This is a genomic window from Haloarcula sp. CBA1122 (assembly GCF_009741785.1).
Taxonomy (GTDB): Archaea; Halobacteriota; Halobacteria; order Halobacteriales; family Haloarculaceae; genus Haloarcula; species Haloarcula hispanica.
Window position 1 is genome coordinate 1 of record NZ_WPCB01000022.1, and the last position, 56054, is coordinate 56054.

The following is a 56054-nucleotide window of genomic DNA, read 5'->3' on the forward strand; positions in this document are numbered from 1 at the left end:
CGCGACTTCGGAGGCGTTTTTTAGCGTTAGAGTTTTTTCGCAAAGGGGGTTCCCGCAGCGCCGCAGCGAAGGGAAAACCCCCCTGCAAGTAAAAAGGGACTCTCAGTAGATGAGGTCGTCGTCGTTCTCGACCATGTACAGCGTCCGCGCGGCGATGTTGACAGCGTGGTCCCCGACCCGCTCGATGTCCCGAATCGTCAGCAGCAGGCGGGATACGTCGGCCATCAACTGCTCGATTTCGGCCTCGCTGGAGTCGGCGTCGATCTCACGCTCGATGAGGTCGCGTACGACCGTCTCGGAGGCGGCCTCACAGCGTTCGTCCACCTCGTCGTCGATGTCGGCGATAGCGTAGCACTGGTCGGCGCTCTCGTCGCCGTAGGCTTCCATGGCGTTCTCGACCATCTCGATGGTCACGTCGGCGACCTCCTGAATGTCGACCTCGGGGTACACGTCGCGTTCGGCCTCCAAGGAGTACTCGCCGAGGTTCGTGGCGAGGTCACCGATACGTTCGAGGTCGGTGATGATCTTGAACGACGCGGCGATAAAGCGGAGGTCGGACGCGACCGGCTGTTGCAGCGCCAGCAGGTCGATACAGTCCTGTTCGAGGTCGAGATACAGCTGATTGATCTCGTGGTCACCCTCGATGACCTCCCGGGCCATCTCCTCGTCTTTCTGTTCGAGCGCATCCAGGCCAAGCCGGAGCCGCTCGAGGACGATCTCTGACATATAGAGGACATCCTCGCGGAGCGAGTTCAGTCCCTCCTGATAGGAATCGCGTGGCATAGTCCGGAATGTGCTAGTGGTATGCATCAGCCTTTCCCTTCTCCCAATATCTCCCGATACCGACCGGCGCGACGGTAGCAGCGGGCGTGCTATGCAGGGACAGGCATGCTCGACAGCGAGAACCGGCTACTGTGACACTGCCTCGGCGTCGTCACGGGGACGGATTTCCAGCGTTGTCGCGTCGCCGAGTGCTGTCCCGCCCTCGACGCGCTCGACGCGCAACACCACGTCCTGTGGCGTTGCACAGCCACAGCTCACGAACTCGTCCCACTCATCGCCAACAGCTACTGGGCCGCCGTGGGCGCGTCGGAGGTACTGTTGATAGGTGTCCCCGCGGAGTTCGTCGGCTATCCACTCGGTATCGACGCCTGACCACGGGTCCCCATCGGCGATGCTGGGGGCAAACGAGAGCACGAGACGGTCCGCAACGGGAGTCATACACTGGCTGAGGCGGGAGACAGGCTTAGTCCCTTGGGAGCGACCGCCTCGGCGCGGCTACAGTTTGTCGTTGACCGCTTCCAAGCAGTCGGCGTCGACGAACACCACGACGTGATCGCCGGGTTCGATGACGGTGTCACCACGGGGGATGACCAGTTCGCCGCCGCGGCTGATGGCCCCGATGACCACGCCGGTCGGCAGTTCCTGCACCGATTCCTGAATCGGCCGCCCGGCGAGGACGCTGTCGGCGGCTACCTCGATTTCCAGCACCTCGGCGCGGTCGGATTCGATGATAGCAACCTTCGTCGCGTCGTACTCCCGGGTGAACCGCGTAATCTCTTCGGCGGTCGTCTCGCGGGGATTGACGGCCACGTCGACGCCGACGGCCTCGAACAGGTCGACGTACTCGCCGGAGTTGACGACGGCGACGGTTCGCTCCGCGCCGAGCCGCTTGGCCAGCAGCGTCACCAGGAGGTTCTTTTCGTCGCTGTCGAGCGTCGCAACCACGGCGTCGGCGTCTGAGACGTGTTCGCGCTCGAGGAACTCGCTATCCGTTGCATCACTCTCAAGCACGGTGGTTCCCTGCAGGTCCTCCGCGAGTTCGCGCGCTCTGTCGTGGTCTTGCTCGATGAGCCGTGGCTTGATGCCGCGATCCTGGAGCAGTCGTGCGGTGTGATAGCCGACATCACTCCCCCCGACGATGAGGACGTTCTGGGTCGCCTCCGACTCCGGTGCGATCTCGGTCGCGAACTGGCGAACGCTCTCGCAGCTGCCGATGACGACGAGATCGTCGCCTGCTTTGATGACTGTCTCCCCACGCGGGATGATGACTTCGTCGTCACGCAATACGGCAGCGAAGGTCAGGGATTCGTAGCGGTCAGCCTCCGCGACGGTCAGGTTCGTGATTGGACTAGACTCACGAACCTCGAACTCCCCCATCTGGACCTGCCCGTCGACAAACGTTTCCACGTCACGCGCGCCGGGGAGCCCGATGACGCGAGCGATGTTCTCCGCGGTGAGCAGGTTCGTCGCAACCATGTGGTCCACGCCGAAGGCGCCACCGGACTTCTCCCAAGTCCGGAGGAACTTCGCGCTCTTGACGCGGGAAATCGTGAACGGGTCGGCGGCCGTTACCGCCGTCCCGCAGGTGACGATGTTCGTCTCGTCGTCGTCGGTACTGGCGATGAGTACGTCGGCTTTCTCGATACCGGCCTCTGCGAGCGTGTCGAGTTCCGCGCCATCTCCTTCGACGCCGAGCACGTCAGCCTCGTACATCAGGGCCTCCACACGGTCAGGGTCGATATCCACAACGGCGACTTCGTGGCTTTCGGCGAGGCTCTCGGCGATGTTCGAACCGACCTCGCCCGCACCGACGATTACGATATACACGGCTGTGCCTCCGCCTGATACATGTGCATCAGCTTTCCACCGATAGGTGAAGTGTATTTTCATCCGGCTGGCAGGCCAACTCCATCGGGGCGGCCGGGCTATCGAACCCGGCGATGAACGAGTGCTGATCTATCGGTGAAGATGCAGCCTTCGAGCCACTTACGGCTCATCTCGGAGCGGCACGTCTAACCAGGGACAGAGGGCTGACCGACGCTGGAACCGTTCGACTGCATCGAACGACTCTTTCGTCTCTTCGATAGCCTTTCGCATACTGGCGTAGTCGGTCATACACACTTCATCTGTCGCCCCACCGTTTGATTATATGCTTCTTTACGCCCGCTACCTGGCCGGTAGACACGTACTTCTGTCGGTCGCTCGCGTCGGTCTGTTCGTCGAACCGACCTCGGCGACTGTGACGCGATAGCTACACAGATCTTGTCCAAGATTCTGGCCAACGCGTAGCGGACACTTGGCGGACCGTTCGCTTAGTAGCAGGTGACTACTCTCCCGTCGCTAGTCGGCGTGACTGCCACTCACCGTCACGCTGGCAGCTTAGTGACTATTTGTAGACGTGGCTGTGGACGCGAGTACGAGAAGATGGACTGCACTAGATCTGACTGTCGGCAGCAAGCGTTATCCGCCTCCGGATGTGCCACTGTGTCACGCATCTCTCCAGTACGTAGCTTATTTCTCCGTATCGAGAGCGGCCCGCAGACGGTCAGCAAGTGACTGTGGTGCCGACAGTGAGAGCCGATGGCTCACCGCCAGTGCTACAAACACCACGCTCACGACGAGCGCGACGGCGATGCCCGGCACTGTGACCCCGCTAAGTGCGAGTCCGCCGACCGTAATCAGTGTGGCACACGCGGTCCCGAGATACCGACCTGACCACCGCTCATCGGCCGAGGTGTGAGCACCTGTCCGGTCGTGATCGATGACGGACTCAGTCGACGGCGTCGACTCCGCGTCCGGCGTCGACAGGAGCGATGGTTCCTCGTCGAGATACCCGTCGAAGGAGTCCGCGAGTGCGGTCGCTTCGACGAGTCCGCGGTCCTGATTGTAGTTGATGACGCCCGCGTCGTCCATCTTCGGGAGGTGGGACTGGTACAGCGCGATGTAGACGCGCTGGCGCTGTTTCGAGCGGAGCGAGTCGACTGTCGTGTCGTGTTCCAGCGCCGCGATGTGTTCTGCGATATCGCTCATATCGGCCGGCTCGTCGCCGGGGTGTTCGTGGAGGTACTTGAGGACTAAGCGGCGGCGACGACACTGGAGGACGTGGAAGAGGTCGTCGCGGGTGAGTTCGTCGCTCGATGTGGACTCCGAAGACGACGACTCCTCTGTCGCGGACTCCTCGGCCTCAGTTGTCGTGGGGTCGGAAGTCGTTTCAGCTATGGACATGTTCGCTCGTTCCTTTTCCAGCAACCGACATATACCGGGTCGACTGTTCCGCCGATTGCGACTGTTTCACCGATTTAACGGGTCGATAATGGCCGACTTACCCGGAGCCAACGTGCGATAAAATAACGTTCTGAAGTGCCTACACCTATTTGCGGGGGGTTTCGGGTCAAGAACTCTGTTCCACGGCTGTTTCACACAGCATACTAAATTGTTTCATCACTACGACGGTAAATAATGTCTACAAATACACATATGTGCAGTTGCGGTAGGCGTTGTTTCCCGGGCTAATTCTGCCGTTTGTCGGCCATAGAAGGGTCAGAGGGCGAAAGTTATCGTTTCTATGTGTCTGTCGGCTATCGGTGTGGCTTCAGTTGCGACTGTCGTGACAGTGGCGAATAGTTTCACTTGGCGGAGACACACCCGAAAAACGCCGGTAGTGAACAGTGATGCCACTATCGACCCGGCTATCCGAGCCGTGAGCCAGTTTATCCGCCGGGCGTCGGTGGCTTGATATCGCCTGCGTGTGGCGAGTTCGCGGCTGCGGGTTTCGCCCGCTCCAGACAGATGAGGTTCTCCCTGCCGAGACGGATCTTGACGACCTCGTCGTCGTCGACCATCCGCGAAAGGAGGCGGCTGACCTTCGCTTTCGACCAGTCCGTCGCCTCGACGATGTCGGTCTGGTGCATACGGCCGTTCTCGACTTGCAGCATCAGTTTCACGAGCCGCGCGTCAGGGGTGAGTTCCCAGTCGGCTTGCTCGAAGGCTTCAGCCGCGGTGTCCGCGTCGATGTCTGCACGGTCAGCTTCGGCCACCCTGTCCGTCGCCTCGATTTCACGGTTGACCTCGATAATCTCTCGGTCCAGTTCGAGGCGGCGATAGATGTACAGTCTGGCCGCCACGGAAAGCTCCGTGACCCAGCCACGCCTGATCGCCGCGATTGCCACCCCGATCCCAATGAGGAACCCAAGAAGCGAACTCGTCACCCAGACTGGCGTCAGCATGCTGTTCGGATTCGTTCCCCAGGCGACTTCCTGGCGATCGGTCAGGAAGTCACCGTCCGAATCGGCCGCGAGCGGGTCCGTTCCGAGGTCCGAAACCTCGCGCCCGTCGCTGAGACCATCGCCGTCGGTATCAGCGGTGGTCGGGGACGTGCCAGCCGCCAGTTCCTTTCCGTCGTCGAGGCCGTCATCGTCCGTATCGCTCTCGGTAGGTGCGGTGCCCGTTTCGAGTTCTGTCCCGTCTGTTACCCCATCTCCGTCAGTGTCTGCGACTGTCGGGTCCGTGCCTATGGCCAGCTCTCGCCCGTCGGCGACCTCATCGGCGTCAGTGTCAGCCTGTACTGGGTTCGTGCCAATCTCCAGCTCCCGACCGTCGAGAACACCGTCGTCGTCCGTGTCTGCGTCGGTCGGGTCGGTCTTGCCGGACGCCTCTCGCTGGTCGGACAGCCCATCGCCGTCAGTATCGGCGACGGTCGGATTCGTCCCAAGTGACAGTTCGCGCTCGTCCGACAGCCCGTCGCCGTCCGTGTCGCTCTGTCGCGGGTCGGTACCCTGTTGAAGCTCAGTCCTGTCGGCGACACCGTCTTCGTCAGTGTCTTCGGCCGCTGGGTCCGTCCCGTGCTGGTGGACTTCCGCACCGTCCGTCAGCCCGTCGCCGTCAGTGTCAGCATCAGTGATATTTGCCCCCTGAGAGACCTCGTTGCTGTTGTTGAGCCCGTCGTCGTCAATATCACCGGCACGCTGAATCGGCTGTAGAGACACCGACTGCCGATCTAGCGTGGTGTTAGAGCTCGTGTTGGAGAGCGAGATAGAGAGATCATCGAGCCCCGCCGTTCCGGGGGTTGTGAGGGCTGCGGTTCCGTTCGGGCCGACCGGCGTACAGGCCGACGACCCGTTCGCACGCGCACAGACTGAGAGGTTTTCCTGCGGCGAACTGACAGTCACTGCGATCCGATACCCGCTGACCCGCTCGCCGTCTATCCGTTCCCAGACGAACGCGGTTCCGTTCGGCCCGTCCGCAGCAGCCTGTGTGGGCTCGGCCGACTGTATCGCCGGCGCTGTTTCGTTGCCCGCCGCTGTGTATTCAGCATACTGCCCGGCGTCCGCTGCGGTAGCGACACCTACGGAGACAGACGCGACTGTCAAGAGGAGGAGTAAAGCGCAGATCCCGCTCACGATCCGGTGTCTCATACAGTACGAGTGTCACAGCGGGACAATATCCTTTTTGGCACATAGTCTCCTTGTCACTTCTAGACACACCTGATAATTCAATGATGGTTTCGGCTGCGTCCCAACTACTTACTCATCGGATAACCCGAGCTCCGACCCAACGACCTGATCCATCCCCCGCCGAATCCGCTGTGACATCGCCGATGGCGAAATGTCGAGTTTGTCCGCCAGCTCAGCCTGTGAGATGCCACGGGGCACGTCGAAGTACCCCTCTCTGTGTGCCGTCTCGAGCGCGACTTGCTGGTCTGCGGTCAGTCCGCATACGCCGGCGTTTGCCTCCCCAGAGGTCCAGTACAGTCGATCAAGTCTAAACGTGATACTCCGTTCAGAGCACTCAGATCGGAACTGCGACAGTGCCGCTCGCGACCGAAACTGCGCCTGTACCTGCCACTGTCCACCCGTCCCTTCGATGTCGAGCACCCGTCCACCGGCTCGGACGAGCGAGGGCGTGAGTCGGATGGCGCTGTCGGCCACCCTAACCCGATAGACGCGGTTCGTCTCCGTCCAGTCTAACACGACAGGCTCGTATACCGTACTATCCCTCTCCAGTTCTGCTTCGAACTGGTCAAGGCCCTCACCGACGGCTTCTATCACCAGAAAGCTCGACGTCCCGTCGTCGACCATCTGTTCCGGACGGACTGTTATGTCCGGCGTGCTCTCGACTGCCTCCGTCAGAACCAGCTCCGGATGACTCAGACACAGATCGACACCGAGGCTGTTCTCCCGTGGTGTCCCATCCGTCTCCGATGGGCTTGCCGGCCCGTGTCCAGCACCATCGACTGGCTGGTCTGCCTCGGTTGCCGATCCCTGGTCGCCGGTGTTGCGCATGTAGACACCAATCGAATCGGGCACAAGGACATTATCACTATATAGATAGTGTCTGACAATAAAGAGACTATACTAATAGCCACTCTGTGGGTCCGGTGTTTGACCACCTGTCGAGACAGAACAGTATCTTCCAATAGCAGGTTTCGCTGGGACAACTCAAACTGAATGAAATAAGTCCTACTTCACGGTGGTTCCGGACTGGCTTCGAGTAGGGTGCTGTCCCACGAAATCAGCCATATTGGCCGATCAGATACGGCATACGCCGGCTGGGTCATCCACCGATCTAGTCAGATACGACAGCGGTCTTTCACCTTGTTCCGGTGGTGTTGACGTGGGGTGGACACCCGCAGATTGGCAAAGGACGGTGTTCGGTCGGTTTGTCGGTCTCAGCTGGTCTATTCCACCCTTGCAAGTCATACGAAACGGAGGGGTCGGTGCAGTCGAGCAGTGGTTGCCGGTTGCTATACTTGCAACTTCGCTGCGTTGACTGGCCGCAGTCGGGGCAACGTTCTCAATCCATTGGAATGTATAGACGATTATGGGCGACCCAGCGTGTTACCGCGACTACTGTCCTGCATGTGACGCGCAGGTAACGATCACTGACGGTGAGTGTCCGGACTGTGGCACGAGCTTAGAGTCGTACGAGGTATAGAACCGATTGAGATTTCACTCGTTGTGGGGTCTCCATAGTTCAGTTGGAGCGAGACCTGAATGATTGTGACGACTAACTACACTCGGCCCGGGAGATGAGGAATCAGTCAGAACGGTATCTTTACTGACGGACTGGAATTACTTAGAGAAGTGCAAATTGAGAGGTGCACAGTCATAGTAGTACAACGAAACAGCCAAACCACTCCGAAAAAATGCCTACAGTATGGCAGATAGTCGTTCGCCGGCCCTCCTCGACGAGGATGGAAACCTCTTCGGCCTCGTCAACGTCGTCGATGCACTGGCCGTCCTGCTCGTCATTGCGGTCGTTGTGGCAGGCGCCGCACTTGTCCTCCAACCGGAGCCAGAGCCACCTGATCCAAATACTACCAACGTCACCCTCGATCTCGGGACACAACCCTCATACATCGTCTCAGAAATCACCGAGGGAGATACGTACAGTCCAAGCGGTAATTCACAGCTCACGATCACAGACGTCCATCTGACACCGCAGGGCAACCAGACACGTGTCATCTTACGCGCTACGCTTCAGGGACCGCCTGACGGGGACAGTCTCACATATGCGAATGCGCCCCCGCGCCTCGGGCGACCGCTAACCATCGCGACGAGTCGATACGAAGTAGACGGCCAGATTCGTGCAGTGGGTGGTGACAACATTTTCACTCAGGAAGACACGACGGTGGTTCTCAGAGACACCATGGCCACCGCCGAAGCGCGAGACGTCACCCCCGGTGATGAGATCCGACTCAGCGGACGCACTGTTGCGACTATCGAAGACGTAGCTGCATACACAACCGAGAATTCAACCGAACAGACCGTCTTCGTCGAAGCAGAACTCGACACACACAGACAGCAGTCTGACCGTCGGTTCGGCGGCACACAGATGCGGCGCGGGCAGACGGTCACGCTCCCGGCCGAAGACTACACCTTTGACGGTCGCATTGAAAAGGTGGATAGCGGCCTCCAGCCAACGACTACTGATGTGCTCCTGGAAACAACCGTCGATGCAGAAACGGCTGGCCGTATCGCTGCCGGCGACGTCACTACCGTCGCCGGGTACGAGGCAGCCGAAGTACGAACGGTTACCACGTACGCGACCCAGAACCCCGACCGCAAACGCGTGCTCGTTGGGCTCTCGTTGGCCACTCTGGAAAACGCCGGTCGTCAGCAGTTCGGTAGCGCCGCCGTCCAGCGTGGGAACAACATCACTATTTCGACCGAAAGCTACGCGCTCTCCGGCACCATCGAACGTGTTGGCGCACTCGAACCGCGTGGAACGCTCACCAATCGGACGGTAACCCTGCGGATGACCGACATGCGTGCGGACATGGCGGATGCGATCGAACCCGGCATGACCGAGACCAGTGGTGGCGAAACAATCGCTCGCGTCAGCCGCGTCAACACCGAGCCATCTGTCATCATTACGACGGGCGATAACGGCACGGTAAACGTCGCTGATCATCCGTACTTGCGTGATATCACTATCACGACTGAACTCCGGGTCCGCGAGTCGACAAGCGGTGTCCAGTTCAAAGGCGAGTCTCTCCAGCAGGGCTCGACAGTTGTGATCAATCTGGGGACAATCACTATTGAAGCGACGGTCGTGAGTGTTGGGCTCTGAACAACATCATAAACGGTATGGTAGATCACTCAAACCAGTATGTAATCGGATGTCCGAGGAATCCGGGTCGCTAAACCCTGACGCTGTCGGAGAGAAAATCAGCGCGATTAGCGACGGGTCACAGGTCATCAGCGCCGGGCGAGCGATCGGCACTCGTGTAAGTGAGTTCGTTCAGGAATCGTATTGCTATCGCTGGCTCACGAAGGAACCTGATCCAGACATCATCGTTATCGATCTTCGAGAGACGTACACTGTCGGTCCGTTTCTTACGCTGCTGGATACGCTTATTCCACATATTGAAGACGCTTGGAATCAGTCGCGTGTGGAGTCTGCCGCGAGCCGAGTGTTTGAACGGCTTAGTGAGGAGGTGTTCGATCCGCTTGCCGAGACGCGTGGCTACGAACTCGCAGTCTCGGTCTTGGCACCACCGGAGCCTCCGGAACGAGAACGCACCGTAGCGGATGATCCGGAGCCTGACGAAGACGAACCGTCCTGACTTTCCAGAATCTCTCTTTCCGCCCGATCCACGTCGCCTGCCACAGTTGCGACGTTTAGTTACGATTACGAATGATGCTCGTAGCCTATACGAACGCATTTTCCCCTCGCTACACACTCGCTTCGCTCGGTCCCTGGGCAAGGAAATTCCGCGTTACCGCATGAGTTGAACCGCGGGTTCACGGCGCGGCTGTGTCCGTGTCGCCAGCCTCTGGATCAAGCGGGAGAGTGATGACCAGTTCGTCGAACCAGACGACCGAGCGCTTACTCTGGCCGTCTTCCTCGAAGCCGCCGACGATAAGACGACACGTATTTGCAAAGAGAAACTCGGATATCTCGCCGCAAACCGTATTCTGGTCAGGGTCGGGAGGATAAAGAAAAACTGCCTATCGACGGCCGCCGAGGCCGTTACCGGATGCATATCTCCCGGACGTACACAGCCTTCTATACGATTGCAGAAGATGAGACAGAGGTTCGTGTGCTCGAAATGCTCCCGATTGACGAAGCCCACGACCGCTACAGGTTCTGAGACTACTCTGATTCTATAACAGGACTATGACCACAAGCGGCTTGTGTACGAACCGTACTGACCGTTTATCGGATACAGATAGAATATTCGGACGGTATTCAGCCGCGTGGCGGAGCGGCGCATGGAAAATCTTCCTGGTGTCACGAACCATGTCTGAAAACGAATGTACGCTCGGTGACGACCCGGGCACAGACGGCACAGCAACTGACCATGCATCGACCGGCGAATCGCTTGAGATTCGGTATAGAGACCGCAGTGGGGTGTGGCGACGGTTGCAGTTCGACCCGCGCCCGGACGGACCTGGGTGGGACCGGCATGAGGAAGAATGGACGGGCTGTCACTGGCGGCCCGTCGGCCGTGCGGTGGTGACGGACCTGTGGTGGCAGACCAGCGTGGGTGGACAGTGACGTAGTCGGCAGCGATAGCGGCGTAGTTCTGCATATAGAAGCAGGTGGAAGAGACACACCTCGTTTCGTCTGTCTTGGAGGGTGCCCAGACAGTGCGACTCTCACCAGATTTGCTTTCGATATCTCCGCCGCGATCAGGGAGTGTGAGAAAACGAAACCGGAAATGAGAGAGGACGTTTCGTCTGTCTTCGCGCCGAGGTCTCACGGGGCGCGTTCCGCTTCGATCTCGGCTCTGATGTCGAGGACGATCTCGGGATCGAGATCGAGGCCATACTCGTAGTACCGGCCGCCGCTCTCGCCACGATTCCGATCGGTTCGATGGAGAAATCCGAGCATATGGAGGTCCGAGAGATGGTTTTGAATACTCTTGAGCGTCGTGAGCGGTTCCACGGCGTGTGAGTCCGCGACGCGCTCGTATCGGGTCTTGATCGTCTTCGAACGGGCCAGTGTCTCCTCCTGTTGCTCGAGATACGCGAGCGTTTCGAGAAGTAGCTGGGCGTGCTGGGTCTGATCGCGGATCCGATTTCGCAACCGACCGCGTTGAACGAGTTCCTGGGCCGCAACGATATGCGAATCGTCAACGCTATCAGCCTCCTGCTTTTTCGCCACCTCACCACCGACCCTGAGGAGATCGATCGCTTGTCGAGCGTTTCCCCGGTCTTTCGCCGCGATCGCTGCTGCTCGCGCGACCGCTGAGTCGTCACAGGCGCCGTCGGCAAACGCGTGATCGGCGCGGTTGGCGAGTATTGTTCGGAGTTCACTGGCGTCGTACGGGCTGAACGAAATCTCAGCTTCCATCAAGGTGTCTTTGACCTTTGGCGAGAGACCTTGTCGAAATCTGTAGTTGTTGCTGATCCCGATGACGCCGATCTTCGACTCCGTGATGTGGCCGATCGAGCGTGCCCTGGGGAGTTCGTACAGGAGCGTGTCGGCGTCGCCGAGATGATCAATCTCATCGAACACGATAAGGTGTGTCCCGCCTTGCCGGTCGAGTTGCGCGTACAGTTCCTCAAACGCATCGGCTGTACTGAGCCCTCGTTTTGGGAAGTCACTCGCAGTCTCCGGGAGCAGTTCGTTGACGAGCGCTCGGACAACCGAGTAGACTGTTTTTCCGTTACAGTTCAACTCGTGGACGAACAGGTCGTCGGCGTCGGGGCGCTCTTCGGCTTCAATTTGAAGCGCTTCCATCATGTATGTCGTCACCGCAGTTTTCCCGAGTCCCGCCCTCCCATAGAGCATGATGTTCTGTGGCGTCCGGCCGAAGAGGACGTCCTCAAGCGCGTGGCGATACTCATCGATTTCCTCGTCACGCTCAAGGATCTGATCAGGTTGGTAGTCTTCGGAGAGAACCTCCTTTGCAGTAAAGAGAGAGCGTTCGACGTCGCTAAACGGTCCGGACATATGTCTATTTGCCATGAGTTATCGATTATATATAAAACCTGCTTTTGTTTGTCTCGTTTGTCTTGGTCTATTACTAGTCATTGGTCGCCCCTCAGCTATCGAACTGCTGCCTATAGTCGGGCGTCAAGAGACAAACGAAATCTCCTCTCTGAAGGAGAGGCTGAGTGGTACCGTGGAGTACCCAGCGTCGCAGTCGAAGACAAACGAAACGTACTCTCTCCCGTTCCGAGGGCGGCTCTTTCCAGACAGAGCAGGCTGAGTGCTTCACGATTGTCTGAAAGACGGGTTCTTTTGGGCTGACAAGACATCGCGAACCATGTGACTCCGAGGAGGTTCATCAATGGTCAGCACACTGGAGCGGGGTCGTCAAGAGACGGGCTATGGACTTCCTCCGAGGATTACACCGGAAGAGTCGAGACAGACGAAACGTACTCTCTCACCCTGGATCAGATGGTATCGCCGAAGTCGTCGCAGATAGCTTCAGGTGTTCTGCGGCCCACCTCCGACCCAGATACAGTCGTCCCTGCCTCGGGTCAGAAGTGCCGACTCGGCGACCGCTTCGATAGCCGGCTGAAGGGGCTCATGAAAAAAGTTGGTGAGAACCTGCACAGCAGGGCCTCGGGACTGGAGACCCGTTCGACAAGCTATACAGACAGTTCGATCGCATCGGCGGAACGTACCTTGTCGTGTTCGACGAAATCGACCACCTGGAAGATGCGAATACGCTGCTGTACAGAGCTACCACGCGCACGAGCAAACGGTCACATCACGGACGCGAAGGTCGGGGTGATCGGGATCAGCAATGACTACACGTTTCGGCGAACGCTATCGCCGAAGGTCAAGGATACGTTGATGGAAACCGAGATTTCCTTCAGCCCGTACGATGCTGGGGAACTGCGAACGATTCTGGAGCACCGAGCGGAACGAGCCTTCGTGGATGAGGCATGTGACCTATCGGCGATCGCAAATGCGGCCGCGCTGGCCGCACAAGATATGGGGAACGCACGGCAGGCGCTCGATCTGCTCCGTGTCGGAGCAGAGCTAGCCGAACGGAACGGTGAGACGTCTGTCATGGACGATCATATTGAGGCCGCACGGGAGCAGGTACAGCGCGGTCGGCTGGAGAACAAGATCCGGGACCAAACCGAACACGCACAGTACATCTTAGAAGCGATTGCGAACTTGCAGACCCAGGATGAGGTCCCGGCACGGTCGAAAGAGCTCCAACAAACGTACGAGCAAGTCGCCGACTCACACGCCGCCTCGCCGCTGTCTACCCTGAAGAGCATTCAGGATCACCTTTCGGACCTCCATATGCTTGGGTTTCTCTGTCGCCACGATCAAGGGACTGAGTAGTGGACAGTATTACGAGTACGAACTTGATCTCGACCCGAAAATCGTCTTGGAGGCCCGGACAGAAATGGCCATACATAGCGAGTGAAAGCATACGAAACGGACTCTCACTCTCACCGAACTGCTCCCAAGTGGATGCGAGCCGAAAAGCACACGAAATCGACTCTCTTTCTGGGCGAGTTCATAGGGGCCGGCAGCGTCGAGAGAGTTCTCTCCAAGGGCGCACATGGCAGCACGGGGACGCTGGATTGGGGCGTCTCCTGGCCTATCTCGTCGATACGGACGCCATGATACCTGCCCCTAGAATCGGTTCGGCGATCTCACCGACAAAGTTATTTCAGTCTGCGAGGCGAGCGTTCACGGCACAGAGCACACATCGCTCCTCAAGATCTTAGCCGCAATCGCGCACCCATAGCCGCCTAGAAGTAGCTTGCTCACGATCCAATACGGCTCAGTCCGGGCGTCGTGAAGAAGGGATTGCCATCACATTCGGACCGTGGCGACATGGGTCATGCCGATAACCCTGTAGTGAAGAAAATTGGAGACAAAATAACGGCTTATTAGTAGTTGATAAAATAAAGAAGTATAGACATTTGGCAGTTCTATCCGAACATCTGGCGCATCATCGTTACACCGTGATAATTCTGTTAACACAGCAGAGGGTACTGTTTAGATAAGGTCTGAAGAACGAGGCCACTTGATTTCTAGGTGTCCATGCCCGAAATCGAGTGCCTCAGTAAATGTAGAAGCGGCTTCGAATTAGATTTTGTGGAGTGAGAGGCGACACCCGTGCCTGTGATGAAGCTGGGTATCCAGTTGCATGCAGCAGAATTGTCATTGTCGAATACCCTCTCTGTCTTAGCTGGTCTGGGTGTCGATCGCTGTCGAAGCACCGTTCATAATTGGGTGCAGAAAGCCGGCCTAGAGCCAGTCAGCGGGAAGAACCCGAATCACGTTGCGGTTGACGAGACTGTGATTCAACTCAACGACCAGCGGTTTTGGCTGTACACCGCTATTGATTCGGATTCCGACGAATTCTCCATGTGAGGCTGTTTCCGACACGAACGATTGTCATCACGAAGCAATTCCTGCAGGAACTGGCCAAGAAACACGATATTGCCGACGACCTGTTTCTTGTTGATGGCGCACCTTGTCTGCAGGCGGCATTGTTTGAGCTTTCACTCCGATTTCAGCATGTCACACATGGGTATCGGAATGCTGTCGAACGGCTGTTCAAAGAACTCATACGCCGCACCGAGCAGTTCGCCACGCATTTCCGCCACACAACTGCTGACTCCGCAGAAACATGGCTCCAAACCTTCGCCTTCGTCTTCAATCAACTAATCTGAACAATGGCTCTATACTGGATTGACGCCGAGCCCTTTTATTGTTGGTCTGACCACTGTTTTTCTCATGAAGCTGTCGTACTCGTCCCCGGTGAGTGAACCCGGTTCCGTCCATTGACCGAGTACAAACAAAGGTAGTCGATGTCGCTGAAAAACCAATCCTGACTCACTGTTTCGAGCAGTTGGCCGACCTCGGTGCTGACGAACTCTATGTCTTCGTCGGCTACAAGAAGGTGGCCATCATCAAGTTCTACGGCGACAACATCTCCCAAGCAAATCTCCTAAACGTGCTGAATCACCAACACAGGACCGCACTGACGCCGCCTTTCTCGGGGAGGCGTGGGACGAGGCGAGTCGCTACGGCATCTGTGATAGCAAAAAGTACGGCGATATCGTCGACGTCGGTGAGAAACCCGACGAACCCCTGTCGAATCCCGTAATGACCGGCTTCTATACGTTTTTGCCAGCGATCTTCCACCCCTATCATTTGGTCTAGCCATCCGACCGTGGTAAGTACGAAATCAGCTACGCCGTCGACCTGCTCCTGCACTCCGTTCGGACGATAGATACCAGCCGAATGAATGGCTGGCGCGTCAATGTTGGCTATCCCAAGTATCGGGACCGGTCGAGGAACTCCTCGAAGAAGGCGACGTGGATACCGACGAAACGAGCGGGGAATCAATGGTCGAAGCCGACGCTTATCCCGAGTGATGCGAATCCAGTAGCCCTTTTATTGTAGCCTGGTTTGGATCCATTAATGCGAATACTCGTCACCACCGGTACCGAATTTATGACCGGCCATTTCGCCAAACGATTCATCGCTGACGGGCAAGATGTTGCCACGATAGCAGATTTTGACTCTTTCTCTGACACTCGAATCAAAGAATATACTGACGAGATCTGCCGAAACCCCGCCGACGAGGACGACAGATTTTATCGCCTCGTTGAGGGGTACGTTCGGGACGACGACCTTGTCACAGAGGTCGATTACGTACATCGCCAAACTGAACAGGCAGGCAGACGTCCCAGCCCTGAGATTTCCCGTAGATACGGTGAGTCCGTTGTTAACTGCACGCTGAACGCGGTTCGTAACAGTCAAACGAGTTGTCCTGGCTCGTCGCTGGTCAATGGCAACCCTCCGATGATGACTGAACAACAATAGGTACCGAATGTCTATATTTACGATAGCACTCGGTGCTTTTCTCCTTGTTTCGATTGGAGCACTGCTACAGACATACATTTTATATCCAGCAGAGCTATTTCTAGTTAACACGATTTCGTCGGATCAACCAGTAGAGAATCGTTCGCTGCCATCGGTGACACTGATTGTAGCGGCGTATAACGAGGAAGATATTATTGGGGCAAAAATCGAGAACAGTCTCCAGCTGGACTATCCGGGCTCAAAACTGGATATCGTCGTCTTTTCCGACGAGTCAAGTGATTGCACGGATGAAATCGTTCAGTCGTACGCGGACGAGGGTGTCGAGTTGATACGGATCGAAGGTCGCGTTGGGAAGACAGTCTGTCAAAACGAGGTTGTCGACACCATCAAGACTGATTTCATCGTGTTTTCGGATGCCAACAGTATGTACGACCGGAATGCGATCAAGCGACTGGTCGAACGTTTTGATGAGGGAACAGGCTGTGTAGTCGGTGAGCTTCGATACGAGGGCGGTGCAGTGGAGGGTGAGTCAGTCTACTGGCGCTACGAGCGGATAGTAAAACGATTGGAGTCAGATTTTCATTCGCTGGTGGGTGGAAATGGTGCAATTTATGCCGTGCGTCGAGAGTCGTACGTTCCGTTGCCTGCTGATGCGATCAGCGATTTTGCCGAACCGTTGGCGGTCGTCCGTGATGGAGAGACAGTGAAATACGAACCAGATGCAATAGCACGCGAACATACCGAGGAAGATTTGTCGGGAGAACTGTCGCGGCGTGTTCGAATTATCTCTCGATCTTGGAACTCACTTTTCGATAATCTCGATTTATTGAATCCGATCCGCCAGCCGAAGTTTGCTTTTCAATTGCTCTCACACAAGGTACTGCGCTGGTTGTCTCCCCTCTTTCTGACCGTGGCACTAGTTTCATCAGGTCTGTTAATCTGGCTCGCGGACTCAGTGGTCTATCCAGTACTGTTTGGGGGCCAACTTTTCTTTTATATGCTCGCGGCTACGGGATGGTTCTTCGAAGAATTCGATATCAATGCACCGCTCATACTACACGTACCGCACTACTTCGTCGTCTCGAATATCGGAATGGTTTACGGGTTAGCCGAGTTTCTCCGCAATGGGCCCGTAATAACATGGGAGACGACCGATCGAGCCGAATAGAGTATCCGATACGTACTTTGGACTCGCCATACAGTTTTAGGGAAATTGATGAAGACGCGAAACACATTGAAATAGAAGTATACGACAGTGAGGACGACACTCGGCCGTCCTACGGTAGTTTTGGGGACGACGCGCATTTTCAGCAGCTGTTAGATACAGGACCAAAACGGAGTTTCGATCAGTTGCTTCATGAATACGTCAATGACAGCCGTGTACTGTTCTTGGCTGTGGAAGGAGTCACAACGTACAATTGAGTGTCTGAGAGAATGCGAGTCGCATAGTTGGAATGGAACTGTCGGCTACTTGAATAAGTGAAGCGGCCAGCAGTATCGAAAACGAACAAGTAACGTTTACCCGAGCAGATGCCGAAGAATTGCCGTTCTCGTCGGATTCGTTTGACGTGGTCATTTCGCACTCGGTTTTACATCATCTCCCGAACTGGCGAGTCATAGCTCTTGAAGAGATTCGGCGGGTGCTGACTGCTAATGGAATGCTATTGTTTTATCAACCTAGTCGGTACAATCCGCCAGCAGTTGCCCGTCGAAACATACTCATGGCGAACAGCCGTTTGATCCTACTGAATTCGCACTTATTTTCTCTGACCATTTCGAGGATGTAGCGCTTGAAGGCCACTGTTTAATATCGAATCGATTCCGGTTCTTGCCAACTATCTCCCTTTGGATATACCTACGCGCCTGACCAGAAAATATACGAACTGGAGGAGCCACTTGTAGCTGTATAGGCCACGATTCATCTTGATTCTCACGGGGGTTGGAAAATTGCCGAAACCAGTACCAAGCAAGTAAAATGATGTAGATATCGATGGGATGTGCAGAATCAGCAGTCGGCTAGAAAATATCAGTACCACAGCCTGCCATGGTTGTGTTTTAGGTACCGTTCTGCCGACGAACTTATCGGGTCCCGATCAACGTCAGTACAGAATCGGATGCCATCCACGAGTGCACTGATGAACTCATCAGGTGAGAAGGACTTCATCGAGACGAACGCATAGTATCCAATCCAGACCAAAAAATACGAAACGAGGTATTTCAGAGGGAGGTATCTATATCCGAGATAGAGTCTATTTCGTAGTTCATAGTAGAATTCTGGCCTTCCGACAGTATTGGTATTGATGACTGGTGGTTCGGGATAGTGATGTACCACGATTTCGGGGTTGTACTCAATCTTGAATCCAGACTCAATGGTACGATACGAGAGGTCGAGTTCTTCATGACCATACATCAAATCATCGTTGTAGTACCCGCACTGCTCAATGACTTCTCGTTTGATCGCGTGTCCGCCACCGACGTAGTATGAAGCTTTGAATGACTCATCAAAATCGATCTTATCCGCCTGTGACTGTGGGACTGGTGCGAGAATGTGATCCGATTCATTATCTGGATGGTCAACGATTTTGAAGGCTTGAATTCCCACATCGTCGTGAAACCCAGCCACGATGTTCTCCACTGCGTCATCGGATTCGAACTTAGCGTCGTCGTCAATGACGATATATACATCACCGTTCGCTTCGTTCATCAGCCAGTTTCTACTCCCCGCTACTCCGCGAGATTCGTCAATATGAGTACATTGGAGACGATCGTCGGAAAATTCGTCATCCAATTGAATACAGCTATCAAGATGCGGAGAATTGTCCAGTACGAGCACCTCGAAGTTCTCGTAAGTCTGTGAAAGAACACTCCGAAGACAGCGCTCTAGGGTTTCCGGTCTGTCACTCGTGGAAATTAGCACCGAAACCCGTGGATCGGTCACAGTACTCATCTGCCGCGACGGATATATAAATGTATGCGATAGAGTCCGGAACTTCGGTCACAACGAATTTATATGGCGCATCACGCATTCAACAATGATTGATAGGACCGTGTACCGTCTCTCACAACTCAAGTCCGGAATTAAACATCCAAGGCTTATTCTCCGAGAACTGAACAGGTACTATTTTACTCAGCTGAAAACCAAACCATACAATAATAGGGGTATTGAAATATTTGACGAAGACTGGGATAATTTGCTCCTGCTCGATGCGTGTCGATACGATATCTTCGACGAGATACACTCATTACCAGGGCACCTCGAACAACGGGAATCCAAAGCCTCGGAAACAGTTGGTTTTCTCACATCAAACTTCAGTGACAAGGACCTGCGCGACACGGTATATGTCACTGCAAACCCACAACTGTATCGTCACTGGGATGAAATCGAACCGAATCTCCATGAGATTATCAACGTCTGGGATCAGGCCGGTTGGGACGACGAACTCGGAACTGTTCGGCCGGAGACGACCACAGAGTACGCGGTTCAAGCTGCCGAAGAGTATGACGACAAGCGGCTCATCGTCCATTATATTCAACCACACTACCCGTTTCTCACGACTGACGTGACGTTCGATAAGGGCCATTTGGAGTCAGAGGAAGATGAAGAGAATCTCTGGTATCGCAAGTTATATGGTGAACTTGATATCGAAGCGAACGAGTTGTGGAATCTCTACACCGAAACGCTAAAACAGACACTCCCGCACGTCGAGAGACTCATCAAATCACTCCAAGGACGATCTGTTGTTACCGCCGACCACGGAAATATGTTCGGTGAGCGGTCGTTTCCGATCCCAATTCGCGAGTGGGGCCACCCTCACAGCATCTTCACTGAAGAACTCGTGTCGGTTCCATGGCTAGTGGTTGGGAGCGATGAGAGACGGGAGATTGTCGCAGAGGACCACGTCGCAACCACTGATATAGCCAGTGACGTAAGCGATCGGCTACAGCAATTGGGCTACCGGAGTTGATCCAATTCACTGAGAGAGGGTCTCGCGGTACACGTCCAGTACCTCCTCAGCAGTGCGTTCCCAAGAGTACTTGTTCGCTTGCTTGCGACCACGTTCGGCGAGTGCGGTTCGTGCCGTTTCGTCGGTTAGGAGTTCATTTGTTGCTGTCGCCACAGCATCTGGACAAAGCGGATCAGACACCAACTTGGCGCCGTTGCCAACGATTTCTGGTACAGCGAACCGGTTGGAGGTGACCACTGGGCAACCACATGCCATGGCTTCAAGATTTGTGAACCCGAACGTTTCGTGAAGTGTTGGATTAATAAACGCTGTCGCACCGCTGTACAGCAATGGTAGGTCCTCGTTCGCTACGAACCCTAGGTCAACGACACAGTCATCAAGACCCAACCGGTTGATCAGCGACGGGATGGCTGACTCTTCCCAACTACCACCGGCAAGGACCAGATTCAGATCAGGCCACTGTTCACGTATTTCAACAAAAGATCGCAGGAGTGTCTCACGGTTTTTCTTTTCCATGTAGTTGTTCACATTCAGAAGATAGGGGGGACAGATATCGAACTTCGAGGCGACCGTCGATGCAGCGCCGTCGATAGGCTTGAATTGTTTGTCGACCCCTGAGTAGACTGTTCTAAACTTCGAAGCAGGAATATCAAGCGCCGATGCGAAGTTCGACGCAACTGTCTCAGAGACGGCCACAAACGTATCGACCTGGTCAAGTAGTCCAATCTTGCTGTACAGTTTTTGAATCGGGACATCGATGTATCGTCGGTGCCACGGTGCGAACTCTGGCAGCACGAACGGTAGATCGCCGTGAATAGTGATAACGTGGGTAACGTCAAGTCCGAACACTAATGGACGTTTCCAAGGCACATAATTGTAATGGAGGACGTCTAGGTTCAGTTTCGAGATCTCCCATTCGAACTGGCCAATAGTCCGAGAGAGGCGGACTTCCGTAGCTCGATCATAGATAGGGTTCTCTGATTCACGGTAGTGGATGCAATGTAGATCGACTCCATCAAGTTCGGTGAGTTGCAGACATAAGTTTTGTAAATAAACACCGGGTCCGGAAGGTCCAAAATCAAGCGGCGCCGTCACGATACCGACTTTCATTTCTTATTCGACAGTATATTTGAGTGTTTATAAAAACACCGAGAACGACGGCTTAGCCACGATTGGTACTATTTCGGATCGGTTTTGGCTGGATAGCGAACCCTACAACGAGTGTCGCCAGTACTGGAAGTCCTCCAAACCCAAAGAGGATGACCGACTCAAAGAATGTGACAACGAGCACCATCGTGAGCATCGATAAAGATGTAGCAGCCGTCAAGTCGGTCAGGTTAAATATAGAATGTCGGTACGCTAGACCCAGCAAAGTTATCTGTGCCGCCAGTCCGATAATTCCACGAGTCAGAAGAACGAATATGTAGCCGTTGTGCAGGTTTGATGGCACATTTGCTGCCGATCGTCCCCCGAATCCGATTCCGAACAGTTCGTGACCGTCCAGTGCACGAATTGAAGCCGCCCAGTAGTCAAGACGATCGTACAAGAACAGTTCACCAACTCCCAAGATATCAGGAACCATACCGACTATTGCCGCAATCATGTACGCACTCAGAGTTAGCCCGCTACATAAGAGTACGATCACGAAACGACGCCCAGCATATTGGTATGCGACGAATAGTGACACGCCTGCGGCCCACCCGAGCAGAGATGCCCGGCTCAGGCTCAGACACAGACCCAGAACAACAACAGCGAGTAGACCAATATTGACTCGTCGTCGCGAGGACGTGCAAACACCGAACCCAGCTAGCACCCCAAGCCCTGAAATGTACCCATAGGGATTCGGGTTGGCCAAGAACGACGAGAAAGGCTGAAACGTCGCACCGAAGACTGGAATTGTCGCTGGAACGGGGTACAATGAGAACTCGAGCCCTGCTATATCGTAGGTTCCGACGAGGTACGTTGGCAACCCCAGCAGAGTGACGCCTGCGGAGACGTAGAACACGATCCGATGGAACTGCTCAGGAGAAATGACATTTGGTACGACGAATAGTAGGATGAACGATCCGATCATGAACAACGGTAGGCGAACAAGCGCCCATAGATTAGGAGATGGGGTCAGTGCGTGCGGTACGTAAACGAACCAAGTAATCAGATACATAAGTAGTGCGTATCGGGGGATACGTAGCGACGAATTACGGTACACCGCAAGCACACCGGCCAACATTAACGCCGGAACCGTAACGCCGATGTGAATCGTCTCTGGAAACGACGTGTAAGTAAATAGACTCCCAACTACCGCAAGGATCAAAAGACGCGTGAGGAGCGACGGTGACAGCTGAATTGACTTGTCAACCCACTGACCATCCTGGCCCGATTGATTAGCAGACATTCTGATCGAACACTCCCAATCCTACCGTTGACTCGTTCTCAAGACACATGTATAGTATTTTTTTAATTCTTTGAAGGTTCAACGGCCAAATTGCTCGGGTGCGCGGACACTATATATATCAATCAGTTGTCCGGCGATGTAATTCCAATCGAACTGTTTCGAATTGGCAAGTTCGAACCCTCCAGACGCCAATCTTTGTCGGTATGCTGGCTGTGCCACGAGTTCATCAAGTCGACAAGCAAACTCCTCCGGTGTCGTCTTTTCCAGTATGATACCAGTCTCTCCACTGGTAATATACTCGGTAAAACATGGAAGTGCAGATGTTATCACTGCGCTCTCGAACGCCAGCGAGAGTTGGAGCGCCCCGCTCGTTGTCCCTTCTTTGTACGGCAGTGCGACGATATCGGCATGCTGAAAATATCTCGCCAGTGCTCTATCAGGAATGAACTCGAAATGTGTCTCAACGCCGTCAGTATTGCGTGCTCTCTCCGCATACTTTTCATCGCCGTCGTTAATCGGTCCAACAACCCATGGTTCAAATTTTGTCTCTGCGTAATTAAGTGCATTGAGAAATATCTCAATCCCTTTGTGCTCTTTCACGCCGAAAAACAGGACAACTGGTCTATTAGTATCGTTATATGGACTGGAATCAGTATCATTAATATACTTTCGGAAGAAGCAGTAATTACCATGTCGTATCACACTTGTCGGCGTCGTGATTCCATCTCGGAAGAGCTCCCGTCTAAGCGTCTCGGTGTGGACTATTAGATGATCTGCCAACCGAAAGTGCCAGTTAGCAACGGTTGCTGACAGGGAATGTATATTTCCCAGCCGTTGTTCAGTTCTTTCGTGCACAGTACGTACAACGGGCACACGAAGGGCCTTTAGTAATATCGTGATGCAGAGTGTGTGCCACTGTGTTCGTAGGTGTGTATTCATCTGAACAACATCCGGATTGGCACGAAGTAAATAAATGAACAATCTGAGTTGCAATAACATGGTTTGAAGAATATTCATGATTTTACTGTCGTTTCCGGTATACACGAAGTGTTGCTCGGAGACATAGTTTGGAAAGTGATCGCTGTCATCTGTCCCAACGTAGAACACGTCAATATCAAGTTCTGGGTGCGATTCATGGAGCCCTCGAAGTTGGTTCAGTGCGTAGTGGTAGTAGCCAGCGCTAGTTCCGTATGTAAAATAACATAGTCGTGGGCTCCTAGACATAATTACAAGTCGTAAATTGGAGCATCAGGCTAAATTAGTATTTTGTTCGCGTGTCCATCTCGTATAGCAGATAGCTTTTTTTTGACGAGTGGTAATATGAGCATATGATTGATAGACTGTACTCCGAAAGCTGGGATTTGCTGGCCATCTTCGACGCCTGCCGGTACGACGTATTTGAGCGGGTACACTCGGAGTACGTCGCGGGGTCGCTGGAGCAGGTTCGGTCACCGGGAACCGGAACGCCGGAGTTCCTCCAGTCAGCGTTCCTTGAACCGATGGATGACGTGGTCTACGTCTCCGCGAACCCGTTCGTCTCCACGACCGATTCAAGGCTTGAGGAGTTTGACGCTGGGGAACTGTTCCACGACGTCTACGAACTCTGGGATACGGACACCGACCCGGATCTGGGCGCCGTTCCGCCAATCACAGTTACCAAGGCTATCGAAAGGGCCACAAGGAAGTACCCAGACAAGCGGATCATTGCACATTACATCCAGCCACACGTCCCGTTTCTCTCTCATGGGAAACTAAACCAACCGGAGAACTTCGTGCTTCGCGACGTTGACGGCGACGGGGTTCTCGCACAGCGGCGGAACCGACTGGATAACAAGCTGAAAGGCCGGCTCGGGAAGGGGCGTCTCTGGCAACTCAAGCGGCTACTAGGACTTAACGCCGCCGAGGACATGGAGGTCATCCTACAGCGAGGGGGACACACAGCGTTGAGGGGCGCCTACGAGCACAACCTCCGGTGTGCGCTGTACTCGGTCCGCGATGCGATTGCCACGGTCGGCGGGCAGAGCGTGCTGACGGCCGATCACGGGGAGCTACTCGGGGAGGAAAACGACTTTGGACACGGTCTCTCCCGGGACCACGACGTGTTGCGGGACGTGCCGTGGTTCACCGTTGACAGCGAGGCGACGGCGGAGATAGACCCGACGCCGCCACAAGAGAGGTGGGTGACGAAGACGAGCGGGGAGACAGTCACGGACTCCGTTGAGTCTCGCCTCTCGGATCTGGGCTACGTGAACAGGTGAACTATTGCCGTTCAATGTGCGTCCGGTACATCGAGACGTAGTGTTGCATCGTGTTTTCGACGCGGTGGCGTTCAACTGGATAGCTCAGTTCGACGTGTTCGGTTGAGAGCAGTTCATCCATCTTCCGCCGAATGTCTTCAGCAGTCACCCTTGACAGCACCAGATGGGGAACGTATTCCTGATACTCCGGTACGTCCGGTGGACACACGCAGGGAGTCCTGACGGAAAAGGATTCAATGGGTACGCGCCCGATGGCCTCTTCGCGTGAGGGTAACACTGTCAACTCCGCGTTCGCCATGTAATGTATTACCGTGTCGTGGGGGACAGCCCCGTCGTACTTGACACCCCCGGCTCCTTCTATCGAAGAAAGCAGGTCGGCATCAACGACTTCACCAACGATGACAAGTCGCTCCTCAGATTCCAGTGACCGATGTGCATCCAGTAACGCGTCAACGCCTTTCCGCCGGGCTACGTCACCCACGTACAGGATATAGTCCTCCTCGGTCGGTCGGCACTCGCTGTCCGGGTCAGGAAATCCATCAAAATCGATTCCGACAGGTGCCTGAACGATCCGTTCAGTCCTATGTTTCGCGGCGTCCGCGACGTTTTTCGAAATGGCCACGAAGAAATCGCCACGGGCGGCGAACGAAGCAGACCCGAGGTCTTGTCCTTCGATCACAACTGTCGAACCGAGTTCTTTCGCGATATAAACACCCCATTCGTAGTATCGCTTCGTCTGTGTGTGTACTATCGAAACGGGGGTGAGTAAGACGAATACTACGACAGCGAAAAGTGTAATGAGGCGATTGTAGCCTGCCCTGATACGCGGGAAAGGGCCGTCCATCGACTGGGGCGGTATCAACAGCCGAAAAATAGTCTTGCTCTCGTTGCGTTCGACCGCTCGAGAGAGTGAGACGAAACACGTCAGAACGACGGCCCGCTCAATAACTCCTCTCTCGATCAGGCCACTTGTGATCTGTTCGAAGTGGACTGCAGCACCGCCTTTGAGCGGTGGATATATCGGTGTCAGAAACAAACCTCGTCTCGTCATCGGTTACTCTTTAAAGTGGTACGACAGGGATCGAGCGTAGCGGTTCTGATCTGACGTTCGGAGTTGTGGTCTTGTGTATTCTCTAATATCATCATACTGTAGAACCGTATTCTGTTGCAAGGTTGACGAGTGCATCTGCGTACTGTTTTCCGACAGTGTTCGGAGAGAACTGGTCGAGAATATGCTGCCGAGCGTTCTGGCCGTACGTCTCATGATCATCTTCGAACAACCGTTCGATAGCATCAGCGAGGCTTGAAGGAGTAAGTTTCGATGCCTTGGTCCCCGTCACTCCATCGGTGTGTATCTCCTGAATCCCCCCCGCTATGTCGTACGTGACGGTGGGTAATCCACTTGCCATCGCCTCCAATAACGCGTTCGGGAACTGTTCGAAGTTCGTTTCTTCAGGCAGGGACGGCAGTACAAACGCGTCGGAGCGAGCGTGAATTGAGGGTATCTCATCATGTGGCAGTCGTCCGAAAAAAGTGATGCGGTCGGCTACCCCTCTCTGACTCGCTTGCCGTTCTAACTCTGATCGCAGTTCACCGTCACCGACAATGAGAACAGACACTTCGCAATCAAGCATCGCAATTGCTTGAATGAGATTGTGGAGACCTTTTTCGGGAACCAAGCGGCCGACATAGCACAACGTCATCGTGTCATCGGACTCTTGGGATGGTTTCGAACTTGGAGAGAATTTCTCCGTATCTACAGGATTGTATACTTTGGATATCTGTCGGGGGTCCGCTCCGAGCGAGACCAGATGTCGTCGAGAGGTACTGCTAGGGGTGAAATACAGGTCATACTGCCGTACAGTTGGTTTGATCACTCTGTCGAAAACTGTAGTTTGATACAGGTCGTCCGCCAAACGGCCAGCCAGTGACCCACCAGGGTCAGCAAAGTGGGGTTTGTGCGTCGCTACACTGTAGAGGGCACACGGTATATTCCTGAGACGCGCTGCCCACGTCGATAGTATCGAAGAGATAAAAAAGTAATCACCGGTCATGAGTACGTCGTAGTCGTGTGTCAACATGTGGTAACTGATAGAGGGGTTGTACCACTGAAGTCCCCGTGTTTCGACGGCAGGGAGTCTTCGTATGTTTAGGTTTTCAGCTTGGATATCCTGTTCTCCCCATTCACTACGTCTCGGCCTCGAAGCTGACGAGGTGAACAATGTCACGGTGCCCGGGAAGTGCTCGCATATCGCTCTGAAGAAGGGTTTTTTGTACGGTGCGATAACATTATGGTAGATAGCAAGTTCCATTTGTGTACGGGTTAACGTCGACGTAACTATGATGTCGAGAGTGTGTTCTATCTGTGAGTTTCCTGCTGGCCCACGCCTTAGTAAGAGATACTCCCGGGATATTGAATCCATCGGCAGATAATAGCGTAGTACTCAAGTCGGGGAAATTGAATGTGTGAATGAATAGAAAAGATAATATTTGAACGCACATCTCGAATCGGTGCAGGGAGCAATTCGTTGTTTGGTACCTGTACAAATAGGCTCCGTCAAGTCATGAAGAGCGTGAATCAAGATAGCAGCTTGGACGGTAATCCCGTGAGACACAACGATTAGGTTAGTCATCGTCTGTGAGGGGACTTTGGTCGGTGTTTTCGATGAATATCTCCCTGCCCCGTTCGGACAGGATTGACTCGTCGAACTTGAAGTTGTATTGTTCCTCCAGTTCTCTGAGTGTCGCATGTGACGCTTCGATATCCTCTTTGAGACGTTGCTTGCGCTCGTAATCCTCCGGTAGCGTGTATCGACCACGGAGGAGAGCTGTGAGATACGGCCGGAGGAGAAAGAGACTCTCATAGAGTGCGGCGTGTGACTTCCGTGTCTGGAAGTAGTGGGAAACGTAGCTACGGAGGGTGATGCCACTCCGGAACTCGGCCGTCTTGATCATCCGTGACTTCTGCTTTCGTGTGGTTTCGTCATCAGGATTTAGTTCCCGGTAGAAGGGTTCGTGCTGGAGCCAGATGATGCTGTCCGAGGCGAACAATCGACGCCACCGGTCCGGGTCCTCGCCATAAGTCATGCTTCGGTACGGGCACTCAAGCATGAGGTCCCTAGAAGCGATGTTGATAGAGTGGCCTTTGAGGTAGAACTCCCGGTCGATGTGCTGTTGCAGTTGGTGGAAGATGGCGATGAAGTCTTGAATCCCCTCGCCATACTCGTCGTCTGCATCGAGCGATTCCAAGATAAAATCGCCACGAGCTTCGCGGAACGATTGGTTTCGCGCTTCGGCGATATTGTCGTTGTTCCCGACGCTGTATCTGAGCTCGGGATATTCCTCTTCCAAATCCGCGAGGATCTCCAGACTCCCGTCTGTCGACCCATCGTCGACGATCAACACCTCGTACTGGTTGTCGATTTGGTCGAGGATGCTTCGAAGAGATACCTCGATGGTCTCGGCCATGTTGAGATTGACCATTGCGACGGTGTATTTGACCATATACGTACTACTTATGCAGAGTTGCTTCGTGTTGACATCTTAGAGGGTACCTCTACTTTATCTACTTTACGGGAAGACGGGGACTCCGTTTAATCGTTCCGTCGGAGCGGCTTCGACATATCCTTTCCCGTATCGGTACGGCTGCTGTACTTCTTCTAATGAGGTGCGACACCAGAGCCTAGTGTATTCACTTGACAATTGGAGTTACTACCTGGAATAATCATTAAAAATGCAGAGTAATCGATGTTCACTCATTACTACCAATCAGAGCCATAGGTGGCCAGAATAGACGCGAATTCTTACCTCAGTTTTCACCCACTTACATTTTCCATCCATCAAACTAATGTGTGTTACTGGTTTTAGCTTACTTAATCAGATGAGCCTCAGATTGTTTAAGAAGGCAATTAGCAACCCAGAGTATATCATACCGTATATTGTCAAAAAGTCTAGAGTGAAGGAGTTACGTTACTCATCCCTAAAAAATAAATACCAGCGACATAAGTGGAAACGAATAGCCGGGACTCAGAATCTATCAGTCTCAGTTCAAGGCTATAATCTCCAATTAAATCCGTCTGACTACAGCATCTCTCGTCGTCTATATTTCGGCGAGTCGTACGAACCACTCACCACAGATTTCCTCACAACCGAGTTGAGTGAAGGTGACTCGTTCGTAGATGTTGGTGCAAATATAGGCTATTTCAGCTTGCTGGCTTCCTCTGTGGTGGGCAATTCAGGCCAAGTAATCGCATTTGAGCCAGAGCCTCAAAACTTCAATATATTGGAGAGAAATGTTGTGTCAAATGATTTGAACGGCCGGGTTTCTTTGTATCAAAAAGCTCTCGCTGACTCATCTGAGACCCTGATGCTGAATCACCATCCTACAAATAAGGGTATGCATAGCATCGTTAGCGAATTTGATCATAGGGAGGACGAAACGGAAATAGAGGCTATTGAGGGAGACTCAGTCCTTTCCGAGCACATAGACATAATCAAAATAGATGTTGAGGGAGCAGAGCCAAACGTGATCCGGGGACTTTCAAGTACACTTGAGAGATGCCACCCTACAATTGTGTTTGAATATGAAAACAGACACTGGGAAGAAGAAATAACAGTAATTATTGATATGTTAACGGATATTGGATACAGGCTCTATGGGATAGTAGACGAAACAGGTGAGAGAGTCTCTGTTGAGGAAATAGATGAGAATCTAAGGAGAGTAAATATCGTAGCCAAACATAAAAACCGAGTATAAATGGTTCGTATATCGGGACGGTAGTGTTTAGTTTGGAGCATTGTGCCAGCTGGTGAAGGCTTGGAGCCAATTTTCGGCTGTTTCTGGTTCGGCGTGACTGAAGCAGTTCGAAAAAGACGAGGTACGCCGCTTCAGCTCTCGAAATATCCGTTCGACAGCATTCCGATTTCCGTAGCGAGATCTCTGTAATCAGAGGCCTGATCGTTGCAGTGCAGTTTGGAGGTGTTGAGCGCCATCAACGAGAAATACAGCGGTATCAACATCGTGTTTTTGCTGAAGTTCGCGGAGAAACATCTCGGTGAGGGTGGTGGTCGTCGTTGAAAAGAGCCGGACGTGAAGCAGTTCATTCGTCGCGGGATCGCCAGCGGCGTACAGACAGAATTGCTGATCGTTGATTCGAATCACTGTTTCGTCCAACGCGATCTGATTCGGAGATCGCCCAGACTCTGGCTGTAGATCGGCTTTATGTACCCAATCGTGGATCGCTTTCCGACTGCGGTGGACATCCACCGCATCGAGTAGATCGACGGTATTCGACAGCGAGAGTCCCGCATGGTGACTGAATACCCAGCGCCATCGCCGGTTCGGGTGTCCGCTCACGTTCCACAAAATCCAAATCAATCCACTCTCTACTACCACTGAGGCGGCTGATTTCTGGCATAGGCACCAAGAAATCCGTCCGCCTCACTTTTCACGCTTAACTAAACACTACCCGCGAAGGCGTCGAAACCCTCCTTACCTGAGCACTGAATAGCCGTAACCGAAGCACTGACGAGCTAATGCAAGAAATTGAGGGCATCTTCGTCTAATGTGCGAAGTCAAGGAACTATACAGTGCCGTAACAGTGTGTGTTCCATATCTAATATGTCACCGGCCGAGGTGACGTACATGTGGGCCACTCATTTTTCCACCATAGAGATATGTCCCCATCCGGGAGTGTGCTTGTTCGAAGCCTAGTCTCCGTATTTCATTTTTGAATTTCGTATCAACAACATATTCTATACCATCAAACAGTTTGACTTGCGACTTTCCCAACACATAATAATTCTTGAAGATTCGCCAGATCTGCTGTAATGAGTACGATCCCCGGGGGCGACGTAAAGACCGATATACATGCCTGAGAGACGGCTCTGAATTTTCAATCCAGTCGGTGTACGGGTCTCGTCTAGCGATGTGTGGATTATTGCTGAAACTGGAAACCTTGCACAACGGGATATCATAGGAGGCAGTCTCCTCAACGATTGTGTCATTCCCCTTGACGGAATTTTCCCACTTATTGAATCGTACGTAATTTATTCTAGTATTATTCTCGAAGACTTCTAACAAGGATCGGATCTCGATATTTTGCAAAAATTCCCAGTCGTGCTCCACAAATAAGACGTACGGTGCCGAGGTCTTCTTGAGAGCATACTGTAACGCTGGGCGCAACCCTTCATTCAATTTTGTATGCAACTCTATTTCAGTATCTTCGATAACATCTCGAATATTTTGTTCATACACTGCACCCTCCTCTTGGAGGTGGCCATCTTTTGGTTTATTATACACAATTAGAGGATCAGTCACGATATCACTAGAAAAATCAACCACTTGACTTTGGACGGAACTGATAGTTTTTTCAATCAAAGATCCAGAGGGTGGAGCAATATCACCGTATTCTGCCCGGGGGGAATAGTGAGTGACGAAGATGGGATTAAGCATATATTACGTTTCTAGGCCCGTTCTCATATGACCATCGGAACAATAGATGGTTCAGCGATGAGTTTGGAATTTCACTTGTAAGTTTCGGCCCAAGCACTGGAATAAATAGAACAGAATTCGTGACCCAGTGCCAATCCCGGGTAATAGTAAGACGTTCTTGTTTAAGTGAAATAGTTCATCCCAGTCTCTTTGTACCTACGTCTAATAAATACCAGAAATGACTTCTCAGCGACCGGTGGTAATGCATGTGTACAAAAAATTGAGCTTTGGCGGGACAGCGAAGTCAGTAGAATTGTTCTTCCGTCATCACGATACAGCACTATTTGATGTACGCCTACGAACTATTGATGGGCTTGGTGCCCGTGGCAAACGACTACAGTCTAACGGCTATGATATCGAATCAGTCAATTCTGTAGAGGCCTTACACCGCCGTTTGCAACGTGATGATATTGATATTGTGCATGTCCACGGAAGTTTCGAACGGGGAGATGAAGTGATTACTGCCGCTCACCAAGAAAATACGCCAGCGATATTCAAGTCTACGCATTTCGGTATGGAAGAGGATGGGGATCTGTCTGACCTAATTGACAAGTATATATACATAAGTAAGTTTATATTTTTGCGTTATCTCTATCTCAATGAGATTCCACTCCAACACCCACACTGGGAGTCTAACCACCGCGTTTTATACAACCCTCTGAACACTCAAGCACAGCCTTCAGCCGTGTCTGACATGTACCGAAAGAAATTTGAGATACCTAAGTCACATATCCTCATTGGCAAAGTTGGTCGCGCCGTCGCAGCAAAATGGGGCAAAATTACATTACGCGCATTTGAACGGCTTCTGCGTGAGCGGTCTGATGTCCATCTTCTTTTAGGAAATCCTCCAGAAGAAATACGATCCAAAGTTGACCAATTAGGTATGTCAGACAACGTCTACTACGTAAATGATATACCTCTCGGGGAGATGTATCACTTTTACGACTCGATTGATATCCTTGCTCATTCCAGCAGAATGGGCGAGACTTTCGGTTATGTGATGGCAGAGGCGATGCTGCGGAGAACACCTGTTGTGGTGAATTCGCAACCGATGAGGGACAACGGCCAGTTGGAACTCATTCGAAATGACGTCACAGGATACGTAACTGGCTACATTGATCCGTATCTCGATGCACTAAAGACACTCATAGATGACGATACCACACGCAAGAGTATGGGGCGCCGAGCAAGGACCAGTATTACAACACGATTCGATGCCTCCAGACTCACTCGACGACTTGAGCGTATTTACGTTGATGAATTGATGGACATAGGAGTACTCTCTGCTTCGAACCCGGCATCAAAATATCGGGGTGCAATGATTACCGATATGGTGGCGTTTGACGCTGAGTATCACCAACGACTTCGTGAATTGTACGGTGGTACATCTATGAAATACGAACTAGAGCGTTTGACGTGGGAAGGTATTAAACGACTCCCAAGATTTCGTATGGAATTGTACAAAATCGCTTCAAGTAGAGGACCATTCATAGAGTAGGCTGCTGGTCTCGATCTGCAGTTGAATTGTGCTGCTACATTTTGCTACTAGACGGCGAGTCACCATCCGTATGAAGACAACCGTGCCTGTTTTGTATGCTCATATCGATGCGATAGATAGAGAATATAATGTCCAGAGAACTCTCCTATCGTGATCAAATCAGGGCGCTATGTCGTGTCGCTCAGTTTCGTCCTGTATTCACTGCTGGGATTATTCTTTTGAGTCTTATGGCTGGAGTGATGGAGGGCATCGGTATCAGTTTTTTATTGCCGATCATTAAACAGGCGCGTGGCAATACCGATCCTGGGAGAACGGTTGAGATATTTATCACAGTCTATGAGACGCTCGGGATTCCTTTCAACCTAGAAACCATCATTGTCGGTATCGCCGTGGTAATGATAGTCCGATATACGGCCTCCTTTTTTGTCGCATGGTCACGAGCGATATTACAAACCACGTATGTCCGTTACCTACAGACACAAGCCTATGAGGGGGCACTTAATGCTCGGGTACAGTACTTCGATAAAAAAGGTTCAGATGAGATATTAAATTCAATTGTCACGGAGTCCAAAGAGGGTGCCAACGCGATTAATCAGATGGTCCGGATTGTAGAACAGAGTTTTCTAATACTGGTGTATTTCGTAATTGCGCTATTGTTAGCTCCAAACCTGACCCTAGCAACAGCCGTCGTTTTTAGCTTTAGTTGCATACGTGGTTAGACGTGGCGTTGAGTCCGGATTGGTGATCGGTAAAGACATGGCAGAAGCGAATGAAGGGATCCAGACTGCTGTACAGGCAGGGACTCAAGGAATCAGAGATATCAAATTGTTTGGCCTCAAACATGAGATGTTCAGTAATTTCAAAAAATCTGCGGATGCATATGTATCATCAAGTATAAAGATAGTCAGAAATAAGTCTATAATGCAAAACGGGTATGAGCTACTAACGGCACTCACAGTATTCGTTTTGATATACGTCGTACTTCGGTTTACATCGCTATCGATAGCGGGACTGGGCGTGTACTTGTTTGCAATGTTCCGCCTAGCCCCCCGGGTGAGCAACATGAATACCTGGGTTTATAAACTTGAAGGGGCGTTGCCTCACCTAGTCCGGACTCAGAACTTCATCGACGAACTGCACACACAGCGCGAACCCGATACGTCCAGCGAGCCCGTTCCGGATGAAGTCGACAGGGTAGCGGCTGATGGGGTGTCATTCTCCTATGGCGACGGCGAGACGGTGCTCAGAGATATTTCATTTGCGGTTGAGAACGGAGAGTTCGTCGCGTTCGTCGGTCCTTCCGGTGCAGGTAAGTCAACCGTTGTCTCACTTCTCACGCGTCTGTACGAACCGGATAGCGGGTCAATCATCGCCGACGGGACCTCGATAGACGAATTCGACATTCAAGAATGGCGAGAACACGTCTCGGCCGTGCGACAACACCCGTACATCTTCAACGATACGCTGTGGTATAATCTAACTGTCGCCAACCGAAAAGCCAGTGAAGAAGCCGTCAAGCGTGCCTGCGAAGTTGCACAGGTCACGGAGTTCTTCGATGAACTGCCGGACGGCTACGAAACCCAACTGGGCGACAACGGCGTTCGACTGTCCGGCGGGCAGAAACAGCGAGTCGCACTCGCCCGGGCACTGCTCAAGGAGTCGGACTTGTTGTTGCTCGACGAAGCGACCAGCGACCTCGATACGAACATAGAGAGCAAAGTTCACGACGGAATTGAGTCCCTGGAGCAGGACCGTGCGATGATCGTCGTTGCGCACAGACTTTCGACAGTCATAAATGCGGACCGGATATACGCCGTCGAAGACGGCCGGATCGTTGAGCAGGGGACGCACAACGAACTGTTAGCGAACGAGGACGTGTACGCGGAACTCTATTCGATCCAAGCTTAAGAAGGCCCCCCGAAAACAAACGCTAAAATGGTTTACGAGTACAACTACGATACAGAATTCCGATGATTTGTCTAACTGGTGACGTCCATCACGCCTACGATAGCCCCGAACAGCAGAAATACAACGGTTCGGAGGTCGACGCGACCGTCGAGTACACCGAAATAGCGTCCAGTCACGGCATCAACCTGACGCTGTTCGTCACGGGCAAAGCAGTGCAGTTGGAGGGCGAAAAGTTGCGGCTGGTGGCAGAGCGCGAGAACGTCGAAATCGGCGGCCATACCTGGAGCGCGTTCCGTCCGCTATGGTTACACCGAAGGGTTTTCAACCGACTGTTCGACTCCATCTACGGACCGAAACTATTCCAGCGGTACGACGTGTACCGCACACTCCAGATTCTCGAACGGTTCCTCAATGGACCAATCAGGTCGTGGCGGACACACTCCTACGCGTCGACGGACGCAACCTACGAAATCCTCTCCGATTCCCCGGTCGAAGCCATCTCCGACGAGAAGGATCCGGACGCGCGGTTACCGTACAGACACACCCAATACGCCCTCCACGAGGTACCAATAAACGTGATCACTGATCACGAACACATATATCACGGCGCACGGACCCGTGAGTCCGTTCAGGCGAACATCGACGGGGGCTGGATTGACCCCTTCGGTCCGGAGTCATACACCATTGAGCAGTGGACTAAGAAGGTGATCGACACGATTGATGAAATCGAACGTGAAGGCGGGATCGCGACGCTTCTCGTCCACCCAGGGTGTATGAAGGCCGGGGACGACTTCCGCAGTTTCAAGCAAATCTGTGAACATATCGAGGCACAGGGCTACACCACAAGAACAATGAGTGACGTAGTTTCAAACCAAGGTACAGCGTTCTCAGAGAGACAAAAATATGAGTGATCCGACAGCCATCGTGATCGGACTCGACGGCGCACACTTCGAACTCATTGATCGCTGGATAGAGGATGGAAAACTCGAAAATATAGGCTCACTTATTGAGACTGGAGTTGCGTCAGACATGGAGTCGTGCCTCCCGCCCGTGACCTCGCCGAACTGGAAGTGTTATTCAAGCGGGCAGAACCCGGGGAAGTTGGGCATCTTTTGGTGGGAGAACATCGATGTAGACGAACACAAGGTATACTACCCCACGGAGCGGAAGAGTCGGCCCGACGAAATCTGGGACTACCTCAGTCAAGCGGGATACGAGATTTGTAGCATCGGAACGCCACTCACTTACCCACCAAAGAGCGTCAATGGAGTCCTAGTCTCTGGGGGCCCTGACGCGAGGGAAACCGGGTACACCTACCCCGAGGAGCTGGAAGATACACTCCGTGAGGAACACGACTACAGGGTCCACCCGGAGACATCTATCGCTAACGACCGGGAGCGTGCAGCGATGGAGATACACGACCTCATAGCGAACCGGTTTGAGACCAGCCTCAGCCTGATGAAGGACGGCGACTACGACTTCGTCCAGATCACCTCGTTCTACATCAACGTTCTTCAGCACCACTTCTGGGACGACTGGGAGACGATGCGCGGCTGGGAGATCATCGACGAATACGTCGGCAGAATACGGGACAAGTATCCGGATTCGAATCTCGTTCTGATGAGCGATCACGGGGCGAACAAACTCGATACGGTTTTTAATATAAACACATGGCTGTCGGAGCAGTCGTATCTCTCCTACAAATGGCAGTACCGGGTCACGTCAACGCTCGCCGACCTCGGAATCACACGCAGCAATATCGTCAGCGTAACTGACGTGTTGCGCCTCACATCGCTGATCAAGCGGCTCGTACCAGGATCAGCCATTGACACCGTTCCAACCGATACGGCGGAGTTAAAACAAGAAGCAAAGACTGATTTCGTCGACTGGAACAGCTCGAAGGCAATCGCGAGCGGACAGGGGCCGGTGTACGCCCTCGACGAGAGTGCTGTTGACGAGATGCGAACCGCACTCGAATCGGTGACCATCGACGGAGAGCCAATATTCGAGAACGTGTACAAGCGGGACGAAATATATCATGGTGAGTTCATCACCGAGGCTCCGCATCTGATGGTAGACCAAGCCCCAAACGTCCATGTGAGGGGGTCACTTGGTCGTGAAATGGTGTTCGATGAGATATCAAGTAGCGGCTGGCGAGCTGAAAATAAGAAAATAGGGCTATTTGTGGCAGATGGACCAGATATAACCGGCCCGGCTAACGGGGAAATCTCTATACTTGACCTAGCCCCGACACTACTGTCACTGTTCAATATCGAACCACCGTCGGAGTTAGACGGAAACGTTTTAGAGGGTGTTATCCGTCCTTCCAGCAGTAATTCCAAGGTTTAGTTTCAGCAGTTGACTTTCAACGATTATTATCTTAAAGCCACTCAGAGTGTCTGTAAATCTAATTTATCTACTTTGTCTAAGTAGTTGAGTCCATCTGATTCTTCAACTTTAGACGCATCTACACTTCAGATTCGCACCACGTCAGCCAAGCACGTATATCGATGGCGCGAAACACCTCCGAGCTGCACTGCAACGATTCGGGTTCCGATTTCAGACAGAACGCCACGGAAATCGGAATACTGTCAAACGTATCTTCCGAGAAGTAAAACGTCGAACTTCTTCGTTTTCAAACTGTTTTAGTCACGTCGAACCGAAGACAGCTGAAAATTGGCTCCAGAGTTTCGCTAGCTGGCACAATGCTCCAAACTAAACACTACCGGCTCCAGAAATGAAAGGTCTACATTAGCCTCTTGTTTAGACTCTTGATTATGCTGTACGAAGCCGAAATTATTGTCTAATTCGTGTCTGATAGAGGTTTAAATCGAGTTATAATATTCATAGTCTCCCCCCATTGATTGCCTGTAACCACTCTTTATATCCTTTGGATGACGTTTCAATGACGTGTGTGGACTTGGTAGCTCTTCATATTCTTGCTCCGACATAGCCAATGGCTATCGGGAGAGTGTAATAGGTTTACAATATTCCATCAAAAAAGTCGGGTTTACTAAATTGTAGTAAGTCTACCCAAACATCTGGCGCATCATCGGATGCATCTCCATGAGCTGCTCTTCGGCGATCTCCTCGTACAGCTTGTACGTAATGGAGACCGTCAGTAGCAGCCCGGTACCGGAGACGCCGCCGATGGTACCCAGCATGTTGGCCATCACGGCGAGCAACCCAACCAAGGCGCCGCCGATGACAGTCACTTGCGGGATATACCGCTCGAGGACCTTTTCGATGACGCCGACGTTCTGTCGGAAGCCGGGGATCTGCATCCCAGAGTTGTGGATCTGCTTGGCCGTTGCTTCCGGGCCCATGTCGGTGGTTTCGACCCAGAACACGGCGAAGACTGCGCCGCCGACCAGCATGACGAACAGGTCGATTCCAACGCGGGTCAGGATCTGCCAGACCGGCTGAGCAGTCCCTTCCAGCCACCACATCCAGTCGCCACGGCTCTGAATGGGGGCGAGGAAGTAGAACAGGCCGCCGGTCGGCTGGCCGTTGGCGTACGTGCCAAGGAACGCTGGCATCGAACCCAGCTGGGCGTTCAGGATACGGCCCAGGAACTGGATGTTCGCCTGCAGTGCCCGGACGAGGATCATCGGCAGGACGCTCGCGTAGATGAGCTTGACCGGGAAGCGGCCACGGGCTCCTTTCACGCGGGCGTTCGACAGCGGGATCTCCACGCGGACCGATTCAGCGTAGACGACCACTGCGAAGATGAGGACCGTCGTGAACAGTCCCAGCAGTTCGCCCTGCAGCAACACGGTCTGGAGGCCATCAGCAGCCAGCACTGGCCCGGTGCCGCGCTCGCCGGTGATGAACAGGTACCAGGTGTAGATGATCCCTTCGTTGTTGCCGATAAACGGCGTCGTCAGGATGCCACCGATGAGTCGCTGGCTCACGCCGGCGACAATGAACAGGCCGATACCGGAGCCGACGCCCCATTTGGAGATGACCTCGTCCATGAACAGGATGAGGACACCGCCGACGAACATCTGGGCGAAGATGAGCCACTGGACACCGGCCGTACCGATACCCAGTGAGTTCGCGACCGCCGTGTCAGCCGGGAGGAAGCCGCCGGCAAACACCATCGGGAGCCCGGTAAGACAGATCATCACGAGTACCAGCAGCTTCTGGAGTCCCTGATAGAGGATCTGGTCTCGCGGGTCGTCTTGGGTGTTCAGCCCGAGCAGGTCCGCCCCACCGAGGAGCTGTAACACGATGGACGCCGTAACGATCGGACCGATACCCAGCTGCATGATGCTCCCCTGGCCAGAGGCCAGAATCGAGGAGAAGCGCCCGAACACCTGTTGACTGGCGTCGATGTCCAGCCCGAACAGCTTCACGTTCGTCAGGAAGAAATACAGCAGGAGCACGCCTCCTGTCCAGGTGAGCTTGCGCTTGAACGGAACGTGTCCGTCCGGCCGCTGGACTGCGGGCATCCGGACAAGCAGTGGTTCGGCGGTGTCCTTCCAGCTCATCGTTCGTTATTCCTCGTCCGCGTCCGCGTCTTCGTCTGTCTCGGCCTCGGCCTGGCGCTCCTGGCCGAGGTCGGTCAGTTCGACGCTCCCGCCTGCGGCTTCGACTTTCTCGCGAGCGCCCTCGGAGAAGTCGTCGGCGATGAGCGTGAGTTCGTGGCGAACCTGGCCGGCACCGAGTACCTTCACGTAATCGGCGTCGTCGGCGTCTTCGACCACATCACGGACATCAACGCGGAAGCCACCGTCTTCGACTTCGGCGACGTCGTCGGCGGCCAGCAGCGTCACGTTCTCGTCGATCTCGCGAACGTCGATAGTGGCGGCCTCTTCCTGCACCTTCTGCGGGCGCTTGAAGCCGCTCTTGCCGAGCGGTTCGTGGTTGTGGAATTCGTGCTTGTCACGGCCTGCGGCACCGCGACCACCGCGGTGGCCGGCACCACGTCGGTTCTTGTGCGAGCCGCCGCCGTGCGTGCGCGAGCCACGCTGTCGTTTCTTTTTGCTCGTCATTATCGCATCGCCTCCAGGAGTTCGTCGATTCCCTCGGTGTCGTGTTTCCCGAGCTGCCCGCCCTCCTTGACGGGGTGTTTGACGCCGTCGTGGCCGCCACGGGGCGGGTGCAGACGGAGCGTCGGGGACAGTCCCTGCTCGCGTAGCGTCGTCTCCTCGGAGAGGAGCGCGAACGCGAGCCCGGAGATGTCGTCGTAGTCCGTGTGCTCGGCGACCCACTCGTCGTCCACGTCGGCGTCGCCCTCGAGCGGCTCGGCGCGCGTCGCCAGGACTGTCTCCAGCGTCTCCTGGCTCGGCTCACCGAAGGCGACGAAGTCGTTGACCTTCGTCACCATGCCGCGGTAGGCGTCCGTCTCGGGGACGAGCGTGCAGTGGTTCACGTGGTGGATGTTGAGCATCTCCAGCGTGTCCTGGATGTCGGTGTGCATGTTGACTTCGCCACGGAGCTGGACGAGCGCGTGCATCACTCGATCACCTCTCGTTTCTCGAAGGTCCGTTCGGGGACGCGCGCCTCGGCCGTGTTCTGCAGGGCGTTGAACGTCGCCTTCGCGAAGTTGACCGTGGTGCGCGTGTTCCCGCTACTGCGTGTCCAGATGTCCTCGATACCGGCGAGTTCAAGCACCTTGCGGACGGTCTCTCCGCCCGCGAGGCCCAGCCCGCGCGGGGCCGGCTGCAGCTCGACTTCGACGCTCCCGGCCTTGCCCTCGGTGCGCAGCGCGACCGTGTGCGGACGGCCACAGCCACACTCCCAGGACCCGCAGCCGCGGGAGACGTCGATGATATTCAGCTTTGCGATGTCGATGGCTTTCTGGATGGCACCGCCGACCTGGTCGTCACGCCCTTCGGCGTAGCCGATGAGGCCGTCGCGGTTGCCAACGGCGACCACGCAGCGGAACTTCACGCGGCGGCCGGAGTCTGTCATCCGCTGGACCATGTTGATGTCCAGCACTTCGTCTTCCAGGTCGGGAACGAGCTGGTCGACGACTTCCGATTCTTTCAGCGGGAGCCCGGAGTTCAGCGCCTCCTGCATGGAGTCGATTTCGCCCTCGACGACCTGCTTGCCGAGGCGTGTCCGTGGCTCCCATCCGTTGTTAGCACTCATAGTTCGATGTCACCGTCCAGTAGGGTCTCTCGGAGCTCGTCGAAGTGCTCCGGGAGGTCTGCAGCGTCGAAGTCACCGCTGTACAGCGGCTCCTCGAGCTGCTCGTCGTACTCGGCGATGTGGGCACCGCGCGTGCGCTGCCAGTCGGCGAGTACGTCGTCGTTGTGCGGAATGTCCAGGCCGGCGTCGATTGCGCCTTCCTGTATTGCGAATACTTTGCTTCCGGGGGTCGGGCTGTTGAGTCCGATGTCGAGCACTGCCTCCTCGATGCCCGCTTCCTGCGCGCGAAGCCCGGCGAGCAGACCGGTGAGGTAGGCCGAGGGCATGTTGCCCGTCGGGGCCTCCCAGCCGTACTCGGCGAGGTCGCTCGAGTGAGCGGACGCGAGAGTGTCGTCGCCGTTGGGGCCAAGCGTCACCAGCTGCGCCCTGACGTGTTTATTGCTCTTTCGAGCAACGAGACGTGGCTTACCGGATTTCAACAGGCGCAACCGCTGATGGTAATCGGTTCTGGCCTCGCGGCGTCGCCGCATCGGTACTTTGTATCGTGGTCCTGTCGCCATTATGCGTCACCGTGGTTTGCGTCGATGTAACGTTCGAGATCGGCAACGCTGTCGAACTCGCCACCGCCGGCCTTGTCGTACAGGTCGCGGTACTGCGAACTCGAAAGCGTTCCCTCGTCACGCAGTTCGCGCAGCTTCGTCCGCTGTGCGCGGATGCGTGACTCCCAGTCCTCCTTGGAGTTCTGCCGTGCGCCTGCCTTGCCCTTCCGGGAACCGGCTCCCTTCTGGTGGCCGTACGCACGCTTCTTCTGGCGCTCCCGGGCGCGTCCGCGGGAGTTGCCTTTCTTGTCTTTCGCCTGAATGGCGCCCTCATCGACCAGTTCGCGAACGTCCTCGCGGGTAATCGCATCGGCGATGTCGCCCTGTCGCTCGGGGTCGAACCAGACGCGGTTCTTCCCGACGTCGAGGACGTCAGCCGCGAGTCGCTTCTGTGCGGAGAGATCAGTCATCACTCACTCACCTCGACTTCGACGTAGGTGGGGTTGAGCACGCGGATGCCCGCGTCCTCGGCTTCCTCTTCGATTCGCTCGCGCTTGCGAGCACCGACCTTCGAGGCGATCCGGACAGCCTCTGTGTCGCCGTCGACGCCTTCGAGGTCGTCCACGTTGTGCACGCGAACCTCCTCGAAGCCGGACGGATGCTTGCCGCGAACCGCGGTCGGCGAGCGGAAGCCCGCCTCGACCGTGTCGCCCTTGCCCTTGATGCCGCGGCGCTGCTTCGAGAGCTGGCCGCGGGGCTTGCGCCACGAGGTCGAGACGCGCTTTTTCTTGTGGTGGTCCTGGCGGTTGAACTGCGGCTTGCCGACCCGGTGTCGCTGGGTCAGGAGCCGCGCGTCCTCGTCGGAGAGGTCCGGCGTCTTGTCGGTGAGCCCGCGGGCCTGGAGTTCCGTCTCCACGTCCTCGTCGGGCGCTTCCTCGCCGCCTTCCTCTTCGACTTCGGCTTCGGTCTCGGACTCGACTTCGAGTCCGCCGACGTCGGCCTTGATTCGGGCCGCCAGCGCGTTCCCGATACCGCTGACATCGGCGAGCGCGGACTGGTCGGCACCGCGAACGTCTTCGACCGATTCGAAGCCGGCCTCGCGGAGCGACTCCGCCTTGGACGGGCCGACGCCGCTGATGTCAGTCAGTTCGGTGTACTCTTCCTCTGCTTCGACGTCTTCTTCGTTATCCGCCATCAGGCGTCACCTCGGTTCGGTTTGCGGGTGATGTACACCCCGTCCTGGAACACGCGCACGTCCTTGTCGTTGATGCGCGTGAGCTGCTCGATGTCCGCGGCGGTCTGGCCGACAGCTTCGATGTCGGGACCGCTGATGGTCAGCTCCTCACCGTCGATTTCGACGTCCGTGTCGCCGTGGATCGTCGTGCGGCGGGGGGCCTTCTCGCCCAGGAAGTTCTCGATGACGACTTCGTCACCCTCGACGTCGACCTGCATCGGGAAGTGAGAGTAAAAGACCTCCATACCGTACTCCCAGCCCTCGGTCACGCCGTGGAACATATTCTCGATGTGGCTCTGGAAGGTACCGATCGTCGACATCGTCTTGGCGTTGTCCTCATCGGATTCGATGACGACCGTGTCGCCGTCGACGGACACGTCGATGTCAGGGTACCAGAGCCGACGCGTGACGCTGCCGTTGTCCCCCTCGACGGTGATGTCAAGGTGGTCCTGCTCGGCGTCCACGTCCTCCGGAATCTCCAGTTCTACTCGTGGCATTGTTAGTATACGTACGCGATGACTTGGCCACCGACGCCCTGCTCACGAGCCTCGTAGTGGCTCATGATGCCGTGGCTGGTCGTAACGACGAGGGTCCCGTAGTCACGGGCCGGGAGGAACCGCTTCTCCCATTTCTCGAACTCGTCTGCGCCCGCAGAGTAGCGGGGCTTGACCGGGCCACACTCGTTGATGGCTCCTTTCAGTTCAACTTCGAACTCGCCGGCTTTGCCGTCGTCGACGAAACTGAATCCGTCGATGTACCCGCGGTCGTAGAAGACCTCGAGGACGCTGCCGATCTCGTTCGAAGCTGGCGATACTGTCTGCTCTAGGTGCCCGACGCTTTCGGCGTTGTTAAGCGCCGACAGTGCGTTGGCAAATGGGTCGTTCCCTGTCATTGTTAGCTGTACTTCCTGAAGCCCATGCCTCGCGAAATCTCGCGGAAGCACTGGCGGCACAGCCAGATGTCGTACTTGCCGACGAGTCCCTGTTCGCGACCGCAGCGCTGACAGGACTCGAGCTGGCCAGTTCGCTCACTGGATGCCGTCTCGGAATCGGGCTCGTCTGTGGTTTCACTTTCGCTCATTCGCTCACCTCCACGTCGTAGGTCGACTCGATAAACGCGACTGCGTCGGCCGGGTTGAGTCGATGCTTGGTCGGAATCGAGCGCGACGCCTTGTCGCGCTTGGCGACGCGGTAGCCGGGACGGACGAGGTTAACCGTCACGTCCAGCCCGTAGATTCCGATGCTCGGGTCGTACTCCTGGCTCGGGAACTCGGTGTGTTCCTCGACGCCGAAGCTGAAGTTGCCGGTGTCGTCGAACTGGCTCGTCGCCAGTTCGGCCAGCGGCAGCGCCGTCTGGAGGAACTCTTCAGCCATCTCATCGCGGAGGGTGACCTTCGCACCGATTGGGTCGCCCTCGCGGATGTCGAACTCGCCGACAGTCCGCTTGGCCTTCGTTCGTACCGGCGTCTGCCCGGTGATTTCCCCGAGGATGTCCTCTGCGTTGGCGAGGTCACGGCCACCGTGGCCGATACCCATGTGAACGACGACCTTCTCGATACGCGGTTCGCGCATCTCGTGGAAGTCGCCGCCGGACTCACTCTCGGAGCTCATTCGTCATCACCTGTGAAGTTCTCGTCGATGACGACGACGTACTCTTCGACCGTCTCGAAGCCTTCGTCGCCATCCTGCGAGACTATCACGTTGTTCTGTGCCGAACCCGGCGTCACCTGAATCTCCTCGATTTCGCCGACTTCGCCCGCGTGGGCGCCGTCGACGGCGGTGACGAGCGCGCCCTCTTCGTACTCGAAGTGGGCGACGATTTCACCGTCCTCGTTGCCGACGACGATGGAGTCGCCAGCGTCGTAGGTCTGGGCGTCCTCGACGACGAGCGTCTCACCGTCGTGGAGGCCCAGCTGAACGTCGCCACCGGAGACGTGGGTCTTGGTGACGATTTTACCGAGCTTGGACTCGGCCGCGTCCGGGTCGATTGCGGTCAGCGCCAGCCGACCACCCTCGCCGGGGAACACGCGGTAGTACTCCTCGCGCTCGGTGAAGGCCAGGATGTCGAACATCCCGACGGGGCGTTCCTCGTCGGAGATGGCCTTCCCGTTGATGAGGACGTTGTCCTCGTTGAGGGCGTAGCGGGCTTCTTTGCGGTTGTCGGCGTAGCCGAGCACGTCCCGAAGAACGATGAGTAGGGGAACCCCGTCCTCACCGTGCGGGCCGGCGCCGGCTTTCACCGTAAACGTCGCGGTCTTGCGCTCTACGGGCCAACTGTTGGGCACCGAGAGTCGCTTCTGGTGGTTACTCATGCGGAATCATCCTCCGATTCGAGACGCGCCTCGCGCTTCTCGTCTTCGAGGTCCAGGTCCGTCACGCGGACGTTCGAGGTGTCAAGCGGTCGCGGGACTTCCTCGCCGTCCGTCTTCTCGAGCGTGACGTCTTCGACGTGGATGACGGCCTTGTCGAGATTGACCTCAAGGACTTCGCCTTCCTCGCCGGCGAAGTCGCCGCGGAGCACCTCGACGGTGTCACCAGCGTTGACGCGGACGTTGCGCTGGCCGTACTCCTCGCGGAGGTCGGCCGAAAGCGTCGCCCGGACCTGCTTGTGCCGCTCGTGAAGCGGGGCACGTCGTTGACTCTTGCGTTGTTTGTCTGGTTGCTTGCTCATGGTTCTATACGATCATCGTCGCTGCTGATGCCACACTGCCGAATCGCTGTGCGACTTCCCGTGCGATTGGACCTTTCAGCTCGGTCCCGCGCGGGTCCTCGTTTTCGTCGACGATGACGGCCGCGTTGTCTTCGAACTTGACGCGGGTGCCGTCGGGTCGACGGATCGGCTTTCGCTGGCGGACGACGACGGCTTCGAGCACCTGACGACGCATTTCGGGCGTCCCCTTGGTGACCGAGACCGTGATCTTGTCGCCCAGCCCAGCTTTGGGGTGGCGGTTCTTCGTTCCCGAGTAGCCGTGGACGGAAATGACCTTGAGTTCGCGCGCTCCCGTGTTGTCCGCACACGTAATGAGCGAGCCCTTCTCGAGGCCTTGCGTGACGTCAGCACCGAGTGCTTCCATCAGGCATCACCGTCCTGTTCGTCGGCGACCACGCCGACAACGACGTGGCTTTTCGTTTTCGAGAGCGGTCGACACTCTGCTATCGTGACCGTGTCACCGACCGCGAGGTCGAGACAATCGGGTGCGTGAGCCGGAACGCGGCTCCGCCGCTTCATGAAGCGGTCGTATTTCGGCACCTTCACGTCGTACTCGCGCTCGACGACAACGGTCTTCTCCATGTCAGTGGAGGCTACCTCGCCGTTCAGTGTCTGTCCGCGCACGGAGAGCTCTCCGTGGAACGGGCAGTTCTGATCGGCACAGGTTTCCTCCGGTTCCTGTACGTTCAGTCCTAGCGCCATAGTGAATCTCCTGTGTTCTCTGTGCGACGAGCGGGACGCGCGACGAGTCGGTCCCCGTCGACCCGGACTCGCTGTCCGTCGACGGTGAACGAAAAGGTCGCGCTGTCCTTCGGCACGTGCCACACCCGGTCGGCCCCCTCGATTGTCAGCATCTGTGTCGTCTCCATGACGACAGTGCCGCTGATACCGACGGCGTCCGGGTTGGACGCGGCGACGACCTCACAGTCGAGGCCGACGAGTTCGTGTCGTGGGAGCGTCTCGGGTGTCAGTGGCATTATTCGTTCTCCTGCAGGTCGCCTTCTTCGCCCTGAATCGTCTTGATGCGGGCGATGGCTTTCCGCAGCTCCTTGATGCGACCGGGGTTTTCCGGTGCACCACCCGCGGCCTGCACGGCCCGGGCGTTCAGCAGTTCGGTCTTCAGGTCGTCGAGTTCCGCCTCGCGCTCGGCGGGCGTCATGTCCCGAATCTCCTGGACGTGGAGGACGGTCATTCGTCGTCAGCCTCCTCGTCCATTTCGTCCATCAGCTCTTCGGCTTCCGCCTCGACGTCCTCGTCGAGTTCCTCGTCGACAGCGTCTTCGAGTTCGTCGACGTCGACGTCCTCGACATCGTCGTCAGTCGGGACCTCGACGTCTTCCTCGACGATTTCCTCGTCGACGAACTCCTCGTCAGCCTCGGACTCGTCGTCGGCCCCGGTGGCCACGTCTTCGTCGAGTTCCTCGGCCGTCTCGCTGTCTTCAGGCTCGCCTTCGAGGAGTTCCTCGACGGACTCGCCGTCGGTGTCGGCCACGTAGTCCTCGACGTCGACATCCTCGTAGATCTCGAAGTCGTCGGGGAGCTCCGCGTCCGGCGGGATGATCTTGACTCGGACCCCGATGGTACCGAGCTTCATCACGGCGACGCCGACACCGCTGTCGACGATCTCCTCTGCGGGTTCGCCGTTGTGCTTGACGTAGCCGCGGTTGAACTTCTCCACGCGCGAGCGTGCACCCGTGACCTTCCCGGAGAGGACGATCTCTGCACCGAGTGCGCCCGACTCCATGATGCGGTCGATGGTGGTGTGGCCCGCTTTGCGGAAGTACCAGCCACGCTCGAGTGCGTTGGCCAGTCGGTCCGCGACGATGCGGGCGTTGAGGTCCGGCTCGTCGACTTCCTGCACGTCGACTTGCGGGTCGTCGAGGTTGAATCGGTCCTCGAGTTCCGTCGTGATCTTCCGGATGTTCTTCCCGCCCTTGCCGATGACCATCCCTGGCTTCTCGGCTTTGAGCACGATCTGGGTCCCCATCGGCGTCTTGGCGACGTCCATGCCGCCGTAGCCGGCGCGACCGAGTTCCTCTGCGAAGAACTCGTCGATCTGGGTCCGCTGGAGTCCGTCCTCGATGAACTGTTGTTCGTCGGCCATTAGTCTTCGACCTCCGGCTCTTCGAGGATGAGTTCGACGTCGACCTGCGGGCTGTTCCACGCCGAGGCACGCCCCATCGCGCGGGGCTTGCGACCCTGCTGCTCGCCGACCTTGTGGGCGGCGACGTGCGTGATCGTCATGGCCTCACCGTCGAAGCCCTGGTGGTCGGCGTTGCCGACCGCGTTCTCGAGCAGGTCGAGGAAGGCCTTGCTGGCCTTCTCCGGGTAGCGTCCGGCGTCCCAGCCGTCGACCTTGCTTTTGTGGCCGACGCCCGAGTTGTGCTGTTTGAACGGAACGGGCTGGTCGCCCTCGATAACCGCGTCGAGGTAGTCGACAGCCTCGCCGGCCGTTTTGCCCTTGATTTCGCGGGCGATGGCCTTGCTGTGCTTGAAGCTCATCTGCCGCTCCCGGAGCATCGCTTTGGCCGTCGTGTCCGGGTCGGCTTCGACTGAGTAACTGATTCCCATGATTATTTGAGCGGTACGAACTTCGAGGAGCGTGTCGCTCCGATACCGGCCTGACCGTGTTCGACGCTACTCCGTGTGAGCTGGAACTCACCGAGGTAGTGGCCGAGCATCTCGGGCTCGACTTTGACACGCTCGAAGTTCTGGCCGTCGTGGACGGCGAAGGTCAGCCCGACCATCTCCGGGACCACCGGCATGTCGCGCAGGTGTGTCCGGATCGGGTCGTTGGCTGTCTCCTCTTCGCCGGCCTCGCGGGCCTTCTCGAGGAGCTTGTGTTTCTCCTCGGTCAGGCCGCGTACGATACTTCGCCGCTGTCGAGCGGGGAGCAGTTCCGCGACTTCCTCGAGCTCCATCTCCTGCAGCTCGTCGAGCGTGTGGCCGCGGAAGGAGAACTCTCCTTCGTGGCCGATTTGATATTCTGAGCTCATTCGTTGCCACCTCGACCAGTTCGCTTCGAGGCGATGTCCCCGACCTTACGGCCAGGCGGGGCGTTCCGCGAGATGGACTTGGGCTTGCCGGGGTGCTGGCGGCCGCCGCCACCGAACGGGTGGTCGACGGCGTTCATCGCCACACCGCGGACGTTGGGCCACTTCGTCCCTCGCGCTTTCATCTTGTGATGCTTGTTGCCAGCCTTCACGAACGGCTTGTCAGTTCGGCCGCCACCGGCGACGACGCCGATGGTGGCACGACACTGCGGGTCAAGCCGCTTCATCTCCCCGGAGGGGAGCTTGACGACCGCGACGTTGCGGTCGTGGGTGAGCAGTTGGGCGTTGACACCCGACGCGCGGGCGAACTTCCCACCGTCACCGGGACTGGATTCGACGTTGCACACCGGGACCCCCTCTGGGATCTCGGCCAGCGGGAGCGTGTTCCCGGGTGCGATCTCGGCGCTGACGCCGACCTGTAGCTCGTCGCCTACCCCGACGCCTTCCGGCGCGAGAATAAGTCGTCGGTCGCCGTCTTCGAACTCGACGGCAGCGACCGGAGCCGAGCGGGCAGGGTCGTGCTCAATGTCGACGACCGTGCCGGCGATGACGTCGCCGTCCTCGACCTTGCGGTGCTCCAGATCAGCCTTGTAACGGTGCGACGGAGCACGGAACGTGGAGGTCCCGCGGCCGCGCCGTTGTCCTTGGATTCGTCGTCCCATCGTTAGAACACCCCAATTCTGGAGGCGACTTCCTGGGCGTCGTCGTCCTCAGAGAGGCGAACGACGGCCTTCTTCTCGCCGTCCATCGTGTTCTGCGTGTTGACCTGTTCGACTGTCACGTCGTACTGCTCCTCGACGGCGTCGGCGACTTCGCCCTTGGAGGCGCGGTCGTCGACGGCGAACTGGAGCTTGTTCTGGAAGTCCATGTCGTTCATGGCCTTCTCGGTGACGTGTGGGTGTTTGATGACATCCCAGCTCATCGCTCGGCCACCTCCGCGAGTGCGGATTCCGTGAAGACGGTGAGTCGACCGGGCGCGCCGCCGGGCGCGAGGTCTTCCGTGTTGACCTCGCTTGCGGTCGCCACGTCGGCGCCCGCGAGGTTGCGGGCGGCCTTCGACGGCTCGTCGCTGGTCACGAAGAGGATCGAGGCGGGACGACGGTACTTCCGTCCACGGGCCGAACCCTGTCCAGCCTTGATCTTCGTCTCGTCGGCGCGGTCGATGTCCGCGTGGACGTCGAGCGCCTCCAGCAGCGAGACGACTTCCTGCGTCTTGACGAGGTCCTCGAAGTCGTCGGAGACGACGACGGGCACTTCGTCACGGTCGAACTCGTGGCCGCGGTCGGCGACGAGGTCGGCGTCGGCCGTCGCGGCCAGCGCCGAGCGAACGGCCAGCTGCCGTTCCTTGTCGTTGAGGTCGAGCGAGCGGTCCTTCTCGGCTTTCGGCGGGTGGGCGCTTCGCCCCTTGACCGCCTGCGGGACGCGGCGGGCACGGCCGTCCTGCTTCGGGACGTGTGCCTGGCCGCGGCCGCTACCGAAGGACTCGGCCGGCGTTCGGAGGCCGGCGTACTCGTCGGACCCGTAGTCCTGCTTTCGGTTGGCCTGTGCGGCACGTACAGCTTTGCCGATGAGGTCGGACCGAACCGGCGTCTCGAAGACGTCCGGCAGGTCGACCTCGCCGTCTGTGTTGCCGTCCAGGTCGTAGATTGTTGCCTGCATAGGTTATCCCTGGTTCGATTCGTTGGAGACGTAGCGCACCTCGGGGTCGAGGCGCGGCTGGTCGTTCGGACGCACCGCGGGCCGGAAGCGCACCAGGCGCTTGTCCGGACCGGGTACGGAGCCCTTCACGAGCGTGTACGGCCCATCGACTTCGCCGTAGTTGACGAAGCCGCCATCGACGGTCGGTTCGTCGCCGTCGCCGATGTCGATGAGGCGCTTGTTGAGCTCGGTGCGCTGGTGGTAGCCGGTCTGCCCCTGCTGGGGGACCGTCGAGCGCACACGGGACGGGTTCCACGGACCGAGGTTGCCGATCCGTCGGCGCCATCCCTGGCGGGCGTGCTTGCCTTTCCGCTTCTGGACGCCCCATCGCTTGACGGGACCCTGCGTCCCTTTGCCTTTCGTGACACCGGCCACGTCGGCGTACTCGCCGGCGCGGAAGATGTCGTTCATGGCGTGTTCGCCACCGTCCTCAACGAGGTCGAGGGCGTGGTCGAGGCGGTCCGAAACGGACCCACCGCCGACGCGAGTCTCCATCACGTCGGGCTTTTTCTTTGGGACGCTCGGGACGGCGTCGGGGACGGTGTGCGTAATGAGTCGCACGTCCCCGAGGTCACCGGCCTCGAGTGCGTCTCGTACCTGTTCCTCAGCAGCGTCCGGATCGTGGTCCTCCGGAACGTCCAGGGTCCGGTCGAGTTCCGAGTGGAACTCGTCGGTCCAGACTTCCGTCAGCGGACGCTGACCGTACGGCGTGTCTTCGTACGCTCGCAGGGCGACGGCGCGCATCGGCGGCGTCTCGATGACTGTCACCGGGACAGTCTCCTCCATCCCCTCGCGGGGGGAGTTGGGTTCGTCGTTGACGAGCACGACGTGTGTCATGCCTGCCTTGTAGCCGGCGAACCCTTGGACGCCCGGCTGCCCGTCGTCAGACGGCCAGCTGTTGAAGCGAGGCGTCTCGCTCGTCGAGCGCTTGCGCGGGCCGAAGCCCAGCGAGCCTTTGCGTGGTCTGCTTGGTTGTGGCATTCGTTTACTCCGTGAGGGTTAGACAGGTGAGGGAGGCGAACAGAGCTTCTTCCGTTCGCACGACCTCACTGCCCTGGTTCGGAACCGTATTCAGCCAGAGGTCGAACCCTTCTGGTTCGTCGCTCGTCTGGTCTCCCCCGACGGCGTCCGGGGCAACGTCGAGTATCGACGGTAACCCGCGCTCGGGTGCCCCGAAGGCGACGGTCATGCCGCCCTCGGCGTCGCGCCGCTCGGCCAACTGGCCGAGACGGGTCGACGTTACCGGCTCGCCGTATCGCGAGGACGCGATAGTGAGCCCGGCATCGTCGCGCGAGAGTGCCGCATCGAGGTCCGCGGCGACAACGTCGAATCCCGTTGTGGGGGCGTCGACGAGTTTCGCCCGGACCGGCCGTCGCGAAGAGACCCTGACGGTCACGCGCTCCCCCTGTTCCACGTCCATATCCGCTGGGACGGGAAGGGAGATCGGGTGTTGCATGCCGCAATTGACCCGGACGCGCCCATCAGCTCCGACCTCGGTCACGATTCCCTGTCTTAACGACCCCGAACCCTCAGATCCGGAGCCGGTCTGTGAACGCACGCGGAGCGGCGGCAGGACGCCGACGTACTCCAGTTCGTCCCGCTTACCCCACATCTCCTTTCGGAGGTGCGGGGGGCGTCGCGGCGTACCGCAGCACGGTTTCGACGAACCCGTCTTCCCACTTGCCCGCCCCGTCAGGGTCGGGGTACACTGTCAGCCGATCAACCCGGTAGACCGCGGCCGCGCGGGCCACGTAACCGAGCTTGCGAGTTGCCTCGCGTCTGTCTTCGGCTTCCCGTGCGAGGGAAGACGGCACGAGTACGCTGGTCGTCATGCCGTGACGCTTCCACGTCGCGCCACTAGACTGTGCCGATATCTCCCCTTCCCGGGCTTAAAAAGGCCCCGTTTCGCGTTCGCGATGCGTCGCGTTCACATGGTCCGTCATGCCGGTTCGGGACCGATGGGACCGTTCACTGGATTGCCGCTTCCGAAAGGCCATGCCCCGTGAAGTCATCACACGATACGGCTCTCAGACGGGGCGGCGATTGCCCTCACTTCCCATGGTTTTCCCCGGAAAACGGAAGGCTTTTTACTCTCACCCCCGCCAGATTTGATTGCAACGAGGCGTTGCGCGCTGGTACCGAGCGGCCGACGGCCGTGAGGGTCAGTGCAGAACGAAGCGAGCGCTGGTAGTGTAGTTGGTATCACGTGACCTTGCCATGGTCACAACCTGGGTTCAAATCCCAGCCAGCGCATTTCTCTTCATCCAAACTCCTGAGCGGTGCGTTTTATCGCGCCGCGTACTGGATGCTGTAATCGCACTGGATTTGAGCCCTGCCAGTCGCAGCGCCCACAACGAGCGTAGCGAGTGAGGACACGGGTCTGTTTTTCCGTCCAGTTCCCTCAGTGAATGTCTGTCAGCAACCACCGTTTCGTGGGCCTCACCATTTGTGCGTCCGAGTTCTCACTGTGTAGAGTTATCATCTATCCGCAACAAAACCCGGCAGTTAACAGTCTGCAAGCCAGTTAGAGGGTACGATGGATTCTGCTGGGGATATCAGTGTACTCGTCGTTGATGACAGTGATTTCTTTGTCGAGATAGCGTCGGAAAAGCTCAGTGACGCACACGGCTTCACCACCAAAACGGCAAGTACAGGACAGGAAGCGCTTGCGTCGTTACGAGAGCAGCGTGTCGACTGTGTCGTCAGCGACTACAAGATGCCAGGCATGGACGGGCTGGAGCTGTGTACCGAGGTGAGTGAGGAGTTTGACATACCGTTTATTCTACTAACCGGGCAAGGCGGGGAGGACGTAGCCAGTGACGCAATCGGGACCGGTGTCGATGATTACCTTCAGAAGAAGAAAATCATAGACGGAGAACGACTCCAGTTGCTCGCCACGCGGATACGCAACGTTGTCGGGCAACACCGTGCACAACAGAAGTACGAGAAACTGGTCGACAATACACCGGACGAAATCGTGGAGGTCTCCACCGACGGACGAATCCGTGCAGCGAACAAGTCGATGGCGCGGGCACACGATACCACGCGCCCGGAACTCATCGACTCGCAGTTGTCGGACGCACTCCCGGCCGAAATAGCGTCCGACCGCCTCGAATACGGTCAACGCGCCATTACCGCCGGGAGCGCGGTGACGTTTCAGGATTCCATTGGGGTACGTCACTTTCACAACATTGTCACGCCGCTCAGCGAGACTGGGGACACAAACACTGTCCAGTTCATCTCCAGAGAAATTACACAGCAGAAACACGACGAGCAGAAACTCAAAAAGACAAAGCGAGAGCTCGAACAGTCCAACGAGAAACTGGACAAGTTCGCGAGCGTCGTCTCGCATGACCTCCGGAACCCGTTGATGGTTACGAGGGCCAGAGTGGATTTCGTCCGAGATGATGCGCCCACGGAGCACGTCGAGACGATGGAGAGGAACCTCGACCGGATGGAAACGATGATAGACGAATTGCTGACACTCGCTCGTGTGGGCGAGAGCATCACCGACTTGTCTCGGGTCGCACTCGCTGCCGTCGCTGAAGACGCGTGGGAACACACCCAGACAGACGGCGGGACGCTCGAACTGAACCTTACAAGAGATGTCGCGGTTGAGACAGACCGTGACCGCCTGCTACAGGTTTTCGAGAATCTCTTTCGGAACGCGTTCGACCACAACGACACGCCGCTGACTATTCGAGTGGGGACACTCGACGATGCGGACGAAACTGAGCTTTCGGGCTTCTATATCGAAGATGACGGCCGCGGCATCCCCCCAGAGGACCGGACGACTGTTCTTGAACACGGGTACACGACGAGCAACGACGGGTCCGGATTCGGACTCTCTATTGTCACGGACATCGTCACCGCCCACGGCTGGGAAATCACCATCAGTGAGGGCCGCGACGGCGGGGCACGCTTCGACATTTCTCTCTGATTCTGTAATGCCCTACGTGGCGGATTCGTCCCACAGGTGCCACTCGTTGTTATGCTATCGAAATCGACAGTGTCAGTGCCTGACGAGTAGCGGCGAATTCACACAGCGTACTTCTCTGTCCCGAATTGGAAGGAACCTGTCGCATGGGGTCGCGTAGCCCTTCGTACACACCCGTCAGTCGTCGTTCCGGTTCGACGACCTATTACGTGCCGTCGCGGGAGAGCTGTCCACCAGAGGGTGTATCGTGCCAGCCGAGACCCTGTTATTTCGGTCAGCTGTTCTGAGGAGGTCGGGTGCCGTTTTGAGTATGGAGTACCATTATTTGTTGTCCCATCGTCAGTCCGGTTGTATGACAGACGAGACGGTCCACGAGTCACAGGAAACGCGGAGCCGAAGAGGAATTGCGTCGTACTTCCGACGGCTGGCGAACAGGCTCAGCCGCGGTGAGCCGGCCCCGGCAGATGAGGAACAGACTGTGACGGTCACGCCGCCGGCCGAATCCGAGTTCGAGGTTGAGGTCGAGCAGGAAGACGGCACTGTCACACTTGAAATCGATATGCAGTGGGACGAAGACGAGGGGGAGGTAGCGACTGACGTGGCTGCGAGCAAGGCGACCTTCGAGGTGTACGAGGACAATGCCGAGCAGTACCGCTGGCGGCTCGTCCACGACAACGGAAACATCATCGCCGACAGCGGGGAAGGCTACGCCTCCAAGCAGAAGGCCGAACAGGGGCTCGAAAGCGTCAAATCCAACGCACCCGGCGCGTACGTCGTCGACGAGTCCAAAGACGACGACGGTGTTGTCGAAGAGGGGGGCAGCAAAGCGACGTTCGAACTCTTCAAAGACAGCGAGGGCAAGGCGCGCTGGCGGCTCCGCCACGACAACGGGGAAATAATCGCGGACTGCGGACAGGGCTACGCCTCCAAGCAGAAGGCGAAGCAGGGCCTCCAGAGCGTGAAGACGAACGCTCGCGGGGCTCCGGTCGAGGAAGGCGAGTAAGCGCTTCGAACGGGAGTTTCTTCGGTCCAGTCCCCAGGCGAGTACCACAGCGGTTAGGTCGCGGGCACGCGTCGGAACCGGTATGACCTGCATAGGGTTTCTCTCGGTCGCACCGGTCATCGAAGGGAGCATGTCTTCCTACGTCGCCGACGCCGTCGCGGCGCTGGAAGCGTTCGACGTCGAATACGAGACGACGCCGATGGGGACCATCATCGAAGCGGAGGACAGCGAGGAGCTGTTCGCGGCCACCCACGCGGCTCACGAGGCCGTCGGCGAGCAGAGCGACCGCGTGAGCACGTTCCTGAAGATCGACGACAAGCGGACCGTCGACCAGCAGGCGCGGGACAAGGTCAACGCCGTTGAGGAGCATCTGGGTCGGGCAGCCAGAAGCGACGCGGCCGAAGGCGGAGATTAAAGGGAAGGGTGCCAAAGACGGCGTATGGACAGTCTCAATCGGATGGCCACGGAACTCGTTGACGAGGCCATCGACTTCGCCGACGAACTCACGATAGACGTACACGCGCTGGAGGGCGACGCCGCGGTGCTGGACTTCGGCGTCGAGGTCCCCGGCGCTGTCGAAGCCGGCATGCTACTCGCGGAAATCCAGACGGCCGGGCTGGCGACGGTCCAGTCCACGATGGCCACCGTCGACGGCGCGCCGCTGAACCACGTCGAACTGTCGACGGACCACCCGGCGCTGGCCCTGCTGTGCTCGCAGAAGGGCGGCTGGGAACTGACTGTCGACGACTTTCAGGCACTCGGGAGCGGTCCCGCACGCGCGCTCGTCGCTGAGGAGGAGGCCTTCCAGCGCATCGGCTACCGCGAGGACGCCGACTTCGCCGTGCTGGCCCTGGAAACCGACGAACTGCCGGACGAGGACGTTGCGAGCCAGGTCGCCGAGCGTACCGGCGTCCCCGAGACGGGCGTGTTCCTGCCGTCGTTCGCAACCGCGAGTGTCACCGGGAGCGTCGTCGCCGCGGCCCGGGCCGCCGAACTGGCCGTGTTCCGGCTGGCCGAACTCGGCTTCGACCCGGTGTCGGTGCTGTCGGCCAGCGGCCGCGCGCCGGTCGCGCCGGTCGCCGGCGACGAAGCGACCGCGATGGCCCGGACCACGGACGCGCTCGCCTACGGCAGCGAGGTCCACCTCACTGTCGACGAATCCTCGACCGCTTCGACGAGGTCCCGTCCGTCGCAGCCGAAGAGTACGGCGAGCCACTGGAGG

58 protein-coding genes, 1 tRNA gene and 7 pseudogenes are annotated in these 56054 nt (G+C 56.5%); 23 read left to right on the forward strand and 43 right to left on the reverse strand.

Annotated features, from left to right (window positions below; genetic code table 11):
• Window positions 1-102 precede the first annotated feature (102 nt).
• The 7 genes from phoU to GJ630_RS10445 all read right to left on the reverse strand — a co-directional run bounded on the left by phoU (window position 103) and on the right by GJ630_RS10445 (window position 7064).
• Window positions 103-783, reverse strand: a complete 681-nt coding sequence (gene phoU, locus GJ630_RS10420) for a phosphate signaling complex protein PhoU (RefSeq protein ID WP_050036799.1) — start codon at window positions 781-783, stop codon at window positions 103-105.
• 126 nt (window positions 784-909) lie between these two features.
• Complete coding sequence (locus tag GJ630_RS10425) at window positions 910-1221, reverse strand: hypothetical protein (protein WP_151103595.1); 312 nt, start codon at window positions 1219-1221, stop codon at window positions 910-912.
• A 57-nt stretch (window positions 1222-1278) separates the two neighbouring features.
• Entirely contained in the window at window positions 1279-2610 is a 1332-nt protein-coding gene (gene trkA, locus GJ630_RS10430; protein ID WP_050036800.1) for a Trk system potassium transporter TrkA, read from the reverse strand.
• Between the two features lie 159 nt (window positions 2611-2769).
• A complete protein-coding gene (locus tag GJ630_RS20335; RefSeq protein WP_255355535.1) occupies window positions 2770-2898 on the reverse strand; it encodes a hypothetical protein in 129 nt (42 codons plus the stop codon).
• A gap of 396 nt (window positions 2899-3294) precedes the next feature.
• Window positions 3295-4008 carry a hypothetical protein gene (locus GJ630_RS10435; RefSeq protein ID WP_050007171.1) on the reverse strand — a complete coding sequence of 238 codons (714 nt, stop codon included), beginning with the start codon at window positions 4006-4008 and terminating at the stop codon, window positions 3295-3297.
• A gap of 485 nt (window positions 4009-4493) precedes the next feature.
• The gene (locus GJ630_RS10440; RefSeq protein WP_191449853.1) at window positions 4494-6197 is read right to left on the reverse strand and encodes a hypothetical protein; all 1704 of its coding nucleotides are present in this window, start codon (window positions 6195-6197) and stop codon (window positions 4494-4496) included.
• A 108-nt stretch (window positions 6198-6305) separates the two neighbouring features.
• Complete coding sequence (locus GJ630_RS10445) at window positions 6306-7064, reverse strand: helix-turn-helix domain-containing protein (RefSeq protein WP_129755361.1); 759 nt, start codon at window positions 7062-7064, stop codon at window positions 6306-6308.
• Window positions 7065-7938: 874 nt separating this feature from the next.
• On the opposite strand from GJ630_RS10445, the gene GJ630_RS10450 reads away from it, so the two are divergent.
• From GJ630_RS10450 to GJ630_RS10465, 4 genes are all read left to right on the forward strand, one after another.
• Window positions 7939-9354 carry a DUF4330 family protein gene (locus GJ630_RS10450; RefSeq protein WP_191449854.1) on the forward strand — a complete coding sequence of 472 codons (1416 nt, stop codon included), beginning with the start codon at window positions 7939-7941 and terminating at the stop codon, window positions 9352-9354.
• Between the two features lie 49 nt (window positions 9355-9403).
• A complete protein-coding gene (locus GJ630_RS10455) occupies window positions 9404-9850 on the forward strand; it encodes a hypothetical protein (protein ID WP_191449855.1) in 447 nt (148 codons plus the stop codon).
• Window positions 9851-10264: 414 nt separating this feature from the next.
• Window positions 10265-10378, forward strand: coding sequence for a hypothetical protein (locus GJ630_RS20055; RefSeq protein ID WP_008311521.1), 114 nt, complete (start codon window positions 10265-10267; stop codon window positions 10376-10378).
• A gap of 149 nt (window positions 10379-10527) precedes the next feature.
• A complete protein-coding gene (locus GJ630_RS10465; RefSeq protein WP_152418468.1) occupies window positions 10528-10785 on the forward strand; it encodes a hypothetical protein in 258 nt (85 codons plus the stop codon).
• A gap of 201 nt (window positions 10786-10986) precedes the next feature.
• Here GJ630_RS10465 and GJ630_RS10470 read toward each other — a convergent pair whose 3' ends face one another.
• Window positions 10987-12186 carry an orc1/cdc6 family replication initiation protein gene (locus tag GJ630_RS10470; RefSeq protein ID WP_008311520.1) on the reverse strand — a complete coding sequence of 400 codons (1200 nt, stop codon included), beginning with the start codon at window positions 12184-12186 and terminating at the stop codon, window positions 10987-10989.
• Window positions 12187-12794: 608 nt separating this feature from the next.
• Between GJ630_RS10470 and GJ630_RS10475 the strand changes: the two are divergent.
• The 3 pseudogenes from GJ630_RS10475 to GJ630_RS19570 form a co-directional block, all read left to right on the forward strand.
• Window positions 12795-13627 (forward strand): annotated as a pseudogene (locus tag GJ630_RS10475) (cell division control protein Cdc6); the annotation flags it as partial.
• A 626-nt stretch (window positions 13628-14253) separates the two neighbouring features.
• Window positions 14254-14888: pseudogene (locus tag GJ630_RS10480) on the forward strand (IS6 family transposase).
• A 111-nt stretch (window positions 14889-14999) separates the two neighbouring features.
• A pseudogene (locus tag GJ630_RS19570) lies at window positions 15000-15624 on the forward strand (sugar phosphate nucleotidyltransferase).
• Window positions 15625-15639: 15 nt separating this feature from the next.
• On the opposite strand, the gene GJ630_RS10490 reads toward GJ630_RS19570, so the two are convergent.
• Complete coding sequence (locus GJ630_RS10490; RefSeq protein WP_191449856.1) at window positions 15640-15984, reverse strand: hypothetical protein; 345 nt, start codon at window positions 15982-15984, stop codon at window positions 15640-15642.
• 217 nt (window positions 15985-16201) lie between these two features.
• Here GJ630_RS10490 and GJ630_RS10495 point away from each other — a divergent pair, with 217 nt between their 5' ends.
• Together GJ630_RS10495 and GJ630_RS20565 are read left to right on the forward strand one after the other, a co-directional pair.
• Window positions 16202-17215 carry a glycosyltransferase family 2 protein gene (locus GJ630_RS10495; protein WP_371727376.1) on the forward strand — a complete coding sequence of 338 codons (1014 nt, stop codon included), beginning with the start codon at window positions 16202-16204 and terminating at the stop codon, window positions 17213-17215.
• 328 nt (window positions 17216-17543) lie between these two features.
• On the forward strand, window positions 17544-17834 hold the full coding sequence (locus tag GJ630_RS20565; protein WP_371727395.1) for a class I SAM-dependent methyltransferase: 291 nt from the start codon (window positions 17544-17546) through the stop codon (window positions 17832-17834).
• A 239-nt stretch (window positions 17835-18073) separates the two neighbouring features.
• On the opposite strand, the gene GJ630_RS10505 is transcribed toward GJ630_RS20565, so the two are convergent.
• The gene (locus GJ630_RS10505; RefSeq protein ID WP_191449858.1) at window positions 18074-18994 is read right to left on the reverse strand and encodes a glycosyltransferase family 2 protein; all 921 of its coding nucleotides are present in this window, start codon (window positions 18992-18994) and stop codon (window positions 18074-18076) included.
• An 85-nt stretch (window positions 18995-19079) separates the two neighbouring features.
• Between GJ630_RS10505 and GJ630_RS10510 the strand changes: the two genes are divergently transcribed.
• Window positions 19080-20012, forward strand: a complete 933-nt coding sequence (locus GJ630_RS10510; protein WP_191449859.1) for a hypothetical protein — start codon at window positions 19080-19082, stop codon at window positions 20010-20012.
• A 6-nt stretch (window positions 20013-20018) separates the two neighbouring features.
• Here GJ630_RS10510 and GJ630_RS10515 read toward each other — a convergent pair whose 3' ends face one another.
• The 3 genes from GJ630_RS10515 to GJ630_RS10530 form a co-directional block, all read right to left on the reverse strand.
• Window positions 20019-21122 carry a glycosyltransferase family 1 protein gene (locus GJ630_RS10515; protein ID WP_191449860.1) on the reverse strand — a complete coding sequence of 368 codons (1104 nt, stop codon included), beginning with the start codon at window positions 21120-21122 and terminating at the stop codon, window positions 20019-20021.
• Between the two features lie 52 nt (window positions 21123-21174).
• Window positions 21175-21615, reverse strand: a complete 441-nt coding sequence (locus tag GJ630_RS10520; RefSeq protein ID WP_191449861.1) for a hypothetical protein — start codon at window positions 21613-21615, stop codon at window positions 21175-21177.
• An 867-nt stretch (window positions 21616-22482) separates the two neighbouring features.
• Window positions 22483-23628, reverse strand: a complete 1146-nt coding sequence (locus GJ630_RS10530; RefSeq protein WP_191449863.1) for a glycosyltransferase family 4 protein — start codon at window positions 23626-23628, stop codon at window positions 22483-22485.
• A 104-nt stretch (window positions 23629-23732) separates the two neighbouring features.
• Here GJ630_RS10530 and GJ630_RS10535 point away from each other — a divergent pair, with 104 nt between their 5' ends.
• Window positions 23733-24662: a hypothetical protein gene (locus GJ630_RS10535; protein ID WP_191449864.1), complete on the forward strand. Its 930-nt coding sequence runs from the start codon at window positions 23733-23735 to the stop codon at window positions 24660-24662.
• Between the two features lies 1 nt (window position 24663).
• Here the strand turns inward: GJ630_RS10535 and GJ630_RS10540 are convergent, their stop codons facing one another.
• The 3 genes from GJ630_RS10540 to GJ630_RS10550 all read right to left on the reverse strand — a co-directional run bounded on the left by GJ630_RS10540 (window position 24664) and on the right by GJ630_RS10550 (window position 28166).
• Complete coding sequence (locus GJ630_RS10540) at window positions 24664-25698, reverse strand: glycosyltransferase family 4 protein (protein WP_197427640.1); 1035 nt, start codon at window positions 25696-25698, stop codon at window positions 24664-24666.
• Window positions 25699-25804: 106 nt separating this feature from the next.
• Window positions 25805-26974 (reverse strand): glycosyltransferase family 4 protein, encoded by a 1170-nt coding sequence (locus GJ630_RS10545; RefSeq protein ID WP_197427641.1) that lies wholly within the window; start codon window positions 26972-26974, stop codon window positions 25805-25807.
• Window positions 26975-27287: 313 nt separating this feature from the next.
• Window positions 27288-28166: a glycosyltransferase family 2 protein gene (locus GJ630_RS10550; protein ID WP_191449867.1), complete on the reverse strand. Its 879-nt coding sequence runs from the start codon at window positions 28164-28166 to the stop codon at window positions 27288-27290.
• Window positions 28167-28542: 376 nt separating this feature from the next.
• Here GJ630_RS10550 and GJ630_RS10555 point away from each other — a divergent pair, with 376 nt between their 5' ends.
• Window positions 28543-29418: an FkbM family methyltransferase gene (locus GJ630_RS10555; protein ID WP_252718786.1), complete on the forward strand. Its 876-nt coding sequence runs from the start codon at window positions 28543-28545 to the stop codon at window positions 29416-29418.
• 27 nt (window positions 29419-29445) lie between these two features.
• Here GJ630_RS10555 and GJ630_RS10560 read toward each other — a convergent pair.
• Together GJ630_RS10560 and GJ630_RS10565 are read right to left on the reverse strand one after the other, a co-directional pair.
• Window positions 29446-30079 (reverse strand): annotated as a pseudogene (locus GJ630_RS10560) (IS6 family transposase).
• 206 nt (window positions 30080-30285) lie between these two features.
• Window positions 30286-31116, reverse strand: a complete 831-nt coding sequence (locus tag GJ630_RS10565) for a hypothetical protein (RefSeq protein ID WP_191449869.1) — start codon at window positions 31114-31116, stop codon at window positions 30286-30288.
• Window positions 31117-31357: 241 nt separating this feature from the next.
• On the opposite strand from GJ630_RS10565, the gene GJ630_RS10570 reads away from it, so the two are divergent.
• The 6 genes and pseudogenes from GJ630_RS10570 to GJ630_RS10590 form a co-directional block, all read left to right on the forward strand.
• Window positions 31358-32653, forward strand: a complete 1296-nt coding sequence (locus GJ630_RS10570) for a glycosyltransferase family 4 protein (protein WP_197427643.1) — start codon at window positions 31358-31360, stop codon at window positions 32651-32653.
• A gap of 128 nt (window positions 32654-32781) precedes the next feature.
• Complete coding sequence (locus GJ630_RS20570; RefSeq protein ID WP_371727382.1) at window positions 32782-33372, forward strand: ABC transporter transmembrane domain-containing protein; 591 nt, start codon at window positions 32782-32784, stop codon at window positions 33370-33372.
• Window positions 33373-33409: 37 nt separating this feature from the next.
• Entirely contained in the window at window positions 33410-34561 is a 1152-nt protein-coding gene (locus tag GJ630_RS20575; RefSeq protein ID WP_371727384.1) for an ABC transporter ATP-binding protein, read from the forward strand.
• A gap of 242 nt (window positions 34562-34803) precedes the next feature.
• Window positions 34804-35472, forward strand: a complete 669-nt coding sequence (locus GJ630_RS10580; protein WP_197427644.1) for a hypothetical protein — start codon at window positions 34804-34806, stop codon at window positions 35470-35472.
• A complete protein-coding gene (locus GJ630_RS10585; protein WP_191449872.1) occupies window positions 35465-36910 on the forward strand; it encodes an alkaline phosphatase family protein in 1446 nt (481 codons plus the stop codon). The genes GJ630_RS10580 and GJ630_RS10585 overlap by 8 nt, the downstream gene beginning before the upstream one ends.
• A 157-nt stretch (window positions 36911-37067) precedes the next feature.
• Window positions 37068-37280 (forward strand): annotated as a pseudogene (locus tag GJ630_RS10590) (IS6 family transposase); the annotation flags it as partial.
• Between the two features lie 310 nt (window positions 37281-37590).
• Here the strand turns inward: GJ630_RS10590 and secY are convergent.
• The 25 genes and pseudogenes from secY to GJ630_RS10715 form a co-directional block, all read right to left on the reverse strand.
• Window positions 37591-39054: a preprotein translocase subunit SecY gene (secY, locus tag GJ630_RS10595; RefSeq protein WP_014040867.1), complete on the reverse strand. Its 1464-nt coding sequence runs from the start codon at window positions 39052-39054 to the stop codon at window positions 37591-37593.
• A gap of 6 nt (window positions 39055-39060) precedes the next feature.
• Window positions 39061-39558, reverse strand: a complete 498-nt coding sequence (locus GJ630_RS10600; protein WP_008312927.1) for an uL15m family ribosomal protein — start codon at window positions 39556-39558, stop codon at window positions 39061-39063.
• Complete coding sequence (gene rpmD / locus GJ630_RS10605) at window positions 39558-40022, reverse strand: 50S ribosomal protein L30 (protein WP_129755370.1); 465 nt, start codon at window positions 40020-40022, stop codon at window positions 39558-39560. Before rpmD ends, GJ630_RS10600 begins: the two co-directional genes overlap by 1 nt.
• Complete coding sequence (locus tag GJ630_RS10610) at window positions 40022-40660, reverse strand: 30S ribosomal protein S5 (RefSeq protein WP_004957374.1); 639 nt, start codon at window positions 40658-40660, stop codon at window positions 40022-40024. Before GJ630_RS10610 ends, rpmD begins: the two co-directional genes overlap by 1 nt.
• Window positions 40657-41220: a 50S ribosomal protein L18 gene (locus tag GJ630_RS10615; protein ID WP_023843357.1), complete on the reverse strand. Its 564-nt coding sequence runs from the start codon at window positions 41218-41220 to the stop codon at window positions 40657-40659. Before GJ630_RS10615 ends, GJ630_RS10610 begins: the two co-directional genes overlap by 4 nt.
• Window positions 41220-41669 carry a 50S ribosomal protein L19e gene (locus GJ630_RS10620; RefSeq protein ID WP_191449873.1) on the reverse strand — a complete coding sequence of 150 codons (450 nt, stop codon included), beginning with the start codon at window positions 41667-41669 and terminating at the stop codon, window positions 41220-41222. Before GJ630_RS10620 ends, GJ630_RS10615 begins: the two co-directional genes overlap by 1 nt.
• Window positions 41669-42394 carry a 50S ribosomal protein L32e gene (locus GJ630_RS10625; RefSeq protein ID WP_008312922.1) on the reverse strand — a complete coding sequence of 242 codons (726 nt, stop codon included), beginning with the start codon at window positions 42392-42394 and terminating at the stop codon, window positions 41669-41671. The genes GJ630_RS10620 and GJ630_RS10625 overlap by 1 nt, the downstream gene beginning before the upstream one ends.
• Complete coding sequence (locus GJ630_RS10630) at window positions 42394-42930, reverse strand: 50S ribosomal protein L6 (RefSeq protein ID WP_004591564.1); 537 nt, start codon at window positions 42928-42930, stop codon at window positions 42394-42396. Before GJ630_RS10630 ends, GJ630_RS10625 begins: the two co-directional genes overlap by 1 nt.
• A gap of 2 nt (window positions 42931-42932) precedes the next feature.
• Window positions 42933-43325 carry a 30S ribosomal protein S8 gene (locus GJ630_RS10635; RefSeq protein WP_004516956.1) on the reverse strand — a complete coding sequence of 131 codons (393 nt, stop codon included), beginning with the start codon at window positions 43323-43325 and terminating at the stop codon, window positions 42933-42935.
• Between the two features lie 2 nt (window positions 43326-43327).
• Window positions 43328-43513 carry a 30S ribosomal protein S14 gene (locus tag GJ630_RS10640; RefSeq protein WP_004591563.1) on the reverse strand — a complete coding sequence of 62 codons (186 nt, stop codon included), beginning with the start codon at window positions 43511-43513 and terminating at the stop codon, window positions 43328-43330.
• Window positions 43510-44043, reverse strand: coding sequence for a 50S ribosomal protein L5 (locus tag GJ630_RS10645; protein WP_004591562.1), 534 nt, complete (start codon window positions 44041-44043; stop codon window positions 43510-43512). The genes GJ630_RS10640 and GJ630_RS10645 overlap by 4 nt, the downstream gene beginning before the upstream one ends.
• On the reverse strand, window positions 44040-44744 hold the full coding sequence (locus GJ630_RS10650; RefSeq protein WP_023843358.1) for a 30S ribosomal protein S4e: 705 nt from the start codon (window positions 44742-44744) through the stop codon (window positions 44040-44042). Before GJ630_RS10650 ends, GJ630_RS10645 begins: the two co-directional genes overlap by 4 nt.
• A complete protein-coding gene (gene rplX / locus GJ630_RS10655; protein ID WP_014040872.1) occupies window positions 44741-45103 on the reverse strand; it encodes a 50S ribosomal protein L24 in 363 nt (120 codons plus the stop codon). Before rplX ends, GJ630_RS10650 begins: the two co-directional genes overlap by 4 nt.
• 4 nt (window positions 45104-45107) lie before the next feature.
• A complete protein-coding gene (locus tag GJ630_RS10660; RefSeq protein ID WP_004516961.1) occupies window positions 45108-45506 on the reverse strand; it encodes a 50S ribosomal protein L14 in 399 nt (132 codons plus the stop codon).
• Entirely contained in the window at window positions 45506-45844 is a 339-nt protein-coding gene (locus GJ630_RS10665; protein ID WP_004591559.1) for a 30S ribosomal protein S17, read from the reverse strand. The genes GJ630_RS10660 and GJ630_RS10665 overlap by 1 nt, the downstream gene beginning before the upstream one ends.
• Window positions 45835-46119: a ribonuclease P protein component 1 gene (locus tag GJ630_RS10670; RefSeq protein ID WP_191449874.1), complete on the reverse strand. Its 285-nt coding sequence runs from the start codon at window positions 46117-46119 to the stop codon at window positions 45835-45837. The genes GJ630_RS10665 and GJ630_RS10670 overlap by 10 nt, the downstream gene beginning before the upstream one ends.
• Window positions 46119-46334 carry a 50S ribosomal protein L29 gene (gene rpmC, locus GJ630_RS10675; protein ID WP_004516964.1) on the reverse strand — a complete coding sequence of 72 codons (216 nt, stop codon included), beginning with the start codon at window positions 46332-46334 and terminating at the stop codon, window positions 46119-46121. Before rpmC ends, GJ630_RS10670 begins: the two co-directional genes overlap by 1 nt.
• The gene (locus GJ630_RS10680) at window positions 46331-47245 is read right to left on the reverse strand and encodes a 30S ribosomal protein S3 (RefSeq protein WP_064287665.1); all 915 of its coding nucleotides are present in this window, start codon (window positions 47243-47245) and stop codon (window positions 46331-46333) included. Before GJ630_RS10680 ends, rpmC begins: the two co-directional genes overlap by 4 nt.
• Window positions 47245-47712: a 50S ribosomal protein L22 gene (locus GJ630_RS10685; RefSeq protein ID WP_008312913.1), complete on the reverse strand. Its 468-nt coding sequence runs from the start codon at window positions 47710-47712 to the stop codon at window positions 47245-47247. The genes GJ630_RS10680 and GJ630_RS10685 overlap by 1 nt, the downstream gene beginning before the upstream one ends.
• A 2-nt stretch (window positions 47713-47714) precedes the next feature.
• Window positions 47715-48137 (reverse strand): 30S ribosomal protein S19, encoded by a 423-nt coding sequence (locus GJ630_RS10690; protein ID WP_004516967.1) that lies wholly within the window; start codon window positions 48135-48137, stop codon window positions 47715-47717.
• Window positions 48134-48856, reverse strand: coding sequence for a 50S ribosomal protein L2 (locus GJ630_RS10695; RefSeq protein ID WP_004957415.1), 723 nt, complete (start codon window positions 48854-48856; stop codon window positions 48134-48136). Before GJ630_RS10695 ends, GJ630_RS10690 begins: the two co-directional genes overlap by 4 nt.
• A gap of 2 nt (window positions 48857-48858) precedes the next feature.
• Window positions 48859-49116, reverse strand: coding sequence for a 50S ribosomal protein L23 (locus GJ630_RS10700; protein WP_004591553.1), 258 nt, complete (start codon window positions 49114-49116; stop codon window positions 48859-48861).
• The gene (rpl4p, locus tag GJ630_RS10705) at window positions 49113-49853 is read right to left on the reverse strand and encodes a 50S ribosomal protein L4 (RefSeq protein ID WP_191449875.1); all 741 of its coding nucleotides are present in this window, start codon (window positions 49851-49853) and stop codon (window positions 49113-49115) included. Before rpl4p ends, GJ630_RS10700 begins: the two co-directional genes overlap by 4 nt.
• A gap of 3 nt (window positions 49854-49856) precedes the next feature.
• The gene (rpl3p, locus tag GJ630_RS10710) at window positions 49857-50873 is read right to left on the reverse strand and encodes a 50S ribosomal protein L3 (protein WP_008312890.1); all 1017 of its coding nucleotides are present in this window, start codon (window positions 50871-50873) and stop codon (window positions 49857-49859) included.
• Between the two features lie 4 nt (window positions 50874-50877).
• Window positions 50878-51724 (reverse strand): annotated as a pseudogene (locus GJ630_RS10715) (putative RNA uridine N3 methyltransferase).
• Window positions 51725-52073: 349 nt separating this feature from the next.
• Here GJ630_RS10715 and GJ630_RS10720 point away from each other — a divergent pair.
• From GJ630_RS10720 to mch, 5 genes and pseudogenes are all read left to right on the forward strand, one after another.
• Window positions 52074-52145: transfer RNA gene (locus GJ630_RS10720), tRNA-Gly, on the forward strand.
• Window positions 52146-52428: 283 nt separating this feature from the next.
• A complete protein-coding gene (locus tag GJ630_RS10725) occupies window positions 52429-53832 on the forward strand; it encodes a hybrid sensor histidine kinase/response regulator (protein WP_064287668.1) in 1404 nt (467 codons plus the stop codon).
• 349 nt (window positions 53833-54181) lie between these two features.
• Complete coding sequence (locus GJ630_RS10730; RefSeq protein ID WP_050007733.1) at window positions 54182-54832, forward strand: HVO_2922 family protein; 651 nt, start codon at window positions 54182-54184, stop codon at window positions 54830-54832.
• Between the two features lie 82 nt (window positions 54833-54914).
• Window positions 54915-55247, forward strand: a complete 333-nt coding sequence (locus GJ630_RS10735) for an MTH1187 family thiamine-binding protein (protein WP_064287669.1) — start codon at window positions 54915-54917, stop codon at window positions 55245-55247.
• 24 nt (window positions 55248-55271) lie between these two features.
• A pseudogene (gene mch, locus GJ630_RS10740) lies at window positions 55272-56054 on the forward strand (methenyltetrahydromethanopterin cyclohydrolase); the annotation flags it as partial.

Coding starts and splice junctions, on each gene's coding strand:
- GJ630_RS10690 (WP_004516967.1), bottom strand. CDS start 48,137: ATGAGCTCAGAATATCAAATCGGCCACGAAGGAGAGTTCTCCTTCCGC.
- GJ630_RS10510 (WP_191449859.1), top strand. CDS start 19,080: ATGATTGATAGGACCGTGTACCGTCTCTCACAACTCAAGTCCGGAATT.
- GJ630_RS10645 (WP_004591562.1), bottom strand. CDS start 44,043: ATGAGCTCCGAGAGTGAGTCCGGCGGCGACTTCCACGAGATGCGCGAA.
- GJ630_RS10630 (WP_004591564.1), bottom strand. CDS start 42,930: ATGCCACGAGTAGAACTGGAGATTCCGGAGGACGTGGACGCCGAGCAG.
- rpl3p (WP_008312890.1), bottom strand. CDS start 50,873: ATGCCACAACCAAGCAGACCACGCAAAGGCTCGCTGGGCTTCGGCCCG.
- GJ630_RS20055 (WP_008311521.1), top strand. CDS start 10,265: ATGCATATCTCCCGGACGTACACAGCCTTCTATACGATTGCAGAAGAT.
- GJ630_RS10570 (WP_197427643.1), top strand. CDS start 31,358: ATGCATGTGTACAAAAAATTGAGCTTTGGCGGGACAGCGAAGTCAGTA.
- GJ630_RS10515 (WP_191449860.1), bottom strand. CDS start 21,122: ATGAAAGTCGGTATCGTGACGGCGCCGCTTGATTTTGGACCTTCCGGA.
- GJ630_RS10440 (WP_191449853.1), bottom strand. CDS start 6,197: ATGAGACACCGGATCGTGAGCGGGATCTGCGCTTTACTCCTCCTCTTG.
- rplX (WP_014040872.1), bottom strand. CDS start 45,103: ATGAGCAAGCAACCAGACAAACAACGCAAGAGTCAACGACGTGCCCCG.
- GJ630_RS10600 (WP_008312927.1), bottom strand. CDS start 39,558: ATGACGAGCAAAAAGAAACGACAGCGTGGCTCGCGCACGCACGGCGGC.
- GJ630_RS10730 (WP_050007733.1), top strand. CDS start 54,182: ATGACAGACGAGACGGTCCACGAGTCACAGGAAACGCGGAGCCGAAGA.
- GJ630_RS10695 (WP_004957415.1), bottom strand. CDS start 48,856: ATGGGACGACGAATCCAAGGACAACGGCGCGGCCGCGGGACCTCCACG.
- GJ630_RS10660 (WP_004516961.1), bottom strand. CDS start 45,506: ATGGAAGCACTCGGTGCTGACGTCACGCAAGGCCTCGAGAAGGGCTCG.
- GJ630_RS10520 (WP_191449861.1), bottom strand. CDS start 21,615: ATGATTGCGGCAATAGTCGGTATGGTTCCTGATATCTTGGGAGTTGGT.
- GJ630_RS20335 (WP_255355535.1), bottom strand. CDS start 2,898: ATGACCGACTACGCCAGTATGCGAAAGGCTATCGAAGAGACGAAAGAG.
- GJ630_RS10455 (WP_191449855.1), top strand. CDS start 9,404: ATGTCCGAGGAATCCGGGTCGCTAAACCCTGACGCTGTCGGAGAGAAA.
- GJ630_RS10625 (WP_008312922.1), bottom strand. CDS start 42,394: ATGGCGGATAACGAAGAAGACGTCGAAGCAGAGGAAGAGTACACCGAA.
- GJ630_RS10640 (WP_004591563.1), bottom strand. CDS start 43,513: ATGAGCGAAAGTGAAACCACAGACGAGCCCGATTCCGAGACGGCATCC.
- GJ630_RS10725 (WP_064287668.1), top strand. CDS start 52,429: ATGGATTCTGCTGGGGATATCAGTGTACTCGTCGTTGATGACAGTGAT.
- GJ630_RS10610 (WP_004957374.1), bottom strand. CDS start 40,660: ATGAGTGCTAACAACGGATGGGAGCCACGGACACGCCTCGGCAAGCAG.
- GJ630_RS10535 (WP_191449864.1), top strand. CDS start 23,733: ATGATTGATAGACTGTACTCCGAAAGCTGGGATTTGCTGGCCATCTTC.
- GJ630_RS10735 (WP_064287669.1), top strand. CDS start 54,915: ATGACCTGCATAGGGTTTCTCTCGGTCGCACCGGTCATCGAAGGGAGC.
- GJ630_RS10450 (WP_191449854.1), top strand. CDS start 7,939: ATGGCAGATAGTCGTTCGCCGGCCCTCCTCGACGAGGATGGAAACCTC.
- rpl4p (WP_191449875.1), bottom strand. CDS start 49,853: ATGCAGGCAACAATCTACGACCTGGACGGCAACACAGACGGCGAGGTC.
- GJ630_RS10620 (WP_191449873.1), bottom strand. CDS start 41,669: ATGACTGATCTCTCCGCACAGAAGCGACTCGCGGCTGACGTCCTCGAC.
- GJ630_RS10470 (WP_008311520.1), bottom strand. CDS start 12,186: ATGTCCGGACCGTTTAGCGACGTCGAACGCTCTCTCTTTACTGCAAAG.
- rpmC (WP_004516964.1), bottom strand. CDS start 46,334: ATGACCGTCCTCCACGTCCAGGAGATTCGGGACATGACGCCCGCCGAG.
- rpmD (WP_129755370.1), bottom strand. CDS start 40,022: ATGCACGCGCTCGTCCAGCTCCGTGGCGAAGTCAACATGCACACCGAC.
- GJ630_RS10615 (WP_023843357.1), bottom strand. CDS start 41,220: ATGGCGACAGGACCACGATACAAAGTACCGATGCGGCGACGCCGCGAG.
- GJ630_RS10635 (WP_004516956.1), bottom strand. CDS start 43,325: ATGACAGGGAACGACCCATTTGCCAACGCACTGTCGGCGCTTAACAAC.
- GJ630_RS10680 (WP_064287665.1), bottom strand. CDS start 47,245: ATGGCCGACGAACAACAGTTCATCGAGGACGGACTCCAGCGGACCCAG.
- GJ630_RS10585 (WP_191449872.1), top strand. CDS start 35,465: ATGAGTGATCCGACAGCCATCGTGATCGGACTCGACGGCGCACACTTC.
- GJ630_RS10465 (WP_152418468.1), top strand. CDS start 10,528: ATGTCTGAAAACGAATGTACGCTCGGTGACGACCCGGGCACAGACGGC.
- GJ630_RS20575 (WP_371727384.1), top strand. CDS start 33,410: ATGGCAGAAGCGAATGAAGGGATCCAGACTGCTGTACAGGCAGGGACT.
- GJ630_RS10435 (WP_050007171.1), bottom strand. CDS start 4,008: ATGTCCATAGCTGAAACGACTTCCGACCCCACGACAACTGAGGCCGAG.
- GJ630_RS10425 (WP_151103595.1), bottom strand. CDS start 1,221: ATGACTCCCGTTGCGGACCGTCTCGTGCTCTCGTTTGCCCCCAGCATC.
- GJ630_RS10685 (WP_008312913.1), bottom strand. CDS start 47,712: ATGGGAATCAGTTACTCAGTCGAAGCCGACCCGGACACGACGGCCAAA.
- GJ630_RS10545 (WP_197427641.1), bottom strand. CDS start 26,974: ATGGAACTTGCTATCTACCATAATGTTATCGCACCGTACAAAAAACCC.
- GJ630_RS20570 (WP_371727382.1), top strand. CDS start 32,782: ATGTCCAGAGAACTCTCCTATCGTGATCAAATCAGGGCGCTATGTCGT.
- GJ630_RS10670 (WP_191449874.1), bottom strand. CDS start 46,119: ATGCCACTGACACCCGAGACGCTCCCACGACACGAACTCGTCGGCCTC.
- GJ630_RS10665 (WP_004591559.1), bottom strand. CDS start 45,844: ATGGCGCTAGGACTGAACGTACAGGAACCGGAGGAAACCTGTGCCGAT.
- GJ630_RS10555 (WP_252718786.1), top strand. CDS start 28,543: ATGAGCCTCAGATTGTTTAAGAAGGCAATTAGCAACCCAGAGTATATC.
- GJ630_RS10650 (WP_023843358.1), bottom strand. CDS start 44,744: ATGAGTAACCACCAGAAGCGACTCTCGGTGCCCAACAGTTGGCCCGTA.
- phoU (WP_050036799.1), bottom strand. CDS start 783: ATGCCACGCGATTCCTATCAGGAGGGACTGAACTCGCTCCGCGAGGAT.
- GJ630_RS10445 (WP_129755361.1), bottom strand. CDS start 7,064: ATGCGCAACACCGGCGACCAGGGATCGGCAACCGAGGCAGACCAGCCA.
- GJ630_RS10530 (WP_191449863.1), bottom strand. CDS start 23,628: ATGTCTAGGAGCCCACGACTATGTTATTTTACATACGGAACTAGCGCT.
- secY (WP_014040867.1), bottom strand. CDS start 39,054: ATGAGCTGGAAGGACACCGCCGAACCACTGCTTGTCCGGATGCCCGCA.
- GJ630_RS10550 (WP_191449867.1), bottom strand. CDS start 28,166: ATGGTCAAATACACCGTCGCAATGGTCAATCTCAACATGGCCGAGACC.
- GJ630_RS10505 (WP_191449858.1), bottom strand. CDS start 18,994: ATGAGTACTGTGACCGATCCACGGGTTTCGGTGCTAATTTCCACGAGT.
- GJ630_RS10700 (WP_004591553.1), bottom strand. CDS start 49,116: ATGAGCTGGGATGTCATCAAACACCCACACGTCACCGAGAAGGCCATG.
- GJ630_RS10565 (WP_191449869.1), bottom strand. CDS start 31,116: ATGCTTAATCCCATCTTCGTCACTCACTATTCCCCCCGGGCAGAATAC.